Below are 56,617 nucleotides of genomic sequence, written 5' to 3'. Positions count from 1 at the left end.
GGTGACCTCGACGGCCATCATCGGCTCAAGGAGCACGGGCGAAGCCTTGCGCGCGGCCTCCTTGAAGGCCTGCGAACCGGCGATCTTGAAGGCGAGCTCGGAGGAGTCGACCTCGTGGTAGGCACCGTCGAGCAGGATCACGCGCACGCCGGTCATCTCGTAACCGGCGAGGATGCCGAACTGCATGGCCTCCTGCGCACCGGCGTCGACCGAAGGGATGTACTCCTTCGGGATGCGGCCACCGGTCACCTTGTTCACGAACTCGTACGAGGCGTCGCCGCCCTCGATGGGCTCGATCGCGATCTGCACCTTGGCGAACTGACCGGTACCACCGGTCTGCTTCTTGTGGGTGTAGTCCACGCGCTCGACGGCCTTGCGGATCGTCTCGCGGTACGCGACCTGCGGCTTGCCGACGTTGGCCTCGACCTTGAACTCACGGCGCATTCGGTCGACCAGCACCTCAAGGTGCAGCTCGCCCATACCACCGATGATGGTCTGGCCGGTCTCCTCGTCCGAGTGGACCTGGAAGGACGGGTCCTCCTCGGCCAGGCGCTGGATCGCGACGCCCAGCTTCTCCTGGTCACCCTTCGACTTGGGCTCGATGGCGACCTGGATGACCGGCGCCGGGAAGTCCATGGACTCCAGGATGACCGGGTTCTTGTCGTCGGACAGCGTCTCACCGGTGGTGGTCTGCTTCAGGCCCATGACGGCGACGATGTCGCCGGCGCCCACCGACTCGATCTCCTCACGCTTGTTGGCGTGCATGCGGTAGATCTTGCCGATGCGCTCCTTCTTGCCCTTCACGGAGTTCAGCACGGCGGTGCCGGACTCCATGCGGCCGGAGTAGATCCGGACGAAGGTGAGCTTGCCGAGGTGCGGGTCGCTCATGATCTTGAACGCCAGCGCCGACAGCGGCTCGTCGTCGGACGGCTTGCGCTTGACGACGACCTCGGGGTCCTTGACGTCGTGGCCCTCGATGGCCTCGATGTCGACCGGGGACGGCAGGTAGCGCACGACCGCGTCGAGCAGGGGCTGGACGCCCTTGTTCTTGAACGCGGTGCCGCAGAACACCGGGGTCACGGTGGTGCCGGTGCCCTTGCCGGACGCGATGGTGATACGACGGATCGCGGCGTACAGCTGCTCCACGGTGGGCTCGGTGCCCTCCAGGTACAGCTCCATGATCTCTTCGTCGTTCTCGGCCACGGCCTCCAGCAGCTTGCCGCGGTACTCCTCGGCAGCCTCGGTGTGCGTGTCCGGGATGTCGACGGTGTCGTACATCTCGCCCTTGGTGGCCTCGGCGGACCAGACCAGGGCCTTCATCGTCACGAGGTCGATGACGCCCTTGAAGTCGGCCTCGGCACCGATCGGGAGCTGCATGACGATCGGCTGCGCGCCCAGGCGGTCCGAGATCATGTCCACGCAGCGGTGGAACTCGGCGCCCGTGCGGTCGAGCTTGTTGACGAAGCAGATACGCGGAACGCCGTAACGGTCCGCCTGACGCCACACCGTCTCGGACTGGGGCTCCACGCCGGCGACGCCGTCGAACACCGTCACGGCACCGTCGAGCACGCGCAGGGAGCGCTCCACCTCGACGGTGAAGTCGACGTGACCCGGGGTGTCGATGATGTTGATCGTGTGGTCGACGTCCTCGAGCGGCCAGTGGCAGGTGGTGGCAGCAGAGGTGATCGTGATGCCACGCTCCTGCTCCTGCTCCATCCAGTCCATGGTGGCAGCGCCGTCGTGGACCTCACCGATCTTGTACGACACACCGGTGTAGAACAGGATCCGCTCGGTGGTGGTCGTCTTGCCCGCGTCGATGTGGGCCATGATCCCGATGTTGCGGACCTTGGCCAGGTCAAGTGAAGTGGTAGCCATATCGGCTCAGTCTTCTCTCGGTCTCGATGTGGGTAGCGACTACCAGCGGTAGTGCGCGAAGGCCTTGTTGGACTCGGCCATCTTGTGGGTGTCCTCGCGCTTCTTCACAGCGGCACCAAGGCCGTTGGAGGCGTCGAGAAGCTCGTTGAGCAGACGCTCGGTCATGGTCTTCTCGCGACGGGCGCGGGAGTAACCGACCAGCCAGCGCAGCGCGAGCGTGTTGGCGCGACCGGGCTTGACCTCGATCGGAACCTGGTACGTCGCACCACCGACACGGCGGGACTTGACCTCGAGGGTCGGCTTGATGTTCTCCAGCGCGCGCTTCAGCGTGATGACCGGGTCGTTGCTGGTCTTCTCGCGCAGGCCCTCCATGGCGCCGTACACGATGCGCTCGGCGGTGGAGCGCTTGCCGTTCAGCAGCACCTTGTTGATCAGCGACGTGACAAGAGGAGAACCGTAGACCGGGTCGATGATGACCGGGCGCTTCGGGGCGGGGCCCTTACGAGGCATTCTTACTTCTCCTTCTTGGCGCCGTAGCGGCTGCGGGCCTGCTTGCGGTTCTTGACACCCTGAGTGTCGAGCGAGCCGCGGATGATCTTGTAGCGAACACCGGGCAGGTCCTTCACACGGCCACCACGCACGAGCACGATGGAGTGCTCCTGCAGGTTGTGTCCCTCACCCGGAATGTAGGCCGTGACCTCGATCCCGCTGGTCAGACGCACACGCGCGACCTTACGCAGGGCCGAGTTCGGCTTCTTCGGGGTGGTCGTGAACACACGCGTGCAGACGCCACGACGCTGAGGGGAACCCTCGAGTGCGGGCGTCTTGTTCTTCTCGACCTTGTCCTGCCGGCCCTTACGGACCAGCTGCTGGATCGTAGGCACTACTTCTCCGGTTTCTGTGTGCCGAATGTGAAGCTAACCTGGAACGTCGCCGACCCACGCGGTCGGGTGTGTCGAATCCGGCGGACTCCCGCCGCAAGGCGAAAACAGCACAGATTACGGTGGCCGCTCGCGGCTCGCCATGCGGTTTGAAGGCACGCACGCGAGCCAGGGCACACCCCAGGCACAAGGTCTGAGCGTACCTACCTCACGGACTTCGGTCAAAACAAATGGAGCGTGCCCCGACACGCCGGACTTGTCCCGGTTCCCCGCACCGCGTTCCCACTGCTTCCGATGAACCCTGCCGTTCCGTCCCCGCGCGGCCCGTCGCTTCTGTACGTTGAGCGGTCCTGTCGGCCTGTGGGGACGAGGATCGATGACGGGGGACACACCGCACGCCTTACCGCGGCACACACCTGCCGCGGCACCGGACGAGACATCGGCGGACGACGGTCTCGACGACCGGGTGCCGTTCCTGGCCCGCCTGGAGAAGGCCGACCGGGCCACGCTGCTCGCCCTCGGCCATGAGCTGGACTTCGCGCCCCGGGACGTGCTCCTGCGCCAGTCGGAGCCGTCCTCGCACGTGCTGTTCGTCGTCCAGGGCTGGACGAAGGTCACGGCGGCGGCCGCGAGCGGCTACGAGGCGCTGCTCGCCCTGCGCGGGCCCGGCGACATCATCGGCGAGTCGGCGGCGCTGACCGGCCGGACCCGCTCGGCCACCGTGACCGCGCTGGAACAGGTGCGCGCCGTGGCCGTCCAGCGTGAGCGCTTCACCGAGTTCCTGGCCGACTCCCCCGCCGTGTCCTTCGCCCTGCTCGGCCTCACCTCGGACCGCACCCGCGCCGCCGACCGGCGGCGTCTGGAGTTCGCCTCCATGAACGTCAAGGAGCGGTTCGCCACCCTGCTGCTCGACCTCGCCCGCACCCACGGCCGGCGCACCGCCGAGGGCGTCGAGCTCTCGGTACCGCTGAGCAAACAGGAGCTCGCGGGCTCGGTGGGTGCCTCCCGCGAGGCGGTGCAGCGGCTGCTGAAGGAGCTGCGGGAGCGGGACGTGGTCCGCACCGGCCGCCGGGCGCTGGTGATCGTACGGCCGGATGTGCTGCGCAGGATCGCGCGGGCCCAGCCGCCGCAGTGAGGGACGCGACCGTCCGTTCTGTGCACACGGTCACAGTCCGAATGGTTCATCCGTCCTCACGTCCCTCCGACCCCCCGCGCCACGCTTCTGTCGGCGGCGCGGCCCGACCCCGTACGGAATTCACCGAGAGGCGCTCATGAACGACCCCGTGAGCCGGACGATGCTCCTGCTCGACATCGAGAGGTACAGCGACCGGGACGACGTGGAGCAGGCGTATCTGCGACGCGTTCTCTACAACATCGCCGACCGGGCCCTGGAACAGGCCGGCATCGACGAGACACAGCGGCAGCGGGCCGACCGCGGCGACTCCGTCATGGAGCTGATCGACGCGGGTGCCCCGGTCACGGCACTGCTGCGAGCCCTGCTCACCGAGGTGCCGGCGCAGCTGCACGGCTACAACCGGCTGGCGTCGAATTCGGCCCAGATCCGGCTGCGGGGCGTGGTCGCCACCGGGTACGTGGCCGTCGACGACCACGGCGGCTGGGTCGGCTCGGACCTCAACCACGCCTGCCGACTGCTCGACGCCCCGCTGCTGCGGGCCGCGCTGCGGGAGCGGACCGACGGTTTCGCGCTGTGCGTGTCGGAGAGCGTGCACGCGGGGATCGTGCGCCACGACCACCCCGGCATCCGGGCCGACACCTTCCACCCCGTGACCCTGACCAGCAAGAACGGACCGCTGCGGGCCTGGCTCCACGGCCCGGCACCGCACGGCACCACGAACCACGGTGACACGGGGGCGGGGGAAACCCCGGTGCCGGGCACGTCGGGGGACGTCCCGGCACCGGGGTCACCGCCCACGACACCGGCCGCTGTGACGACACCGACCGCCGAGACGACACCGGCCGGGGAGCCGGCGCAGGCCGAGCAGGCGGCCGCGCCCGGATCACCCGCGCCGGCCACGCAGGCCGCGGCGCCCGGCGGTGGTGCCGTGTTCAATTTCGGCAGTGGCTCGATCCACGTCGGCGGCAGCCTCGTGGGTGGTGACCAGCACGGCGTGTCCGGCGGCCAGGTCACCGGCGACGTACACCTGGGTGGCGGAACGGTCGGTGAGGAGGCATGACGGCCGCGGCGGGGGCCGAGCCCGCACCCGACGGCGGTGCGCCCGGCGGTGGTGCCGCCCAGCAGCCGCCGCCCGGCCAGTCCGCACAGGGACAGGCGCCCGGCGCGGATCCGCTGTCCGACGGCGGCATGGAGGCGGAGGGCGCCCAGGAGGCACGCGCCGCCCAGCGCGAACTGGTCGCGCACACCCCGGGCTTCTTCCTCGGCGACGAGACCCGCTTCGGCGGCAGCCTGGTCGGCGGTGCCCAGCACGGCGTGTCCGGCGGCCAGGTCCGCGGCGACGTCTACCTGGGCGGCCGGACCGAGCACCACTACCACGGCCCCCAGGGCGGCACGCCCGAGACCTCCGGCGAGATACCCCGCGAGCGGATCGAGGAGCTGGCCGCCGTCTTCGCCGACGGGCCCGCCTTCGCCGCCGCGCTGGAGCGGTTACGCGAGGAACGGGTGCTGGTCCTCTCCGGCGCCCACGCCACCGGCCGCAACACCGCCGCCCTCATGCTGCTGCACCGGCTGGGTGTCCCGGCCGTCCACGCGCTGAGCCCCGAGACCCCGCCAGCCGCGCTGAGCGGCACACTCACCCAGCCCGGCGGCTACGTCCTGCGCGACCTGCCGCTCAGCCGCAACCGGCCGCTGCGCGACACCCATCTGTTCGCCGCCCGCGACCAGCTCGTCAAGGCCGACGGCTACCTCGTCGTCACCGTCGAGAACTCCCCCCATCTGCCCGGCGTCACCCCCTGCCCATGGACCGCGCCGCCCGCCGAGGACGTCGTACGGGCCCTGCTCGCCCGGCGCAGACCCGCTGACGCCGAGGCCCTGCTCGCTCTCGCACCGGTGACCGGCTTCCTCGCCGACGCCGACCGCCGTCCGGCCGAGGCCGCCGCGTTCGCCGAGGCGCTCGCGGCGTACGACGGCAGCCCGCACGCGCTGGCCCGGCTCGCGGACTTCGGGCAGGCCGCCGTGGAGAAGCAGTGCCGGGACTGGCTCGGCGATCCGGAGACCGGGCTGCGGGACAAGGCCTTCCTCATCTCGCTGGCCGTCTTCGACCAGGCGCCCTACGTCCTGGCCGCCGAACTCGCCGACAAGCTGTTCGTCCACTTCGAGCGCCTGCAGCACCCCGACACACCGCCGACCATCCCGGTGTTCGGGCCGACGGCGAAGGACCGCCTCGTGCTTGCCCGGGCCGAGGGGGAGATCCGGCAGGAACAGACCGACTGGGGTCCCGTTCCGCAGTTCATGGCCGCCTTCTGCGACGAGCGCACCCCCCAGGTGCTGCTCACCGAGGTGTGGACCAGCCACCCCTCGGCCCGGCCGGCCCTGGTCGAGTGGCTGAGACAACTCGCCCGCGACGGCCGCCCCCTGGTCCGCACCCGCGCCGCCGCGGCCGCCGCGCTGCTCGGCGCCGCCGACCTGCCCTCCACGATGGCACTGCTCGTCGACGGATGGGCGACCGCACGCGCCGTCGGCCCGCGCGTCACCGCCGCCAACACCCTCACCCTGGCCCAGGTCCTCGGCGGGCCGGTCGTACTGCGGCTGCTCACCCAGTGGTGCAACGACGGTCAGTGGGGGCGGCGTTGGACCGCCATCCGCGCCTTCGGCCTGCTCGCCCCGCTCCGCCCCGACCTGGCCGGGCCGGCCCTCGACGCACTGGCCTCCCGGGCCCGGGTCGCCGCCAGCAGCCAGGCCGAACAGAACAACCTCACCGAGTCCGCCGCCCTGCTGCTGTCCGCCGGCCAGCGCCGCGGCGAGGTGCTCGCCGAGTTCGTACGGCTGCTGTACCGGGACACCCCGGCGGTCCGCGACCTCGCCCTGGCCGCCTTCGCCCGTGCCTGCGACAACGACGAGGACGGCTCGCTCGTCGGCTGGTACGCCGAGACCGGCATGTACCAGGAGGACACCGCCCGCGACATGGCCACCCTGTGGCGCACCGCGCTGGGCGACCGCACCCACACCCGCGCGGCGCTGACCGCCCTGCGGACCTGGATCCATGTCGCCGCCCGCCGCACGGACGCGCAACGGGCCCTGGAACTGCTGCTGCCCGCGCTGATCGTCACCGCCGAGGACCGCAAGCGACTCGACCACGAACTGCGCACCATGCGCGCCGAGGACGGCAGTCCCCGCCCGCCGCTGGCGCAGCGCCTGCTCGCCGTGGTCCATCCGGCCGCGGCCTCGCACTGAACCACCCCAGGAACAAGAGGAGTTGCACCATGGCGGACTTCCGCCGGCCACCGGAGTGGACCCAGCACGCCGACCGGCACACCGCGCTGATCGACCCGGTGCTGACCGTGCGTCCGATCTCGCGGTTCGACTACACCACTCGCCGGCAGGTGGGCGCGATCGACCACGCTCTGGTCTTCGTCACCGCGAACGGCTCGTACGACGTCTACATGCCGCCGCACCGCCCGAGCCGCACCGAGGCGGCCACCCGTCGCTACACCTCCGTCTACGAGGTGGACATGGGCAGCCACCCGGTCCGGCTGGACCTCGAACTGCCCAGCGACGACGACGCCTTCGCCTTCGGCGCCACCGCCGAGCTCACCTGGCGGGTGGCGGATCCGATCGCCTTCGTGGCGAGCGGCGAACGGGATGTGCCGACCCGGCTCTCCCGCGAACTCCAGCAGGTGGGCCGCCCGGTCACCCGGCGCTATTCCATCGAGGACAGCCCCGCCGCCGAACGGGCCGTGCAGCGGGCCGTCGAGGACGAGGACATCTTCGCCGCCGGCACCGGTCTCAGCGTGACGTGCGTGGTACGGCTGCGACTCGACGACGACGCGATCGCCCACCGCCGGCGCAAGCGCGCCCTGCGCTACGAGTCGGAGATGCTCGACCCCGAGCACGAGTACCAGATGCGCCAGGCGCAGCTCCAGCACCAACTGGACGTCCTGCGCGAGCAGCAGTCCCAGGAGCTGATCGCCCAGAAGATCGCCTTCTACCAGTACTGGCTCCAGCACGGCGGCGTCGCCGCCTGGGCCCTGCACCTGGCCGCCCACCCCGGGGACACCCGGATGGTCGTCGGCACCCTGGAGAAGGACCAACTCGGCGCCATCCGACAGGAGTTGCAGCTGATCGCCGGGGACACCCTGGAGGACTACCAGAAGGCCGAGTCGGCCCGCTCCGTGCTGCGCTCCGTCGACGAACTCATGCGGGAGCAGGCGGCTCCGCCCCAGGCGCCGCCCCAGGCCCTGCCCCCCGGCATGCCCCCGCAGCAGCCGTACGTCCCGCCGCAGCCCTACACCCCGGGACCGCCGCCCGCCCAGCCCCCGGGACCGTACGCCGCTCCCGGCACCGCATCGGCCCCGTACGACCAGCCGCCGCAAGGGCAACCGCCGTACGAACAGGCACCGATGGGACCGCCGACGTACGCTCCGCCGACTGCCGGTCAGCCCCCGTACACGCCACCGACTGCCGGTCAGCCCCCGTACGCTCCGCCCACCGCCGGTCAGCCCCCGTACGTCCCCCCGGCGCCGGGTGTGCCTCCCCTGACGCTCGTCACCGACGGGCCCGCACCGGCCGTACCGCCCGCTCCCGGCACAGCCCGGGAGGAATCCCCCGAAGCGGGTTCGGCATGACCTCCACGGCGGAACGACTGCTCGCCGAGCTGCATGACGAGATCGCGCGAGCCGACACCAAGGCCTCCGTCCTGGTGGCGGCGCTGGGCATGACGGCCGGCGTGTTCACCGGGCTGGTGGCCGGCAGGAACTGGTCGCCGAGCCGGCTCACGGCGCCCGGCACCGGTCTGTGGTGGGCCGGGACGGCGGCGCTGGCCCTGTCACTCGTCGCGCTGCTGCTCGCGGTGCTCCCCCGCCTCCGCTCCGGACCGTGGGCCGAAGGACGTCCCCTGTGCTACTTCGGCGACATCCGAGAGGCGGTACGGGAGGGCCGGCTGGCGGAGGCGCTCGCCGACACCGACCGTGACCCCGCCGCCGCCGTGCTGGCCGCGCTCGCCGACAAAAGCAGGATCGCCGCGTCCAAGCACCGCTGGATCCGTACCGGCCTGATCGCCTTCTGCGTCGGCGCCCTGCTGCTCCCCACCGCCGCGCTCATCGGCTGACGTCCCCGAACTCGAAGGAGCCCCGCTCATGTCCCAGCCGCCGGACCCGTCCGCGCCACCGGCCTACCCCGAGCCACCGTCCCGTCCCGCACCACCCGCCTACCCCGAGCCGCCGTCCCGTCCCGCACCACCGGCCTACCCCGAGCCGTCCTCCCGTCCCGCACCACCGGCCTACCCCGAGCCGTCCTCCCGTCCCGCACCACCCGCCTACCCCGAGCCGCCGTCCCGTCCCGCACCACCCGCCTACCCCGAGCCGTCCTCCCGTCCCGCACCACCCGCCTACCCCGAGCCGTCCTCCCGTCCCGCACCACCCGCCTACCCCGAGCCGTCCTCCCGTCCCGCACCACCCGCCTACCCCGCCGGCCCGCCGCCGTACCCGGGCGAACCCGCGTATCCCGCGGCTGCGCCGCAGTACCCGACGGCCGCCCCGGACCTGCCGCCCGCTCCCCCGGCGTACCCGGCCGCGGCACCCGCCCACCCGGGCACGCCCCCGGCCTACCCCACCGGCACCGCGACGCCTCACGACCCACCACCCGCATACCCGACCGCCGGCGGCCCGGTCCCGCCCCACCCCGCCCCCGGCTATCCGTCGGCCCCGCCTGCCCCGCAGGACGGCGCGGTGCCGCCGCCGCCCGCGTACCGCCCCGGCGCGACCCCGCCGGCACCGGAAGCCGCCCCCGACGACCTCGACTACCGCCATCGCGGCGCCCGCGTGCACGTGGCCGAGCACCAGCGCGGGGCCGACGCGACGGCGATCGGACGGCTGGCGGTGCAGCTGCCCGGGGCCCTGGTGAGCCTCTCGCTGGTCGGATCCATAGCGGTCGGCCTGTTCGGGAGCGTCATGGGCACGCTCGTGGTCGTGGCCTGGGTCGCCTCCGGCCTGCTCGTCTTCCACCGGCCGACCGAGCGGGCCTTCGCCCGGTTCGTGCTCAAGCTGCGGCCGCCCACACAGGCGGAGCGGGCCCGCCTGGAGCCCGTCTGGCACGAGGTGACCGCCCGCGCGGGCATCGAACCGGGCACCTACGAGCTGATGGTGGAGAACAGCGACGAGCTGAACGCGGCGGCGGTGGCCGGCCATGTCGTCTGCGTCACGACCTACTCCCTCAACCGGATCCCGAGCAGCAACCTGGCCGCCGTACTCGCGCACGAGCTGGGGCACCACACCGGCGGCCACGCCTGGGCGGGACTGCTCGGCTACTGGTACTCACTGCCCGGCCGGATCGCCTGGGCGATGACCCGCGCCCTGGCCCGGGTCGCGATCGCGATCGCCGGCTTCTTCTCCCTGGCGGCGACCGCGTTCCTTGCCTTCTTCATGTCGGTGGTGGTCCTCGCCGCCTTCCTCACGGCCTGGTACCTGACGATCCCGCTCGTGCTCGCCCCCTACCTGCTGGCCTACGTGGGCCGGCGGGGCGAGCTGCGGGCGGACCAGCAGGCCGCCGAGCTGGGCTTCGCGCGCCAACTGTCCGAGGTCCTCCTCCACTCCCAGGCCGAGGAGGAGGCGGCCAAGGCGGCCCTGGCCGCGCAGGGCCAGAAGCTCAAGGGGCCCGGCGCCCTGGCCAGGCTGCTGTCCACCCACCCGGATCACCACACCCGGCTGAGCGCCCTGGAGCCCTATCTGGGCCTGCGCCGCTAGGACCTCTGCGCCGCCAGGGCCTTCCGGCGGATCAGGTCCCAAGGCCCCCGGACACGCCGAAGGGCGGCCACCCCGTGCCGGGGTGACCGCCCTTCATGCTGCTCGCTTACTGGTTGTACGGACCGTAGTCGTAGTCCTCCAGCGGAACGGCCTGGCCGGAGCCCGTGCCGAACGGCGAGTAGTCGATGTCGTCGTAGCCGACGGCCGAGTACATCGCGGCCTTGGCCTCCTCGGTCGGCTCGACCCGGATGTTGCGGTAGCGGGACAGGCCCGTACCGGCCGGGATGAGCTTACCGATGATGACGTTCTCCTTGAGGCCGATGAGGCTGTCGGACTTGGCGTTGATCGCCGCGTCCGTCAGGACTCGGGTCGTCTCCTGGAAGGAGGCGGCCGACAGCCAGGATTCCGTCGCCAGCGAGGCCTTGGTGATACCCATCAGCTGCGGACGACCGGAGGCCGGGTGACCGCCCTCCTGGACCACACGACGGTTCTCGGTCTCGAACTTCGAGCGCTCGACCAGCTCGCCGGGCAGCAGCTCGGCGTCGCCGGACTCGATGATCGTCACGCGGCGGAGCATCTGCCGGATGATGATCTCGATGTGCTTGTCGTGGATCGACACACCCTGCGAGTTGTAGACCTTCTGGACCTCGCCGACCAGGTGGACCTGGACGGCACGCTGGCCCAGAATGCGCAGCACGTCGTGCGGGTTGGTGGCACCCACGGTGAGCTGCTGGCCCACCTCGACGTGCTCGCCCTCGCTGACCAGGACCTTGGCACGCTTGGAGATCGGGAACGCCGTCTCGTCGCTGCCGTCGTCCGGGGTGACGACGAGCTTCTTGGTCTTCTCGGTCTCCTCGATGCGGACACGGCCGCTGGCCTCGGAGATCGGGGCGACACCCTTCGGGGTACGGGCCTCGAAGAGCTCGACGACACGCGGCAGACCCTGGGTGATGTCGTCACCGGCCACACCACCGGTGTGGAAGGTACGCATCGTCAGCTGGGTACCGGGCTCACCGATGGACTGGGCGGCGATGATGCCGACCGCCTCACCGATGTCGACCAGCTTGCCGGTGGCCAGCGAACGGCCGTAGCACATCGCGCAGGTGCCGACGTGCGACTCACAGGTCAGGATCGAGCGGGTCTTGACCTCCTCGATGCCGTGCTGCACCAGCTGGCCGATGAGCACGTCACCGAGGTCCACGTTGGCCGGCGCGATCACCTTGCCGTCGATGACGACGTCCTCGGCGAGCATGCGGGCGTAGACGCTGGTCTCGACGTCGTCCGCCTTGCGCAGCACGCCGTCGGCGTCGCGCGAGGCGATCCGCAGCTTCAGACCGCGCTCGGTGCCGCAGTCCTCCTCGCGGATGATGACGTCCTGCGACACGTCCACCAGACGACGGGTCAGGTAACCCGAGTCGGCGGTACGCAGGGCGGTGTCCGCCAGACCCTTACGGGCACCGTGCGTGGAGATGAAGTACTCCAGCACGGAGAGGCCCTCACGGAACGAGGCCTTGATCGGACGCGGGATGGTCTCGTTCTTCGCGTTCGACACCAGACCACGCATACCGGCAATCTGACGCATCTGCATCATGTTGCCTCGGGCACCCGAGTTCACCATCATCGAGACCGGGTTGGTCTTCGGGAAGTTCGCGTTCATCGCCTCGGCGACCTCGTTGGTCGCCTTGGTCCAGATCGCGATGAGCTCCTGCGTGCGCTCTTCCTTGGTGATCAGACCGCGCTCGTACTGCTTCTGGACCCGCTCGTCCTGGGCCTCGTAACCCCTGACGATCTCCTTCTTCGCGTCGGGGACGACGACGTCGGAGATGGCGACGGTGACGCCGGAACGGGTGGCCCAGAAGAAGCCGGACGCCTTCAGGTTGTCGAGCGTCGCCGCCACGATGACCTTCGGGTAGCGCTCGGCGAGGTCGTTGACGATCTCGGAGAGCTGCTTCTTGCCGACCTCGTAGTCGACGAAGGGGTAGTCCTCGGGCAGCAGCTCGTTGAAGAGCGCACGGCCCAGGGTGGTGTTCAGCCGGAAGCTGTCACCCTGCTGCCACTCCGGCTCGCCCTCCTCGCGGGCCGGCGGGGTCCAGCCGCGCGGCGGGATGGTGCCCACCGGGAAACGGATGTCCACGCGCGACTGCAGCGAGAGCTCACCGGCGTCGAACGCCATGATCGCCTCGGCCACGGACGCGAACGAACGGCCCTCGCCCTTGACGTCACGCATCTCGCCGTCGGTGGTGAGGAAGAACAGACCGAGGACCATGTCCTGGGTCGGCATCGTCACCGGACGGCCGTCGGCCGGCTTGAGGATGTTGTTCGAGGACAGCATCAGGATGCGGGCCTCGGCCTGCGCCTCCGCGGACAGCGGCAGGTGCACGGCCATCTGGTCACCGTCGAAGTCCGCGTTGAACGCGGTGCAGACGAGCGGGTGGATCTGGATGGCCTTGCCCTCGACCAGCTGCGGCTCGAAGGCCTGGATGCCGAGGCGGTGCAGGGTGGGCGCACGGTTCAGCAGCACCGGGTGCTCGGCGATGACCTCTTCGAGGACGTCGTACACGACGGTGCGGCCACGCTCGACCATGCGCTTGGCCGACTTGATGTTCTGCGCGTGGTTCAGGTCGACCAGGCGCTTCATCACGAACGGCTTGAACAGCTCCAGCGCCATGGCCTTCGGCAGACCGCACTGGTGCAGCTTCAGCTGCGGGCCGACGACGATGACGGAACGCGCCGAGTAGTCGACACGCTTACCGAGCAGGTTCTGACGGAATCGACCCTGCTTACCCTTCAACATGTCGCTGAGGGACTTCAGCGGGCGGTTACCGGGGCCGGTCACCGGACGGCCGCGACGGCCGTTGTCGAAGAGGGCGTCAACAGCCTCCTGAAGCATGCGCTTCTCGTTGTTGACGATGATCTCGGGCGCGCCGAGGTCGAGGAGCCGCTTCAGACGGTTGTTGCGGTTGATCACACGGCGGTACAGGTCGTTCAGGTCGGAGGTCGCGAAGCGGCCACCGTCCAGCTGCACCATCGGACGCAGGTCCGGCGGGATGACCGGGACGCAGTCCAGGACCATGCCCTTGGGGCTGTTGGACGTCTGCAGGAACGCGGAGACGACCTTCAGCCGCTTGAGGGCACGGGTCTTCTTCTGGCCCTTGCCGGTGCGGATGATCTCGCGGAGACGCTCGGCCTCCTCCTCCAGGTCGAAGGACTCCAGGCGCTTCTGCAGCGCCGCGGCACCCATCGAACCGTCGAAGTACGTGCCGAAGCGGTCACGCAGCTCGCGGTAGAGCAGCTCGTCGCCCTCCAGGTCCTGGACCTTGAGGTTCTTGAACCGGGTCCAGACCTCGTCGAGGCGGTCGATCTCGCGCTGCGCACGGTCGCGCAGCTGCTTCATCTCGCGCTCGGCACCCTCGCGCACCTTGCGGCGCACATCGGCCTTGGCGCCCTCGGCCTCCAGCTCGGCCAGGTCGGCCTCAAGCTTCTTGGCGCGGCCTTCCAGGTCGGAGTCACGACGGTTCTCGACCTGCTGGCGCTCGACCGAGACATGCGCCTCCAGCGAGGGCAGGTCGCGGGTGCGGCGCTCCTCGTCGACGTACGTGATCATGTACGCCGCGAAGTAGATGACCTTCTCCAGGTCCTTCGGGGCGAGGTCCAGCAGGTAGCCCAGGCGCGACGGGACGCCCTTGAAGTACCAGATGTGCGTGACGGGGGCGGCCAGCTCGATGTGGCCCATCCGCTCACGGCGCACCTTGGCGCGCGTGACCTCGACGCCGCAGCGCTCGCAGATGATGCCCTTGAAGCGGACACGCTTGTACTTGCCGCAGTAGCACTCCCAGTCCCGGGTCGGACCGAAGATCTTCTCGCAGAAGAGTCCGTCCTTTTCGGGCTTCAGGGTGCGGTAGTTGATCGTCTCGGGCTTCTTGACCTCACCGTGGCTCCACTGACGGATGTCGTCAGCGGTGGCCAGGCCGATCCGGAGCTCGTCGAAGAAGTTGACGTCGAGCACTATGCGTCAATCCCTCTCAGGGTCGTAAGTCTGTGGTCTGAAACGGGGGCCTGGGGGTCGGCGGGCCTCCTGGTCAGGAGGCCCGCCCGACTCCCGTCAGACCTCTTCGACGCTGCTCGGCTCACGCCGGGACAGGTCGATGCCGAGCTCCTCCGCAGCGCGGAAGACATCCTCGTCGGTGTCACGCATCTCGATGGACATACCGTCGCTGGACAGCACCTCCACGTTCAGGCAGAGCGACTGCATCTCCTTGATGAGCACCTTGAAGGACTCGGGGATGCCGGGCTCGGGGATGTTCTCGCCCTTGACGATGGCCTCGTAGACCTTCACGCGGCCGGTGACGTCGTCGGACTTGATGGTCAGCAGCTCCTGGAGCGCGTACGCGGCGCCGTAGGCCTCGAGGGCCCACACCTCCATCTCACCGAAGCGCTGGCCACCGAACTGCGCCTTACCACCCAGCGGCTGCTGGGTGATCATCGAGTACGGACCGGTCGACCGGGCGTGCAGCTTGTCGTCGACCAGGTGGTGCAGCTTCAGGATGTACATGTAGCCGACCGAGATCGGGTCCGGGAACGGCTCACCGCTACGGCCGTCGAACAGCCGCGCCTTGCCGGACGGGAGCACCATGCGCTCGCCGTCGCGGTTCGGGATGGTGTGCTGCAGCAGACCCGCCAGCTCGTCCTCGCGGGCACCGTCGAAGACCGGGGTCGCGACGTTGGTGCGCGGGGCGACCTGGTCGGCGCCGATGGCCTGGAGGCGCTGGGCCCACTCGTCCGCGAGGCCGGAGACGTCCCAGCCGCGGCTGGCGAGCCAGCCGAGGTGGATCTCCAGGACCTGTCCCGGGTTCATTCGGGACGGCACACCCAGCGGGTTGAGGATGATGTCGACCGCGGTGCCGTCCTCCAGGAACGGCATGTCCTCGATCGGCAGGATCTTGGAGATGACACCCTTGTTGCCGTGCCGGCCGGCGAGCTTGTCACCGTCGGTGATCTTGCGCTTCTGCGCGACGTAGACGCGGACCAGCTGGTTCACGCCCGGCGGCAGCTCGTCGCCCTCCTCGCGGTCGAAGACGCGCACGCCGATGACCTTGCCGGTCTCGCCGTGCGGCACCTTCAGCGAGGTGTCACGGACCTCACGGGCCTTCTCACCGAAGATCGCGCGCAGCAGGCGCTCCTCGGGGGTCAGCTCGGTCTCACCCTTGGGGGTCACCTTGCCGACGAGGATGTCGCCGGCGATGACCTCGGCACCGATGCGGATGATGCCGCGCTCGTCGAGGTCCGCGAGGACCTCCTCGGAGACGTTCGGGATGTCCCGGGTGATCTCCTCGGGGCCGAGCTTGGTGTCACGGGCGTCGACCTCGTGCTCCTCGATGTGGATCGAGGAGAGGACGTCGTCCTGCACGAGGCGCTGCGACAGGATGATCGCGTCCTCGTAGTTGTGACCCTCCCACGGCATGAACGCCACGAGCAGGTTCTTGCCGAGGGCCATCTCGCCGTTCTCGGTGGCCGGACCGTCGGCGAGGACCTGGCCCTCGATGATGCGGTCGCCCTCGTTGACGACGACCTTCTGGTTGACCGAGGTGCCCTGGTTGGACCGGGAGAACTTGTGCAGGCGGTACGTGATGTACGTGCCGTCGTCGTTGGCGGTGGTGATGTAGTCCGCGGAGACCTCCTGGACCACACCGTCCTTCTCGGCCTTGACCACGTCGCCGGCGTCGACCGCGGAGCGGTACTCCATGCCGGTGCCGACGAGCGGCGCCTCCGACTTAATCAGCGGCACGGCCTGGCGCATCATGTTCGCGCCCATGAGGGCACGGTTGGCGTCGTCGTGCTCGAGGAAGGGGATCATGGCGGTCGCGACCGACACCATCTGGCGCGGCGAGACGTCCATGTAGTCCACGTCTTCGGGGGCGACGTAGTCGACCTCGCCGCCACGGCGGCGGACCAGCACACGGGCCTCGGCGAAGCGCAGCTCGTCGGTCAGCGGCGCGTTGGCCTGCGCGATGACGAAGCGGTCCTCTTCGTCGGCGGTCAGGTAGTCCACCTCGTCGGTGACCACACCGTGCTCGTCGACCTTGCGGTACGGCGTCTCGATGAAGCCGAAGGGGTTGATCCGGCCGTAGGAGGCGAGCGAGCCGATCAGACCGATGTTCGGGCCTTCCGGCGTCTCGATCGGGCACATGCGGCCGTAGTGCGAGGGGTGCACGTCACGGACCTCGAAGCCGGCCCGCTCACGGGAGAGACCACCCGGGCCGAGGGCGTTCAGACGACGCTTGTGCGTCAGCCCCGACAGCGGGTTGTTCTGGTCCATGAACTGGGACAGCTGGCTGGTGCCGAAGAACTCCTTGATGGAGGCGACGACCGGCCGGATGTTGATCAGCGTCTGCGGCGTGATCGCCTCGACGTCCTGGGTGGTCATGCGCTCGCGGACGACGCGCTCCATACGGGCGAGACCCGTACGCACCTGGTTCTGGATCAGCTCGCCGACGTTGCGGATACGGCGGTTGCCGAAGTGGTCGATGTCGTCGGTCTCGACCATGATCGTGCGACCGGACTCGGCGACCGTCTCGGTCTCACCGGCGTGCAGCTTCACCAGGTACTTGATGGTGGCGATGACGTCGTCGGTGGTGAGCACGCCGGCGTCCAGCGGCTCGTCCGCGCCGAGCTTCTTGTTCACCTTGTAGCGGCCGACCTTGGCGAGGTCGTAGCGCTTCGGGTTGAAGTAGAGGTTCTCCAGCAGCGTCTGCGCGGCCTCACGCGTGGGGGGCTCGCCCGGACGCAGCTTGCGGTAGATGTCGAGCAGCGCGTCGTCCTGGCCCTGGGTGTGGTCCTTCTCCAGGGTGGCGCGCATGGACTCGTACTCGCCGAACTCCTCGAGGATCTGCTCGGTCGTCCAGCCGAGGGCCTTCAGCAGCACGGTGACCGACTGCTTGCGCTTGCGGTCGATACGCACACCGACCATGTCGCGCTTGTCGATCTCCATCTCCAGCCAGGCACCCCGGGACGGGATGATCTTGGCGGAGAAAATGTCCTTGTCGGACGTCTTGTCGATGGAGGAGTCGAAGTAGACACCGGGGGAACGGACCAGCTGCGACACCACGACACGCTCGGTGCCGTTGATGACGAAGGTGCCCTTGTTCGTCATGAGCGGGAAGTCGCCCATGAAGACGGTCTGGGACTTGATCTCACCGGTCTCGTTGTTGGTGAACTCGGCGGTGACGAAGAGCGGGGCGGCGTACGTGAAGTCGCGCTCCTTGCACTCGTCGATGGAGTTCTTCGGCGGCTCGAAGCGGTGGTCCCGGAACGTCAGGGACATCGACCCGGAGAAGTCCTCGATCGGGGAGATCTCCTCGAAGATCTCCTCCAGACCGGACTTGGTGGGGACGTCCTGACCGTTCTCCAGAGCCTCCTCGACCCGACTCTGCCAGGCGGTGTTGCCGAGCAGCCAGTCAAAGCTCTCGGTCTGCAGCGCGAGCAGGTTCGGAACCTCGAGAGGCTCCTTGATCTTTGCAAAGGAGATGCGCAGCGGGGCGGTGCTGGCGCCGTTGTTCATATTCGCGGTCGAGGCATTGCGCGAGGCGGCCAAGAGGGGGTCCTTCCGAGGGCTCGGACTCACTACGCGCGTGCCGGCCCCTCTCCCGTACACAGCGACAGAAACCCTAGGTCAAGGGGGCTTTTGTCATCCGTGCTCGAGTGAGGGCAGACCCCTGGTGACGGGCAGGGGACAGCTAACAGGCAGCGCAAAGGGTCAGTGTAGCCACTTGGCACACTGATGTCCAGTGCGGGTTTTTCGAGACCCTCGCTGTGCTCACCGCTCTTGTCAACGCCCTCGGCATGCCTGCCCTCAACGCACGTTCATACTGCCCTCTTCGTCGTCGATCCATGCCTCGGATTCGGATCCTTGTGACGACGCGTCCTGAGAATTGCGCGCTGCGTGCGGTTCGTCAAGGCCCCCCAGCCCGAGGCGGACCGTGGCGGAGACACGACGAAGATCACCATACCCCTCGCCAAGGCGAGTGCAAGGTAACCGTGGTCGGGCCCGCCGGAGACGCCGAAGAGCGACCACCCGGATGGATGATCGCTCTTCGGTGCGTTCGCGTTACAGCCCTACGGGGCACCTTTTACGGCGCCACAAGACTGTGGTCGGCGCGCGTTCGAGTCCCTGAGGACCCGAGAGGTCTTACTTGACCTCGACGGAGGCGCCGGCGCCCTTGAGGGACTCGGCGGCCTTCTCGGCGGCGTCCTTGGCGACCTTCTCGAGAACGGGCTTCGGGGCGCCGTCCACGAGGTCCTTGGCCTCCTTCAGACCCAGGGAGGTCAGCTCACGCACGACCTTGATGACCTGGATCTTCTTGTCGCCGGCACCGGTGAGGATGACGTCGAACTCGTCCTTCTCCTCCTCGGCCTCGGCAACGGCGGCCGGGCCGGCGGGGCCGGCAACGGCGACCGCGGCGGCGGCGGTGACGTCGAACTTCTCCTCGAAGGCCTTCACGAACTCGGAGAGCTCGATGAGGGTCATCTCCTCGAACTGGGCAAGCAGCTCGTCCTGGGTGAGCTTCGCCATGATGGCGGTCCTTCCACTCAATCGGCAGGTGCCGGATGTACTGGGTAAGGCGGGCGTACGTCGGCCCGCTGCGACCCTCGCCGCGTCAGGCGGCCAGGATCAGAAAGCGAGCCGAATTACTCGGCACCGCCCTGCTCGGCCTGCTTGGCGCGCAGCGCGTCCACGGTGCGGACGAGCTTCGACGGCAGCGCCTGGAAGAGCTGAGCAGCCTGGGACTGCTTGCCCTTGAAGGCACCGGCCAGCTTGCTGAGCAGAACCTCGCGGGACTCGAGGTCCGCAAGCTTCTTGATCTCGTCGGCGGTCAGCGCCTTGCCGTCAAGGACACCGCCCTTGATGACGAGATTCGGGTTCTCCTTGGCGAAGTCACGCAGACCCTTCGCCGACTCCACCGGGTCACCGGTGACGAAGGCGACGGCCGTCGGACCAGCGAAGAGCTGGTCGTCCAGCGTGATCCCGGCCTCGTTGGCCGCAATCTTGGTCAGCGTGTTCTTCACCACGGCGTACTGGGCGTTCTCACCGAGCGACCGGCGCAGCGTCTTGAGCTGCGCCACGGTGAGACCGCGGTACTCGGTCAGCACGGCGGCGTTGGAGCTGCGGAACTTGTCCGTCAGCTCCGCAACCGCGGCAGCCTTGTCGGGCCTCGCCATAGAGCCTCGGCCTCCTTCCGGGTGATTCGGACCGCGCGGACCCGAAGGAGGACTGGGCAAAACGAAACGCCCCGGCGCAGGCGCACGGGGCGGACTCGACCGGCCGTACACGCGCTGGGCGCGCACTCCGGGAGTTCTTCCACAGTCACCTGCGCGGGTCGCCCACTTTTCAGCGGATCCTTCGGCCACCACACACTCGTTCAGAGCGCGCGGCAACGACCAGCGGTCTTTGGCTTCTGCAAGAGAGTACGGGACCGGGGCACCATCGAGCAAATCGGGCTCTACGGCGCCCCGGCGGGGCCGTGACGTGGGCTGGGGCCGCTGGGGCCCCGGGAGGCCCGGAGAGCCGGCAGGGGCGTGCGGGCGGGCTCAGAGGGTCCGGCAGGGGCGTGCGGGCGGGCCCAGGAGGTCCGGCAGGGGCGTGCGGGCGGGCCCAGGAGGTCCGGCAGGCGTGCTGCGGGCTCAGGAGGTGGTGCCGGTGCCGCCCGCGACGGTGGAGCCGGTACCGGAGCCGGTGCCGCTGCCCATGACGCCGCCGGACTTCAGCATCTTCTCGAAGTCGACCGTGTCGCCGGCCGGGGGCGCCACGGCGGTGACCTTCACGCCGTAGTCGCTGTAGTAGGCCGTGCTGGTCATCTTGCCGTTCGCCGTGTCGGCCTTCTCGGACTTCTTCACCAGCAGGTTCTGGTCGTTGATCCAGAGGTCGATGGTGTCGGTGGTGACGCCCGCCTGGCCGAGCTGCTTCTTCAGGGCGTTCAGCTGGTCCGAGCTGAGGTTGCTGTTCTTGCTCGCGAGGTCGGCGACGTTCACCGTGCCCGCGTAGTGCGTGGTGTGGGCGCCGGAGACGGTCTCCTCGCCGACCTTCTTCACATCGCCGGAGGCCAGCAGCATCTTCACGGACTGGTTCGGCGTGGAGTTCTGCAGCTGGTCCTTCAGATACGAACCGGAGGCGCCGCCGAGCTTGGCCAGCTCGTCGTACGAGTACCTGATCCAGTGCTTGCCGCCCGTGTGCTGGGCGTAGGCGTCGCTCATGTGCGCGTAGTAGGCGTCCGGCAGATAGCGGGCCTCCATCGACGAGGTGCCGGCCTGGCGCATCATGTCGGCCATCTTGCCGCCGGTGTAGGTGATGGTGAGGTTGCCCTTGAGGCCGTCGCCCCAGGTGAGGGCGCCGTTCCCCGTCATCGTCATCAGCTCGCCGATGGACGTGGTGGAGCGCACCTTGGCCGAGTCCGCCTTGTCGGTGGACTGCTCGGCGGAGCGCAGCGCGGCGATGGGGCTGACGTTGATCGCGCCGTCGCCGGCCGCCTTGCCGCCCTTCCCGGAGTCCGAGGAGCCGCAGGCGGCCACCCCGGTCAGTGCGGCGACCACCGCCACGGAGAGGGTCACCCGACGCGCCGTCGTGCTCTTCATCTTGTCCTACCCCCATGCAAGTCGTGTGCCTGCACCGTAGCCCAGGCCACTGACAGTCCTGCGAAAGCCTGCCCAGAGCGGGCTCGTACCGCTCGCTCATACAGCTCGTGCGAAGACCCGCTGATACAGCTCGTACAAAGAAAGGACGGGCCCCGCACCTGGAAGGTTGCAGGGCCCGCCCTCTACTTACGCGTACCTGACGCGGCTACCGGGGAGCTGAAGGCTCAGACGGCGGCCGGGTCCTCCTCGACGAGGAGGTTGCGGGTGCGGTTCGGGTCGACCGGAACGCCGGGGCCCATCGTGGTGGTGATGGCGGCCTTCTTGATGTAGCGACCCTTGGCGGCGGACGGCTTCAGACGGAGGATCTCCTCCAGCGCGGCGCCGTAGTTCTCCACCAGCTTCTCGTCCTCGAAGGACGCCTTGCCGATGATGAAGTGCAGGTTCGAGTGCTTGTCGACGCGGAACTCGATCTTGCCGCCCTTGATCTCGGTCACAGCCTTGGCGGTGTCCGGGGTCACGGTGCCGGTCTTCGGGTTCGGCATCAGACCACGCGGGCCGAGGACGCGGCCGAGGCGGCCGACCTTGCCCATGAGGTCCGGGGTGGCGACGACGGCGTCGAAGTCCAGACGGCCCTTCGCCACCTCGTCGATCAGTTCGTCGGCGCCGACGATGTCGGCGCCCGCGGCACGCGCGGCCTCGGCACGGTCACCGGTCGCGAAGACCAGGACCCGGGCGGTCTTACCGGTGCCGTGCGGAAGGTTCACGGTGCCACGGACCATCTGGTCGGCCTTGCGCGGGTCGACACCCAGACGGAAGGCGACCTCGACGGTGCCGTCGAACTTGGTCGTGGAGGTCTCCTTGGCGAGACGGACGGCCTCGAGCGGGGCGTAGAGCTTCTCCCGGTCGATCTTGGCGTCCGCAGCGCGGAGAGCCTTGCTGCGCTTGCTCACAACTTGCTCCTGTGTGTTCTGAAAGGAGTCGTGGTCTCTGGGCCGAGCAGGCCCTGCCACGTGCGACCGGTTACGGCCGCATGACTGCCAGGGGTGGGCTCAGCCCTCGACCGTGATGCCCATGGAGCGGGCGGTGCCGGCGATGATCTTCGACGCGGCGTCCAGGTCGTTCGCGTTCAGGTCGGGCATCTTGGTCGTGGCGATCTCGCGGACCTGCGCCTCGGTGATCTTGGCGACCTTGGTCTTGTGCGGCTCGCCGGAGCCCTTCTCGACACCAGCGGCCTTGAGGATCATCTTCGCGGCCGGCGGCGTCTTGGTGACGAAGGTGAAGGAGCGGTCCTCGTAGACCGTGATCTCCACCGGGATCACCCAGCCACGCTGCGACTCGGTCGCGGCGTTGTACGCCTTGCAGAACTCCATGATGTTGACGCCGTGCTGACCGAGCGCGGGGCCGACCGGCGGGGCCGGGTTCGCCGCACCGGCGTTGATCTGGAGCTTGATGAGCCCCGTGACCTTCTTCTTCTTGGGAGGCATAGCTCTCCGGGTCCTTTCATTCGGGTCCATGCCTGCGCAAGGATCGCGATCCTGGCGCAGGCATACCGCACAACGATAGCGGGTATAGATGCGCGGCTAAAAACCGTGCAGGTCAGGCGGACCAGAACGGCCTGCCTGACCTGCACGGAAGCACGAAGTCCAAAAAAGGACTAGCTCTTCTGGATCAGTCCTTCTGGATCAGTTCTTCTGGATCTGGTCGAAGGACAGCTCGACCGGCGTCTCGCGGCCGAAGATCTCCACCAGACCCTTGACCTTCTTGGAGTCGGGGTTGATCTCGTTGATGGTCGCCTGCAGCGTGGCGAACGGGCCGTCGGTGACGGTGACCGAGTCGCCGACCTCGAAGTCCAGCACCTGGACCTCGACCTTGCGCTGCGGGGCGGGCTTGCCCTCGGCCTCGGCGGCCTCGCGGGCGGCCTTCTCCTCGGCCTCCGGGGCGAGCATCTTGACGATCTCGTCCAGGGTCAGCGGGTACGGGTCGTACGCGTTGCCCACGAAGCCGGTGACGCCCGGGGTGTTGCGGACGACGCCCCAGGACTCGTTGGTCAGGTCCATGCGGACCAGGACGTAACCCGGCAGCTTGTTCTGCTTGATCGTCTTGCGGTCGCCGTTCTTGATCTGGACGACCTCTTCCTGCGGCACCTCGGCCTGGAAGATGTAGTCCTCGACGTTCAGCGAGACGGCGCGCTGCTCAAGGTTGGTCTTCACGCGGTTCTCGTAACCGGCGTAGGTGTGGATGACGTACCACTCGCCGGGCAGCGTGCGCAGTTCCTCGCGCAGGGCCGCGATGGGGTCGACGGGCTCGGCCGGCTCTTCCTCGGCGGCGTCGGCGGCGGCCTCATCGGCAGCCTCTTCGCCCTCGGCGTCGCCTTCGTCCTCGACGTCTTCGTCGTCCTGGACGTCTTCGTCCTCGACGTGCAGGGCCGCCTCTTCGGCCGGCTCCCCCGCCTCGGCCTCGGCAGCCTCGAACTCGTCCTGCTCGTCCGCGCCCTCGACGATGTCGAGCTCGTCGTCCACCATCTCGGCAGCGGTCCCGCGAGACTCGATGGCGTCGTCGTTCAGGTTCGGGTCAGACACGATGGCTGCTTCTTCCTGGATACATAGGGGTGGAACATGCGAAAACGGGCGCCGGTGCCACGGCGCCCTTCGCTCTTGGCTCAGCCGAAGACGTACTTGGCCGCGTGGTTGAGCCCATAGTCAATCACGGTCACCAGCGCGATCATGATGGCGACGAAGAAGATCACCACAGTGGTGTACGACGTCAGCTGGTTGCGCGTCGGCCAGACAACCTTGCGGAGCTCCGCGACGATCTGGCGGTAGAAGGTGGCGAGGCGCTTCAGCGGGCCCTTCTTGGCGCGCTTGCCGCCCTTGCGGGCCTTCTTCTTGGACTCCGACACCTCGTCCTGGGCATCAGGCGTGTCGATGGAGCCCACGGCGTCCGTCATTCGTCCTCACCTGATCCCGGGTCATGGCCGTGCCGCGCCCGGTTCCTGAGCCGCACGGCGGTGCATTGCTGTACGTACAAGCGCACACATCCTGGCGGTGTGTGTAGCAGGGCCGGAGGGACTTGAACCCCCAACCGCCGGTTTTGGAGACCGGTGCTCTACCAATTGAGCTACGACCCTTTGCGTGTCCCCCAACGTACCGCATCCGACCGGGTGCGCGGTGTGCACCGATTCGGCGGCGGCTGCTGAAGGCCAACGAGGTGAGAGTGTACGTGGTCCGCAGCCCCGCGTCGAACAGAAAGTGCCCGTCCGGAGCCGCGTGACCAAAGATCGTCCTGGCCGGGGCCCGGATTCGGATCCGTGTTCACGTCCCGACCCCTGGCTGTTCAGTCCGTGAAACCCGCGTGCCGGGGATGTTTCCGGTCTGGAACGATGGACTCCATGAGCGCTGCAATCCCTCCCACCGAGCGCCGGGTCTCCGCCCGAATCGGCGCGATCTCCGAGTCCGCCACCCTCGCCGTGGACGCCAAGGCCAAGGCCCTGAAGGCCGCCGGGCGTCCGGTGATCGGCTTCGGCGCCGGCGAGCCCGACTTCCCGACCCCGGACTACATCGTCGAGGCGGCCGTCGAGGCCTGCAAGAACCCCAAGTACCACCGCTACACCCCGGCCGGCGGCCTGCCCGAGCTGAAGGCCGCGATCGCCGCGAAGACGCTGCGTGACTCCGGCTGGGAGCCCGACGTCTCGCAGATCCTCGTCACCAACGGCGGCAAGCAGGCCATCTACGAGGCGTTCGCCGCGATCCTCGACCCGGGCGACGAGGTCATCGTCCCGGCGCCGTACTGGACGACGTACCCGGAGTCGATCCGCCTCGCGGGCGGTGTCCCGGTGGAGGTCGTGGCCGACGAGACCACCGGCTACCGGGTCGCCGTCGAGCAGCTGGAGGCGGCCCGCACGGAGAAGACGAAGGTCGTGCTCTTCGTCTCCCCGTCCAACCCGACCGGCGCGGTCTACTCCGAGGCCGAGACCGAGGCGATCGGCCGCTGGGCCGTGGAGCACGGCCTGTGGGTGCTCACCGACGAGATCTACGAACACCTGGTGTACGGCGACGCCTCCGCGGTGTCCCTGCCGGCGCTGCTACCCGAGCTGCGCGACAAGTGCATCGTGGTCAACGGCGTGGCCAAGACGTACGCCATGACCGGCTGGCGCGTGGGCTGGGTCATCGGCCCGAAGGACGTCGTCAAGGCCGCGACCAACCTGCAGTCGCACGCCACCTCGAACGTCTCCAACGTGGCCCAGGTGGCCGCCCTGGCCGCCGTCTCCGGTGACCTCGAAGCCGTCGCGAAGATGCGCGAGGCCTTCGACCGGCGCCGCAAGAAGATCGTGGCGATGCTCAACGAGATCGCCGGCGTGGTCTGCCCGGAGCCCGAGGGCGCCTTCTACGCCTACCCCTCGGTCAAGGGCCTGCTGGGCAAAGAGATCCGGGGCAGGCGCCCGCAGGACACGGTCGAGCTGGCCGCGCTGATCCTGGAGGAGGCCGAGGTCGCGGTCGTCCCGGGCGAGGCCTTCGGCACGCCGGGCTATCTGCGGCTGTCGTACGCGCTCGGCGACGAGGACCTCGTCGAGGGCGTGAGCCGCATCCAGAAGCTGCTGGCGGAGGCCAGGGACTGAGTGGTCCATTTTTGGACGAGGGGCACCTACCAACGTTGGTAGGTGCCCCTCGCTCGTTCGTGCGAGCAAGACCACGTTCAGGGAAACGGCTACCCGGAGTCCGGGGACGTACGGCAGGATCCTGGGATGGAGCGTGTACGTGACCTCTCTGAGCTGCCGAAAGCCCATCTGCACCTGCACTTCACCGGTTCGATGCGACCGGGGACCGTCCTGGAGCTCGCCGACAAGTACGGCGTACGTCTGCCCGAGGCCCTGACGGAAGCACTGACCAGCGGCGAACCACCCAGACTGCGGGCCACCGACGAACGGGGCTGGTTCCGTTTCCAGCGGCTGTACGACGCGGCGCGCTCCTGCCTGCGCGAACCGGAGGACATCCGGCGCCTGGTGCGGGAGGCCGCTGAGGAGGACGTGAAGGACGGTTCGGGCTGGCTGGAGATCCAGGTGGACCCGACGTCGTACGCGCCCCGGCTGGGCGGGCTGATCCCGGCGATGGAGATCATCCTGGACGCGGTGGAGACGACCTGCCGGGAGACCGGACTCGGGATGCGCGTACTGGTCGCCGCCAACCGGATGAAGCACCCGCTGGACGCCCGCACGCTGGCCCGGCTCGCGGTGCGGTACGTGGACCGGGGCGTGGTCGGTTTCGGGCTCTCCAACGACGAGCGGCGGGGCATGGCGCGGGACTTCGACCGGGCCTTCCACATCGCACGCGAGGGCGGTCTGCTGTCGGCCCCGCACGGCGGCGAGCTGACCGGCCCCTCCTCGGTGCGTGACTGCCTGGACGATCTGCACGCCTCGCGGATCGGGCACGGGGTACGCGCGGCGGAGGACCCGCGGCTGCTGAAGCGGCTGGCCGACCGCCAGGTGACCTGCGAGGTGTGCCCGGCGTCGAACGTGGCGCTCGGCGTCTACGAGAAGCCCGAGGACGTTCCGCTGCGCACGTTCTTCGAGGCCGGCGTCCCGATGGCCCTGGGCGCCGACGACCCGCTGCTGTTCGGCTCCCGACTGGCGGCCCAGTACGAGATCGCCCGGCACGCCCATGGCTTCTCGGACGCCGAACTCGCCGAACTGGCCCGGCAGTCGGTGCGTGCGTCGGCCGCCCCGGAGAACGTCAAGGCCCGGCTGCTGGCCGGCATCGACGACTGGCTGGCGCGCCCGGCCGTCTGAAGCACGGAGGGCTTGTCAGGGCCCCGGTGCGAGGCTCACGCGGAGTCCGGCGCAGCGGAGATCCCGCCCAGCAGCGTCCGCGCCAGCCGCGCGGCGAAGTCGTCGACCGGCGGCCGTTCCCCGGCGTCGGTCGCGTCATAGGCGAACGCGCGCTGCGCGCAGGCGCCCAGCAGCAGGGAGGCGGCCGCGAAGGTGTCGGCGCCGGCCCGGACCCGGCCGATGGCCTGTTCGGCGCGGAGATAGGCGTCCAGGTCCTGGATGGGCCGGTGCGGGCCCGAGCCGAGCGTGCGCAGGGCCTCGAAATGCCGCTGCTTCAGCTGTGTCTCGGCGTACAGGGAGGCGGCGATCGGGAAGCTCTGCTCGTAGAAGCGGGCTGCCTCGCGGGCGATCTCGGTGAGGTTGCCTTCCAGGGTGCCCTGTCCCGGTTCGGCGGCGAGGCTGCCCAGCAGCGGGGTGAGGCGTGGCAGGCGCTCGGCGAGCACCCGGACGAACAGGTCTTCCTTGCTGTCGAAGTACTTGTAGAGGGCCGCTTCGGAGCAGCCGGCCGCTCGGGCGATCTCCTTGGTGGTGGCGCGGGCGAGTCCGACCGTGAGCATCAGCTCGTGAGCGGCGTCGAGGATGCGGACACGCGTCGGCTTCGGCTCCATGGGTTTCCAATCGGGCTTGACGAGTGGGTGAGTGCTTACCCACTCTAGAGGGCACACGGGTGAGTGAATGCTCACCCACTGGTCCCTCCCATGGGAGCACTCATGAACCTCACCGTTTTCGGCGCCACCGGCGGTATCGGCCGGGAGATCGTGCGTCAGGCGCTCGGCGCCGGCCACCGGGTGACCGCCGTGGTCCGCGATCCGGCCCGGCTCGCCGTCACGGGGGACGCACTGGAGGTGTTCCGCGCCGACCTGACCGACCCCGCGGAGTTGCGCGCCGCCGTCCGGGGCCGGGACGCGGTCCTCTCCGGCCTGGGCGCGCGCAGCCGCAAGGACGCCGGGGTCGCCGCCCGGCTGACCCGCACGGTCCTGCGCGCCATGGAAGCGGAGGATGTACGACGGCTGCTCGTGGTCAGCGCCGCTCCCATCGGTCCGGCCCCCGAGGACGACGGCCCCCTGGACCGTGGCGTGCGCGCGGTGGTGTCTGCCGCCCTGAAGGACGTCTACACCGACCTGCGCGAGCTGGAGGCCGAGCTGGCAGCCAGCGGCACGGACTGGACGTCCGTACGGCCACCGCGTCTGCAGGACAAACCGCTCACCGGCCGCTACCGCACCGTCATCGGCGGCTTCCCGCGCAAGGGCCGTTTCATCGCCCGCGCGGACGTCGCGCACGCGATGCTGACGATGATCGATGACGAGGGGACGGTGAAGCAGGGCGTGGGGGTGGCGTACTAGGGCCTGTACGGCGCGTGTTGGACCCTCTGCGCCGCGTGTTGGGCCCTTTGCGCCGCGGGTGGGGGCCCTCTGTGCCGCGGGTGGGCTGGGGCCGCGGCTGGGGGCCGCGGCTCGGGCCACCGGCCCTACAGGCTGACGCCCACCGTCACCGGCTCGTTGACCAGCGTGATCCCGAAGGCCTCGTGGACACCGGCGACGACCTCACGGGCCAGCGCCAGCAGATCCTCGGTGGTGGCCTCGCCCCGGTTGGTGAGGGCGAGGGTGTGCTTGGTGGAGATGCGGGCGGGCCCGGTGCCGTAGCCCTTGGTGAAGCCCGCCTTGTCGATCACCCAGGCCGCGGAGGTCTTCCTACGGCCCTCCCCCGCCGGGTAGGCGGGCGGCTCGACGCCGTCCCCCAGCCGCTCGCGCACGCGCGCGTGGAAGGCGGCGAACTGCTCGTCGGTCAGGATCGGGTTGGTGAAGAAGGACCCGGCCGACCAGGTGTCGTGGTCCTCGGGGTCGAGAACCATGCCTTTCCCCGCGCGCAGCTTCAGCACGCCCTCGCGCGCGTCGGCCAGCGGCACCCGCTCGCCCGGCTCGACGCCGAGCGCGCGGGCCGCCTCGCCGTACTTGATCGGCGCGGACATCCCGCCCGCGTCCTCCAGTTCGAAACGGACGCGCAGCACGACATAGCGCTCGGGGTCCGCCTTGAAGCGGCTGTGACGGTACGAGAAGGCGCACTCCTCGTTCGTCAGCGTGACGGTCTCACCGGCGCGCCGGTCGTAGGCGACGACCTCGGTCAGGGTGGAGGAGATCTCCTGGCCGTAGGCACCCACGTTCTGGATCGGGGTGGCGCCCGCGGATCCGGGGATGCCGGCCAGGCACTCGATCCCGGCGAGCCCGGCCTCGACCGTGCGGGCGACGGCGTCCGTCCACACCTCGCCGGCCGCCAGCTCCAGTGTCGTGCCGCGCAGCTCGACACCGCGCGTGGCGATGCGCACGACGGTGCCGTCGAAGCCCTTGTCACCGATGACCAGGTTCGATCCGCCGCCGATGACCAGCAGTGGCGTCCCGCTGTCGTCGGCTTCACGGACGGCGGCGATCACCTCGGCGTCGGTCGCCGCGGTGACCAGTCGCGTCGCGGGGCCGCCCAGCCGGAAGGTGGTCAGGGGGGCGAGGGGGGCGTCGTGGAGTACCTGCACGGGCCCAAGACTACGAGACGGCTCCGACAGCACCGCACGCGCGCGTGGCGCATCGCCCGCCGCCCGTAGCTCGATCACCCTCCGGATTCACGTGCCGTGCACGCGCGCGTGTGCATGGTGCCTGCACGGGCGCGTGGTCGTCGTGACGACGCCGGCCGGCGGGACCACGCGCGCGAGCGGCGATGCTGGTACTGCCGTCCGGCCGACTACTTCTTGAGCCGGTGTTCGGCCTCCGCCCAGCCCAGCGGCAGCTGGTCGCTGGTGGTCCGCCAGGTGACGAAAGAGACGTCGCGCATCTGGGCGGCCAGGGCGCGGGAGATCGGCCGGTGGGCGCCGGAGTGCGCGAAGGCCTTCAACGCGCCGGCGGACTCCCAGGCGGACGGCGTCCAGAAGGTCCGCCGCAGAGGCTGTGCGCTGAGCGTGAGGCCGTAGGCACCGCGCGCGTGGCCGATCTGGCGCCATACCGCAGGGGTACGGGCGAGGAAGCGAGGAGGCACAGAGCGCCCCACAGCGCGCGGGTCTCGAAGCGCGAGGCGAAGACATGCACCTCGGCGTCCCGCCGCGGAGCGGTCGGCACGGTCCAGGGAAGAGTGGGTATCACGGGCTCCCTTCGGCGAGGTTCCGGATCAGCGGACGGAGGGCTCCAGGGAGGCGGCCTCCGACGTGCCGGTCTCCAGAACCTGGCCCAGGGCCTGCTCCTCCCCCGCGCCGACCCCGGCGGCGCTCCGCCGGCCCGGAATCACCAGCGCCGCGACCGCGGCGAGGGCGACCACGGCCGAGCCGGTGACCAGCGCGGGCCGCAGGCCGTCCACGAAGCTCTGTGCGCTCTCGTAGCCGCCCTGCGCGGAGAAGTATCGACGACATGACCGCGATACCGAGCGCAGCCGCCTCAGCCCGTCGCGCGAGCCGTCAGGCCAGTCGTACGACCGCCCGGGACATGCCCAGCACCTTCTGGCCGTCGCTGGTCGCCGTCAGGTCCACGCGCACGGTGTTGTCGTCCAGCTTGGCCGCGACCTTGCCGCTGACCTCGATCAGGGCGCCCCGGTCGTCGTTCGGCACGACGACGGGCTTGGTGAAGCGGACGCCGTACTCCACGACCGCGCCCGGGTCCCCGGTCCAGTCGGTGACCACGCGGATCGCCTCGGCCATGGTGAACATGCCGTGCGCGATGACGTCCGGCAGGCCCACCTCCTTGGCGAACTTCTCGTTCCAGTGGATCGGGTTGAAGTCCCCGGAGGCGCCCGCGTACCGCACGAGGGTGGCGCGGGTCACGGGGAAGGTCTGCGCCGGCAGTTCGGTGCCGACCTCGACGTCGTCGTACGCGATGTTCGCCGTCATCAGGTGCTCACGCCTCCTCGGCCGCGCGGGCCACGAGCTTGGTCCAGGCGGTCACGACGTGCTCGCCGGCCTCGTCGTGCACCTCGCCGCGGATGTCCAGGATGTCGTTGCCCGCGAGGGACTTGATCCCGTCGATGGCGGAGGTGACCGTGAGCCGGTCGCCGGCGCGCACCGGGCGGCTGTAGGCGAACTTCTGGTCGCCGTGGACCACGCGGCTGTAGTCGAGGCCGAGTTGGGGATCCTCGACGACCTGCCCCGCGGCCCTGAAGGTGATGGAGAACACGAAGGTCGGCGGGGCGATCACATCGGGATGACCGAATGCCTTCGCCGCCTCGGGGTCCGTGTACACCGGGTTGGTCTCGCCCACCGCCTCGGCGAACTCGCGGATCTTCTCCCGGCCCACCTCATAGGGAGCGGTGGGGGGGTAGGTCCGTCCAACGAAGGACTGGTCGAGCGCCATGGCCCGGCACCTCCTGATGTCTGCTGTTGATTGGCCCCAAATTAGCCCGAACCCAACCGGGAATTACGCAGGGGGACGGGCGGCCGCCCAGCGGGCGAGCGCTGACCGATCAACGAGTGGGTCCCGGACCGGTCAAGGGGCGAACCTCTGAGCGATCAACGGGGTGAGCCGGTGAAACGACGCGAGGCCGCCCCCTCGGAAGGGGACGGCCTCGTGTGCGAGCCTGTTTATCGCGTTTCGCGGTGCGCGGTGTGCGCGTTGCAACGCGGGCAGTGCTTCTTCATCTCAAGACGGTCCGGGTTGTTACGCCGGTTCTTCTTGGTGATGTAGTTCCGCTCCTTGCACTCCACGCAGGCCAGCGTGATCTTTGGGCGGACGTCGGTGGCAGCCACGTGAGTGCTCCTAAGACGAACGGATTGACTGATTTAACGCAAGAAAGAGTAGCCGATCGAAGGACCGACCCCGCAATCGGCTACTGTCAGTAGCGGTGACCGGACTTGAACCGGTGACACAGCGATTATGAGCCGCTTGCTCTACCGACTGAGCTACACCGCTGAGATGCGATCGGACCCCGCCTTTCGACGGGAACCTCTCGCACCAGAGCCCCAAAACGGAATCGAACCGTTGACCTTCTCCTTACCATGGAGACGCTCTGCCGACTGAGCTATTGGGGCGAGCGATGAAGACATTACACGGTCCGCCGCCGTTCACCCAAATCCGTATCCGACCGCCCTCCGCACCTCCCATCCCCTCCCCCGCAACGGCCTCATGAGCCGCGGTGAGGCGGGCGGCGGGTAGCCGAGAAAGGGATCAGGAAGCCGGTGTACGGGACGCCGACGCCCGGCACGCGCGTGGAGCTCGCTGCGGAGGGTGAGGCCATTGCGTGCCCGGGTCGGGAGACTCGGGAGACGACGGGAGCCAGAGGCCGGCACGCGCGTGCCCGTCCGCGGGCGAGCACGGGCCGCGCGGGCGAGCACGGGCCGCGCGGGCGGGCGTCGTCGAAGACGGGCCGGAGCCGCGCAGCCGGACGACAGACGTACCGCCAAGTGCGGACCACACCGGTACGACTATTGCGCTCCTGCGCGTCCCGCGCGGTTCGCCGTCCTAGGCTCGACTCAATCTGCATGATCTTGGGGCGTCCGCGCCCCGATCCTCACGCGGGCCCGCCCGAGCCCCCGGTACCGACCCTGGAGCGCGATGCCCGACAGCCAGCCGCAGCCCCACCCACCGTCGAACTCCTCGGGATCCTCGGGACAGTCCGACTCGGCCGCCCTGCTGTTGTGCGGGGCGCGGCTCACCGACGGCCGGACCGTGGACGTACGGCTCGGAGGCGGACGTATCGAGGCGGTGGGCACGGCCGGCAGTCTGGCGCCGGGCCCGGCCCGGACCGGCGCCACGCGCGTGGACCTGGGCGGCTACCTGCTCCTGCCGGCCCCCGCCGAACCGCACGGCCACGGCGACACCGCGCTGTCCGCCGAGCACCCGGGCCCGGTGTCGTACGCCCCGGAGGACGTCCAGCGCCGGGCCACGGAGGCGGCTCTGCTGCAGCTCGGGCACGGGGCGACGGCGGTACGCGCGCACGTACGCGTGGGCGACGTCCAGGGGCTCGGCGCGCTGGGCGCCGTCCTGCACGCCCGGCGCTCGCTGCGGGGACTCGCGGAGCTGACGACGGTGGCGATGCCACGGCTGCTGACCGGCGCGGCCGGGGCCGACGGGCTGGCGATGCTGCGCGACGCGGTCAAGATGGGCGCCTCCGTGGTGGGTGGCTGCCCCGACCTGGACCCCGATCCCACGGGCTACGTCGAGGCCGTCCTGGAGGTGGCCTCCGAACACGGCTGCCCGGTGGACCTGCACACGGACGCCTCCGACCCGGCCCGGTTGTCCCGGCTCGCGGCCATGGCGGGCGGCTTGCGCCCCGGCGTGACGATCGGGCCGTGCGCCGGTCTCGCACGTCTGCCCGCCGAGGCCACGTCCCGCGCCGTGGACCAGCTCGCCGCGGCCGGCGTGACGGTCGTATGCCTGCCCCAGGGCGGCTGCTGCGGCGCCGACCGCCGGGGCGCCGCTCCGGTACGGCTGCTGCGCGCGGCCGGGGTGCGCGTGGCGGCCGGCAGCGGCGCCCTGCGCGACGCCTCCAACCCCGTCGGCCGCGGCGACCCCCTGGAGGCGGCCTACCTCCTCGCGTCCACCCACGGCCTGCGCCCGGAGGACGCCTACGACACCGTGAGCGCCTCGGCCCGCGCGGTGTTGGGCCTGCCGGAGGTACGCGTGGAGGCGGGCTTCCCCGCGGACCTCCTGGCCGTGCGCGGCGACCGTCTGGCCGGCGCCCTGTCCCTGGCCTACAGCCGGATCGTGGTGCACCGGGGCCGGGTGGTGGCGCGTACGAGCGCGGTGCGGGAGTACTGCAACTCGGCGGCCACGGTGGAACTCGGGTTGCCGCGGCAGGGGCGGGGCGAGTTGTCGTGATGCGGCCGGGGCCGTAGGCGCGGCTCAGGGTGATCGAGAGCTGGCTCGGGGTGTCGTGGAGCGCGGGGCGTGCGGCAGGCAGGCGCGCAGCGGGGCGCGTGGGACGAAGTGCGCGCCGGTGCTGACCGGCAGATGCAGGCGCGTGGGGCGGAGCGCGCGCTGATGGCGCGCCGACCGGCAGATGCGGGCGTGTGATGCGGGGTGCACGCGGGGCGCAGGACTGATCACAACGCACCGGGGAGCGCGACCCTGGGCACACGCCCCCGCGCACGTCAGTGCACGCCGGGCGCGTGTTGCGCGAGTGAGCCCGGCGCGCTCCGCCCATGCCGGTTAACTCGTGCGGCGGATGCGCCCCCTCCGGCGTACGGTCGGAACCATGCGCATTGTCATCGCTGGTGGTCATGGTCAGATCGCGCTGCGGCTGGAGCGCCTGCTCTCCGCGCGCGGGGACGAGGTCGCGGGGATCATCCGCAAGGCCGAGCAGGGCGACGATCTACGGGCTGCCGGTGCCGAACCGGTGCTGCTCGACCTGGAGTCCGCTTCGGTCGAGGAAGTCGCGGCGCACCTGCAGGGCGCCGATGCGGCGGTGTTCGCGGCCGGTGCGGGTCCGGGCAGTGGAGCGGGCCGCAAGGAGACGGTGGACAGGGGCGCGGCGGTGCTGTTCGCGGACGCGGCCGTCCGCGCGGGTGTACGTCGTTTCGTGGTCGTGTCCTCCATGGGCGCCGATCCCGCGCACCAGGGCGACGAGATCTTCGACGCGTATCTGCGTGCCAAGGGCGAGGCGGACGCGCACGTCACCCGCCAGCAGGCCCTGGAGTGGACGATCCTGCGCCCCGGCTCGCTCACGGACGACGCGGGCACCGGTCTGGTCCGTCTGGAGGCGCACACCGGGCGCGGTCCGGTCCCGAGGGACGATGTGGCGGCCGTCCTCGCGGAGTTGGTGGACACCCCGGCGACGACCGGTCTGACGTTGGAGCTGATCAGCGGATCGACTCCGGTGTCGGTCGCGGTGAAGTCGGTGGCCGGGAACTGATGACCACCACCGGCCGTTGAACGATCGGGGCCACCACCAAGCCCCCAGCACCGCCTGCTGCCACCCCGTCAGGCTCCGTGGTCCGGCTTCCCGCACCGCTCCGCGGCTCAGAACAGAGGCAGCTGCCCGGGGAACTCCGGTACGGCGTATCCGTCCAACGCCAGCTGGGCTGCCCCGAGTTGTGCCTGCCGTCGCGACCCGGCGCAGGAGAGGAGTCCGCCGCTCTCCCGCGCGCCGGGTGGGTCGTGTCGCGCGAAGCGGCCCGCGACGACGGCGATGTCGCGGCGGCACACGGGACAGGTTCTGCGTCGGGAGGACATGCCGTCAGTGTGCCCGCATTCGGGACGGCGGTGTCACCGTCAGGTGCGGGAATCGGCTTCCCATCGGTCAGGGCCCACCCCTCGCCAGTCGATCAGCGGCGAGTCGGCCACCTGCTCCGGCTCGATCTCCAGACCCGCGCGCCGCAGGAACTCCACCAGGTCCGGCACGCTGTGCGCCAGGCCGAGGATCTCGCCGTCCACCCGGACCCGGCGGCCGCCGGTCGGGGACGGCAGGTGCACGATGATGGGTCGCTTCCCGGCCATGGCTCCAGCATCGTCCGGACCGTCCCCAGCCGCACCCGGACCGGTCATTCCAGAATCCCCGGCACGGCGTCGGCGCGGCACAACGGGTATGCGGGGCCGCCCCTCCCTTCGGCGAGCGCGCACGTCACCTGAACCTGGCAGGCCTCCTCGCCCGGCCGGGCGGACTCTCACCGTCGGCCCCACGCGAGTGACAGAGCCGTACGGGAGCGATGCCGGGCCTCGCCACCGACAAAAGGCGACCGGGTTCCGACAGGGTGTCCCCGGCCGCACCGGCGCCAGCACCTGCTCACCGCTGCACCACGGTGCGGCGGCGCGGGACTGCGTGATCTGATCGGTGAGCTGCTCCACCTGTGAGCCGCCCGACGGACCACCCACCAGATGTGCCCGGCACCCCGCCGCGGCCGCACACCCCGAGGAACCGCGTATGAGTGACCTGTCAGCCCGCACCGACCACAGCAGTGCCCCGGACGCCCTGCGCAGCGTGTACCTGCGGCTGGTCGCCGAGGAATCGATACCCGAGGAAGCACGAGAGCAGTTCAGCTACCTGCAGCCGCTGGCCACGGACCTCCTGGCGGGCATCGCCCTCGACACCCCTGACAACGTCCGTGTCCTCGATGACCGTGACGTGGCCCTCGTCGAGTGGGACACCCTCGCGGCCGCCGCGCGTACCAACTTGCTCAGCGAGCCGGTCGACTACAACACCTACGATCTCCCCGGTGGCGCGGTCCTCCACATCCTCGGCCACCCGGAGTCGGTGTTCGCGGCCAGCAAGGTGCTCGTCTTCGACGAGGCGGTGCGGGCCGCCGACGGCCCCGAGATACCGGACGAGGGCGTGCTGCTCGTCGTCCCGAACCGGCACAACCTCGTGTTCTACCCGCTCACCGACAGGCACGTGGCCGAGGCCGTCAACGCCTTGGCACAGTTCGGGCAGGGCGCCTACGAGGACGGCCCCGGACGCCTCTCCCCCCGGGTCTTCTGGTGGCGCGCCGGCACCCTGACATCGATCACGGTCTTCGACCAGGAAAGCCGGACGATGAGCATCTCCCCGCCCGACGAACTCATGACGATCATGCGTCGCCTGGTCGGCACCGCCGGCTGACGCGCGCCCGCCCACGCCGGCCCAGCGTGGCGACGTGGACGTGGTCCGCACGCGCCCTGGAACTGACATGGCAGGGAACCCATATCACGGACCAGCTCGCCGACCTGGTGACCCAGATCGCCGTCATCAACGCCTTCAACCGTCGAAACGTCATCACCCAGCAGCCCGCCGGCGACTACGAGGCGGGCATGCTCACCAAGTTCCACTGACGGCGGGCCCCGCCCGCCCCCATGACGCGCATCGGTGGCCAACTACCTTTGCTGTCTCGGAACCTGACCGAGCAGAGCTGGTGCGCGCGCGTCGACGAGCTGTCGAAATCAGACCTGCTCATGAGGGTTTACCAGGCAGTCGTGTCTGTCCATGGGGACAGTCGAGGCCGATAGTCGATAGGGATCACGACGATCCTGAAGAAGTCACTGGTAGCGGTTCTGTGCGCCTCCGCCCTCGCGGTCGGGGCGCTCGGACTGAGTGCCGGATCTGCGTCGGCAGCTTCCGTCTGGAAGCTGAAGGCCACGTGCAGCTCGGTCAACATACGGGCGAAGGCCAACACCAGCGCGAAGGTCAATGGCGTCGCTTACAAGGGCGACCTCATGAACGGCACGAAGGTGGACTACAAGGACTACAAGGGCTACAAGGACATCAAGGTGGACAAGGCCTGGATCTACGGCAAGGTGGTCCGCAAGGACCACAAGGTCATCTACGGCTGGGCCGCGCTGAAGTGCTTCAACCCTTACGAGCAGTAGGGGAAACCCGCTCCGACGACACCGCGGCCTCTGACCGGTTCACCTGGTCAGAGGCCGTTCTCCTGGTGGTGAGCATGGACACACACCGGGACAATCCTCGCGCTCGTATACCGACTCGAAGAGAGTGCTCGAACACAAAGAGACCCTCTCCACTCTGCGTTTCCGCAGTTTGGAGAGGGTCTCCTCAAGTGTGGCGGCGCCAGGATTCGAACCTGGGAAGGCTGAGCCACACCGCCGGGTTGACCACCAGATCGAACCACCTTTCGGCAGCGCTCCCTGGCGACGTCGTAAACAATACCCGATACACAGGGGTGCTTCGCCACCCGATTGATCTCCACCCCTGGGCTCGCGGGGTGGCTAGGCTGGTGCGGATGCGGCCCGGTGACATGCCGGGCCCGGCGACCGCCGCCGCGCACGCCGGCACGCACCCGATTCGCACCCTGATACAAGGAGCCACAGGATGGCCGACTCCAGTTTCGACATCGTCTCGAAGGTCGAGCGGCAGGAGGTCGACAACGCCCTCAACCAGGCCGCCAAGGAGATCTCGCAGCGCTACGACTTCAAGGGCGTGGGTGCCTCGATCTCGTGGTCCGGCGAGAAGATCCTCATGGAGGCGAACTCCGAGGACCGGGTGAACGCCGTCCTCGACGTCTTCCAGTCCAAGCTCATCAAGCGCGGCATCTCGCTGAAGGCCCTGGAGGCGGACGAGCCGCAGCTGTCCGGCAAGGAGTACAAGATCTTCGCGTCGATCCAGGAGGGCATCTCCCAGGACAACGCGAAGAAGGTGGCGAAGATCATCCGCGACGAGGGCCCGAAGGGCGTGAAGGCCCAGGTCCAGGGCGACGAGCTGCGCGTCTCCTCCAAGAGCCGGGACGATCTGCAGACCGTGATCGCGCTGCTGAAGGGCAAGGACTTCGACTTCGCACTGCAGTTCGTGAACTACCGGTAAGAGACCGGCAGGGCCTCGGTCAGAGGCGAGAAGCGAGCAAGAGGCGGGAAGGGCGGGCGCCCCCGAGCAGCGCCCGCCCTTCCGTGCTGTCGACGCCGCGCTCAGTCGCGTGAGTTGCCGAACAGGATGCGGTAGACGATCAGCAGCACCAGGGAGCCGCCGATGGCCGCGACCCAGGTGGCGCCGTCGTAGAAGCTCTTGGTGATCGGGTGGTGCAGCCAACGGGCCGAGATCCAGCCACCGATGAACGCGCCCGCGACGCCGATGAGGGTCGTGCCGATGAAGCCGCCGGGGTCGCGGCCCGGCAGGAGGATCTTGGCGATGGCTCCGGCCAGCAGTCCCAGGATGATCCAAGCGATGATGCCCATACCGTGAACCTGCCCTTCCGCGCTGTGTCCGCACCGTCCGGCCGCTGAGAATCCGGCGAGGACCCGCTGTCCACGCGCGGTCCACGCGCGCGTGTTCGTGCCGTGTCGACGAAGAGGACGCCACGGATCCACCACGCGGTTGCCGCGCTCAGTAAGGTGCGGCGCGTGACGCCTTCCGGTAACGAACTGCGCCGCACCCTGGGCGTGCGGGACGCCGTGGTCGTCGGGCTCGGCTCGATGGTCGGGGCCGGCGTCTTCTCGGCCCTGGGGCCCGCCGCGCGCGCGGCGGGAACGGGGCTGCTGCCCGCGCTGGCGCTCGCTGCCGTGGTGGCCTACTGCAACGCCATGTCCTCGGCCCGTCTCGCGGCCCGCTATCCGGCCTCCGGCGGCACGTACGTGTACGGCCGGGAACGGCTGGGCCCCTTCTGGGGCTATCTCGCGGGCTGGGCGTTCGTGGTCGGCAAGACGGCGTCCTGCGCGGCCATGGCGCTCACCGTGGGCGCGTATGTCTGGCCGGGGCAGGCTCACGCGGTGGCGGTCGCCGCCGTGGTGGTCCTGACGGCCGTGAACTACGGCGGGATGCAGAAGTCGGCGTGGCTGACGCGTGTGATCGTGACGGTGGTGCTGGCCGTTCTCGCGGCCGTGGTGGTCGTGTGCCTGACCTCCGCGCGGGCCGCCGCCGGACGGCTGGACGTCGGGCTGTCCTCGGGCGCGGGCGGGATGCTGCAGGCGGCGGGACTGCTGTTCTTCGCGTTCGCCGGGTACGCGCGGATCGCGACCCTCGGGGAGGAGGTACGGGATCCGGCGCGCACGATTGCGCGCGCGATCCCGCTGGCCCTGGGGATCGCACTCGCGGTGTACGCGTGCGTGGCCGTCGCGGTGCTCACGGTCCTCGGCGCGGACCGGCTCGGGCACGCGGTGGCTCCGCTGGCCGACGCGGTGCGGGCGGCCGGCGTGCCGGGGCTCGTGCCCGTGGTGCGGGCCGGGGCGGCTATGGCGGCCCTGGGTTCGCTGCTCGCGCTCATCCTCGGCGTGTCCCGTACGACGCTCGCCATGGCCCGGGACGGGCATCTGCCGGGGGCGCTGGCGGCCGTGCACCCCCGCTTCCAGGTGCCGCACCGGGCCGAGCTGGCCGTGGGCGCGGTGGTCGCCGTACTGGCCGCGACGGTGGACGTGCGCGGCGCGATCGGCTTCTCCTCCTTCGGAGTGCTCGCCTACTACGCCGTCGCCAACGCTTCCGCGTGGACCCTGAGTCCGGCCCCCGCGGCCCGTGTGGCGCCCGTGGCGGGCCTGCTGGGATGCGCCACGCTGGCGTTCGCGCTGCCCGCCGTCTCGGTGGCCGCGGGGGCGGGAGTACTCGCGGTGGGCGTGGCGGCCTACGGCGTACGGCTCTGGGCGCGGCGGCGCGGCGAATGACGTGCCGTCAGCACGGCCGAGGCCACCCGCGCGGCCGGCGCCCGTCTGTCGCCGGCGTGGTCAGCGGGTCGCGAACGGCTGGTCCGTGGGGACGATCTCGCGGCCCAGCGGCAGCAGGGAGACCGGGATCAGCTTGAAGTTGGCGATGCCGAACGGGATGCCGATGATCGTGATGCACAGGGCGATGCCGGTGACGATGTGGGCGATGGCCAGCCACCAGCCGGCCAGGATCAGCCACAGGACGTTGCCGATGCAGGAGGGGGCGCCCGCGTCCCGGCGCTCGACCGTCGTGTACCCGAAGGGCCACAGGGCGTAGAGGCCGATACGGAAGGCCGCTATGCCGAACGGGATGCCGATGATCGTGATGCACAGCAGGACCCCGGCGAACAGGTAGCCGAGGAACAGCCAGAAGCCGCTCAGGATGAGCCAAATGACGTTCAGGATGGTCTTCACTGGTAGCGACCTGCCATCTTTTCGAGCCGGGCGATGCGGTCCGCCATGGGCGGGTGCGTGGAGAACATCTTGGTCAGTCCCTGGCCCGGGCGGAAGGGGTTCGCGATCATCATATGACTGGCGGTCTCGATCCGGGGTTCGGGCGGCAGCGGGAGCTGCTGGGTGCCGGCCTCCAGCTTGCGCAGGGCGCCGGCGAGGGCCCGTGGGTCGCCGGTGAGCTGGGCGCCGGAGGCGTCCGCCTCGTACTCGCGGGAGCGGCTGATGGCCAGCTGGATGACGGTGGCGGCGAGCGGGCCGAGGATCATGATCAGGAGCATGCCGAGCAGGCCGGGGCCGTCGTCGTCGTCCGAGCGGCCGATCGGGATCAGCCAGGCGAAGTTCACCAGGAACATGATCACCGAGGCGAGGGCGCCGGCCACCGAGGAGATGAGGATGTCCCGGTTGTACACATGGCTCAGCTCGTGGCCGATGACGCCGCGCAGCTCGCGCTCGTCCAGCAGGCGCAGGATGCCCTCGGTGCAGCACACGGCTGCGTTGCGGGGGTTGCGGCCCGTGGCGAAGGCGTTGGGGGCCTCCGTGGGTGAGATGTACAGCCGGGGCATGGGCTGGCGGGCCTGCGTGGACAGCTCGCGGACCATCCGGTAGAGCGCCGGGGCCTCGAACTCGCTGACCGGGCGGGCGCGCATGGCGCGCAGTGCCAGCTTGTCGCTGTTCCAGTACGCGTACGCGTTGGTGCCGAGCGCCACCAGGACGGCGACGATGAGTCCGGTGCGGCCGAAGAAGCTGCCGATGACGATGATGAGTGCGGACAGTCCCCCGAGGAGTACTGCGGTCCTGAGCCCGTTGTGCCGGCGGTGCACCGTGCGCCCTCCAAGTCGTGCAGCTGGGGAACACTTTGGTCCAGTGGACCCTCCCGCTTGTGACAACGCCAGGCGACGGCCACGAGTTCCCTGCCGGCTGCGCGGGCGCCGCTCGGCCGTACGGGTGACGTGCTCATTCGCGTGCACGCGCGCGTGACGGCACGGATGCGCCCAGCCGCGCGGGGCGGCTTCTCCCGGCAGTCCGATGCCCCTGTCGGAGCGGTCCGGGTGGGACCTGCCGGGAACAGCTTCAGAAGAGGCCGGTGGCGGCGAAGCGGAGGACCAGCTGGGGCGCTCCGGACAGGGCGACGCCGAGTACGCCGGTGAGGGCGAGGGCGGCCGTGAGGGGGGCCGGGACGCGGTGCCGGGCCGGTTCGCCCTCGGGGGCACGGAACAGCAGGGCCGTCCACTGCAGGTAGTAGAAGAGGGCGATCACCACGTTGACGGCCATGACGACGGCGAGCCAGCCCAGGCCCGCGTCGACGGCCGCCGAGAACACGGTGACCTTGGCGAACAGCCCGATGACGCCCGGCGGCAGCCCGGCCAGGCACAGCAGGAAGAACGCGAGCAGGAGCGCGGTGAGCGGATTGGTCGCGTACAGGCCCCGGTAGTCGCTGATCCGGTTCAGGGCCCGGCCGCGGCCCACCAGGGCGGCCACCGCGAACGCACCGAGGTTCACGGCCGCGTACATCAGGGCGTAGGCCACCGTGGAGCCGATCGCCTTCTGCGGGTCCTTCGCGTAGCCGGCGGCGGCGATCGGCACCAGCAGATAGCCGGCCTGGCCGACGGAGGACCAGGCGAGCAGCCGTACGGCGCTGTACGCGCGCGTGGCCTGCTGGCGCAGGGCGGCGGCGTTGCCGACGGTCATGGTGAGGGCGGCCAGGGCCGCGAGCGCGGGCCCCCAGACGTCGGCGTACGAGGGGAACGCGACGACGGTGACGAGAATCAGGCCGGAGAAGCCGACCGCCTTGCCGACCACTGACAGGTAGGCGGCGACAGGCAGCGGCGCGCCTACGTAGGTGTCGGGCACCCAGAAGTGGAAGGGGACTGCGGCCGTCTTGAAGGCGAAGCCGATCAGAGTGAGGACGACACCGACCTGGGCGAGGGTGTGCAGCTGGCCGTCGACGTGAGTCAGGCGCTGGGCCACCTGGGTGAGGTAGAGGGTGCCGGTGGAGGCGTACACGAAGCTGATGCCCATCAGGCTGACCGCGGTGGCCGTCACCGAGGACAGGAAGAACTTCAGGGCTGCCTCGGAGGACCGCTTGTCGCCGTGCCGGATACCGACGAGAGCGAAGGCGGGCAGGGAGGCGACCTCCAGGGCGACGATCAGGGTGGCCAGGTCGCGGGAGGCGGGCAGCAGCGCGGCGCCGGCCGCGGAGGACAGCAGCAGGAACCAGAACTCGCCCGGCGGGACGCGGCGCTCGTCGTCCTTGAGGTTCGTGACGGACAGCAGGGCGGCGAGCAGCGCGCCGCCGAGGACCAGGAACTGGATGACGAGCGTGAAGTGGTCGGCGGTGTAGCTGCACGCGCGCGTGGCGCCGTTCACGCAGAAGGTGCTGCGGTCGCCGTCCAGGAGGGGCAGGAGCAGCAGCGCGGCCGAGGCCAGTCCGGCGACCGAGGTCCAGCCCAGGACGTTCTTGCGGGCCTCGGGCAGGAACAGGTCGGCGACCAGGACGACGAGTCCCACCGCGGCGGCGATGGTCGGCGGGGCGACGGCGAGCCAGTCGACGGACTGGACGAGCGACTCGGCGACGGGCTGGGCGCTCATCGGGTGCCTCCTGCGAGGAGCTGATGCACGGCCGGGTCGGTCAGGCCGAGCAGCGCCCTCGGCCACAGTCCGGCGACGACGGTGAGGGCGACGAGCGGGGTCCAGGCGGCGAACTCGTAGCCGTGGACGTCGGCGAGCTTCGGCGCCTCCTGCTCCACGCCGCCCATGCAGACGCGGCGGACCACGATCAGCATGTACGCGGCCGTCAGCAGGGTGCCGAACGCGCCGATCGCCATGAAGGTGAGGAAGGCCGGCCGGCTGAGGTCGGCGGCGGGCTTGAACGCGCCGAACAGCGCCAGCATCTCGCCCCAGAACCCGGCGAGGCCCGGCAGGCCGAGCGAGGCGACGGCGGCGAAGGCCAGCAGCCCGCCGAGGCGGGGGGCCTTGCCGTAGAGCGCGGCGCCGGTCTCCTCGGCGAGAGTGTCGAGGTCGGTGCTGCCGGTGCGGTCCTTCAGAGCGCCGACCAGGAAGAACAGCAGGCCGGTGATGAGGCCGTGGGCGATGTTGGCGAACAGGGCGCCGTTGACGCCGGTCGGGGTCATCGTGGCGATGCCCAGCAGGACGAAGCCCATGTGGCCGACGGAGGAGTAGGCGATCAGCCGCTTGAGGTCGCCCTTGGCGCCGTGCCTGGCCAGGGCCAGACAGGCCAGGGATCCGTAGATGATCCCGACCACGGCGAACGCGGCGAGGTACGGCGCGAAGGTGTGGAAGCCGTGGGGCGCGATCGGCAGCAGAATCCGGACGAACCCGTATGTACCCATCTTGAGCAGGACACCGGCCAGCAGGACCGAGCCGACGGTCGGCGCGGCGGTGTGGGCGTCCGGCAGCCAGCTGTGCAGCGGCCACATCGGCGTCTTCACCGCAAGCCCGATGCCGATCGCCAGAACGGCGATGACCTGCACGGATGTGCTCAGCGACCGGCCGTTGTCAGTGGCGAGTGCCACCATGTCGAACGTGCCCGCCTTGATTCCGATCAGGAGCAGGCCGAGCAGCATGACGACGGAGCCGAGCAGCGTGAACAGGATGAACTTCCACGCGGCCCGGGTCCGGCCCTCGCCGCCCCAGCGGGCGATGAGGAAGTACATCGGGATGAGCACCATCTCGAACGCGAGGAAGAACAGCAGCAGGTCGAGGACGGCGAAGGTCGCGAGGGTGCCGGACTCGAGCAGGAGCAGTAGCGCGACGAACGCCTTCGGGGAGCCGCCGGCGGGTGGCTTGAAGTAGGAGTAGAGCGCGCAGAGGAACGTCAGCAGCGCGGTCAGGACCAGAAGGGGGAGGGAGATGCCGTCGATGCCGAGGTGGATCCGCACGTCGAGTGCGGGGATCCAGCTGATGTCGGTCGTGGCCTGCATCTTCGACGCATGGTGGTGGTCGAAGCCGAGCGCGAGGACGAGCGCGGCGACGAGGATCGCGCCGGTCACGGTCACACCGTGCCGCAGCACGGCCTGCTCGGGCGACTTCCCCTTCAGTCCGGGCGGGGCGGGCAGCAGAGCGGCGACGGCGCCGAGGAGCGGGCCGACGACGACGAACGCCAGAAGGAACTGCATCACGGACTCGTTGATATCGATCACGCCTGCTCACGCTCCCGAGGCGACGAGGACGACGGCGACCGCCAGGACGACGGTGCCGGCGAGCAGCGCGCTCACATAGGTCTGCACATTGCCGGTCTGCGCCCGCCGTACGGCGGCCCCGAGCAGCCGCGGCAGGGCGGCCGCGCCGCGTACGTAGGTGTCGACGACCGCGCTGTCGAGGAAGCGGACGAGACTCGCTCCGGCCTGGACCGGGCGGACGAACAGCGCCGCGTACACGGTGTCCAGGTGGAAGCCGGCGGCCGCGGGCCGGTGCAGCGGGCCGAGCAGCAGCCGGCCGGGGTCCGGCGCGTGGGCCAGGTCGCGGTAGGCCGGCCCGTGGTCGGCGAGGGCATGGGCCTCGACCAGGCTCGCATCGCCCTCCGGGTGAGCGGCGGCCTCGCCCTGGAGGCGCTCCCACTCGAAGGAGGGCGCGGGTGCTGCCGGGACCCGGGCGGCGAGCGCGTTGGTGCGCTGCCAGGCACCGTAGGTGAGCAGCCCGCCGACCAGGGCGAGGCCCGTGCCCAGGATGGAGGTGAGCAGTGTCGGGGTCAGGTCACGGCCGTCGAACCAGCTGGGCAGCGAGCGGTAGGCGAGCCCGCCGAAGGCGAGGGACGGCACGGCGAGCACCCAGAGCACCACGGTCATCGTCAGCGGCTGGCGGCCGTGGTCGGGGGCCTCGGCGCCCCGGCCGCGGAAGGCCAGCAGCCACAGCCGGGTCGCGTAGGCGGCCGTGAGCAGGGCGGCGAGCAGGCCGGCGACGAGGACGATCCAGCCGGCGGCGCCGGGTGCGCGGTCGGTGCTCCCGGTGGCGACGTGCTCGGCGGCGCCGAGGACGGACTCCTTGGAGAAGAAGCCGCTGAACGGCGGGATCGCGGCGAGCGCGAGGAGTGCCACGGTCATCGTCCAGTACGCGTCCGGGACCCGGTCGCGCAGGCCGTGCATGCGGGACATCGCGGCCAGTGAGTTGGTGCCGGCGGCGTGGATGATCACGCCGGCTGCGAGGAACAGCAGCGCCTTGAAGGCGCCGTGCGACAGGAGGTGGAAGACGGCGGCTCCGCGGTCGCCGACGGCGAGGCCACCGGTCATGTAGCCGAGCTGGCCGATCGTCGAGTAGGCGAGGACGCGCTTGATGTCGTCCTGGGCGAGTGCGGCGAGACCGGAGCCCGTCATGGTCACGGCGGCCATCACGGCGAGGACCACCATCGCGGCCGAGGAGGCCTCGAAGACGGGAAGGAGACGGGCGATGAAGTAGACACCGGCGGCGACCATCGTCGCGGCGTGGATCAGCGCCGAGACGGGCGTCGGGCCCGCCATCGCGTCCGGGAGCCAGGTGTGCAGCGGGAACTGCGCCGACTTGCCCGCGACGCCCGCGAGCAGCAGCAGGGCGATCAGCGTCGGGTGGTGCAGGTGTCCGCTCGACACGGCACCGAGGACGCGGGTGATGCGGAACGACCCGGCGTCGGTGGCCAGCGCGAACAGTCCGATGAGGAACGGCACGTCGCCGAGCTTGGTGACCAGGAAGGCCTTCAGGGAGGCGGCGCGGGCCTCGGGGGTCTCCCAGTAGTGGCCGACCAGGAAGTAGGAGCAGATGCCCATGACTTCCCAGCCGACCAGCAGCACGATCAGGTCGCCGGAGTAGACGACCAGGAGCATCGCGGAGGTGAACAGGGAGACGAGAGCGGCGTACGAGGGGTAGCGCGGGTCGTCGCGCAGATAGCCCGTCGAGTAGATCTGCACGCAGGCCGCGACGAACGCGACCAGGATCGCGACGAGCGCGGCGAAGCCGTCGATGTGCAGTGCCAGCTCGATCGGGACGGAGCCGGTGGGCGTCAGTTCGGTGTGGGCGTCGACGGCCTGGTCGCCGCCCTGGCGTACGGCGACCAGCGCGGCCAGGACGAGCGAGGCGAGCGGCGGCAGCACGGCGAGCGGACGGACGAAGCCGGGCGCGGTGCGGCCGAGCAGCAGTCCGGCCGCGGCGCCCAGGAACGGCAGGAGGGGGACGAGGACGGCGAGGGTGGTCGTGGTCACGCGGTGGCCTCAGCCTTCTCGGCCGCGGAGGAGCCGGGGCCCTCGGTGCCGGGGCCGCGGGTCTCGGGGCCTTCGGCGGTGTCGCGGAGCTTGTCGATGTCGGAGGTGCCGCGGTTGCGGTAGACGGCGAGCACGATCGCGAGGCCGATGCCGATCTCGGCGGCGGCGATGGCGATGGTGAACAGGGTCAGCGCCTGGCCGGAGTGCAGGGTCTCCCGGGCGGCCCGGCTGAGCCAGACGTCGAAGGCGACCAGGTTGAGGTTGACGGCGTTGAGCATCAGCTCGACCGACATGAGGACCAGGATGGCGTTGCGGCGGGCGAGGACGCCGTACAGGCCGGTGCAGAAGAGGAGGGCGGAGAGTACGGCCGGGTAGGCGAGGTGCATCAGCGGGCGCCTTCCTGCTCGACCGGGTGAATTCCGGAATCCGTGACGGACGGGGAACTCTCGGTGACCGCCCGGGAGTTCACAGGGGGAGGGCTCGACTCCGACTCCGCCTTCGCCTTGCGGGACAGGACGATCGCGCCGACCAGGGCCGCGAGGAGAAGCACGGACAGGGCCTCAAAAGGCAGCACCCAGTGCCGGAACAGGCTCTCGCCGGTGACCCGGGTGGAGCCGGCGGCCGGGCCGTTCAGATCGATCCAGGTGGTGCGGAAGGCGTCGACGACCACCCACACAAGGGCGACGGCGGCGGCGACCGCGACGGTCAGGGCGGCCCAGCGGTTGCCGGAGTCGGCGTCCGGGGAGCGGCCGATGGGCGCCCTGGTGAGCATCAGACCGAACAGAAGGAGGACGACGACGGAACCGACGTAGATGAGGACCTGCACCCAGGCGATGAACTCGGCGGTGAGGAGGAGGTACTCGACGGCGAGGCCACCGAGCGCGACCACCAGCCACAGGGCGGCGTGCACCAGCTGGCGGGTGGTGACGGTGACCAGCGCGGCGCCGAAGGTGACCAGGCCGACCAGCAGGAAGGCGATCTCGACACCGGTCGGAGACAGGAAGCCGTGCTGGGCCGCGGCGAGGTTCAGGGGCATCTCGGGCGAGGCGAGTCTCATGAGCCGCCCTCCTCCGGCTCGGCCTGCGCGGCCGCCAGCTTCTCGGCGGTCTTGCGGGCGGCGGCGATCTCCTTGGGCTCCTCGGCGGCGGGGTCCAGGGCGGGCGGCGCCGGCACGGTCCACATCCACTCGCGGAGCTTGTCCCGCTCATGGGTGAGCTCGCGGATGTCGGTCTCGGCGTACTCGAACTCCGGGGACCAGAACAACGCGTCGAAAGGACAGACCTCGATGCAGATACCGCAGTACATGCACAGGGAGAAGTCGATGGCGAACCGGTCGAGGACGTTACGGCTGCGCTCACGGCCACCGGGGGCGGCCGGCGGGACGGTCTCCTTGTGGGAGTCGATGTAGATGCACCAGTCCGGGCACTCACGGGCGCAGAGCATGCAGACCGTGCAGTTCTCCTCGAACAGGCCGATCACCCCGCGGGTGCGGGGCGGCAGTGCGGGCTGGGCTTCCGGGTACTGCTCGGTGACCGACTTCCTGGTCATCGTGCGCAGGGTGACGGCCAGGCCCTTGGCGAGGCCACTGCCGGGAATGGGGGCCATGGTTAGCTGATCACCACCTTGACGATGCCGGTGAGGGCGATCTGGGCGAGGGAGAGGGGGACGAGGAGGGTCCAGGAGAGCTTCTGGAGCTGGTCCTCGCGCAGCCGCGGGTAGGTGACGCGGAGCCAGATGACGAGGAAGGCGAGGATCGCGGCCTTCAGCAGGGTCCAGACCCAGCCGAGGCCGTCGGCGCCCCAGGGTCCGTGCCAGCCGCCCAGGAAGAGGACGGTGGTCAGACCGCACAGAACGACGATGCCGGCGTACTCGGCGAGGAGGAAGAGTGCGAAACGCAGGCCCGTGTACTCGGTGTACGCGCCGAAGATGATCTCCGAGTCGGCGACGGGCATGTCGAACGGCGGGCGCTGCAGTTCGGCGAGCCCGGCGACGAAGAAGACGACCGCGCCGACGATCTGCCAGGGCACCCACCACCAGTGGAAGGCGTGCAGGATGCCGGGCAGCGAGACCGTTCCGGCGGCCATGGCGACCGAGGCCGCGGCGAGCAGCATCGGGAGTTCGTAGGCGAGCAGCTGGGCTGCCGTGCGCAGGCCGCCGAGCAGGGAGAACTTGTTCGCGCTGGCCCAGCCGGCCATGAGTGAGCCCAGCACGCCGACGCCCATCACCGCGAGCACGAAGAACACGCCCGCGTCGAGGACCTGGCCGACGGCACCCTCGCTCGGGCCGATCGGGATGGCGAGCAGGACGAGGAGGTACGGCAGCAGGGCGACGGCGGGGGCGAGCTGGAAGACGCGGCGGTCGGCGCCGGCCGGGACCACGTCCTCCTTCTGTGCGAACTTCACGCCGTCGGCGATCAGCTGGGCCCAGCCGTGGAAGCCGCCCGCGTACATCGGGCCGAGGCGGCCCTGCATATGAGCCATCACCTTGTGCTCGGTCTGGCCGACGATCAGCGGGAAGGTGAGGAAGACGACGAACACGACGAGGAGTCGCAGAGCGACGTCCAGCGCGTCGTTCACTGCGGGCCTCCTGTGGGGTCGTCGTCGGGGGTGTCGGAGGAGTCGGGAGCGGCCGGGCTCGTGGGGGCTTCGCCGGGAGCGGGAGCTTCGCCGCTGGCGGGAGCCTCACCGGTGACAGGGGCTTCGCCGGTCTGGCCGTCGGCGTCGGCGTCGGCATCCGTGGCGCGCTCGGCACCGGTGGCGGCCTGCTCGGGTTGTCGCACGGTCGGCTCGGCTTCGGCGGGCGTCCGCTCGGCCTCCGTCGGCGCGTCGAAAGCCGGGCGGGCGTGGTGCCACGGCGCGTCCGAGCTGCGCGGGGCGGTGCTCCGGCGGGCCGCGCTGTCCTGTCCGGCCGGTTCGGCAGGCTCGGCCGGAGCCTCTGCCGTCGGATCGGCCGGCGTAGGCGTCTGGCCCTGCGGCCGCTGCGAGGCCGAGCCGTCCGAGGCGCTGCGCGCGCGGCGCGGACCCGATGGTGCCGGGCCGGGCGGGTGCGCGGCGGGGCCTGTGGCTGCCGGGCCTTCCGCCGACTGTCCGGCGGCGTCCTCGCCCGGCGCCGCCGTCTGGCTCGCCGAGCCCTGGCTCGCGCTCCTCATCCGGCGCGGACGGACACCGGCACCGGCACCAGCACCAGCAGCGGCACCAGCAGCGGCACCCGCACTCGGAGCCTCCGCGGCGCCCTCTTCGGCCTGCGGCGCTGTCTGGCTCGCGGAGCCCTCCGCCGCCGTACGGGCCCGCCGTACGGGACGCTCGCCGGCCGCGCGGGCCGGGCGCTCGCCCGGCGCGCGTCCCGCCGTGCCCCGCGCCGGGCGGGTCGGTGCGGGCGGGAGCTGGCCCTTCAGGGGGCCCCACTCGTTGGGGTCGGGCACGCCCGGGGGCAGCATCTGCCGGCGCTTCGGGCCACCATGTGCCGCACCCGCCGCAGCCTCCCCCGGCTCCTTCGCGCCGGGCCAGGCCTTGGCGACGCGGGCGGCGAGGACGAAGTCCTTGCGCAGCGGGTGGCCCTCGAAGGTCTCGGGGAGCAGCAGGTGCGCCAGCGACGGGTGGCCTTCGAAGCGGACGCCGAACATCTCGTGGGTCTCGCGCTCGTGCCAGGCGGCGCCCGCGTAGACGCCGACGGCGGAGGGCAGTGTCGGCGCCTCGTGCGGGACGGTCGTGCGGACCAGGAGCCGGCGGACCGGGTGCAGGGCGACGACGTGGGCCGAGACGCGGAAACCCGTGCCCGGTTCGTCGACCGCGCTCAGCCAGTCGAAGTAGGTGCAGCCCAGGGTCGTACGGGCCGTCTCCAGGGCGGTGAGCCAGGCGGTGGGCGGTACGTCCACGGTCAGGAGGTCGTACGACTCCTCGGCCGTGGCGTCCGTGCCGAAGAGGTCCTCGGCCGGGGCGGGCAGCCAGCCGACGGTGCTCATCGGGTGTCCTCCTCGGCCGGGGTGTCCTCCTCGGCGGGTGGCGCCGGCGGCTTCACCAGGTCGCTGGTCAGCGCAGCCACCGACGGCCGGGCGTGGCCGTACCGCTCCTCCAGCGACTCCCGGGCGATCTTCTCCTGGAGCTTGAGGATGCCCTGGAGGAGTGCCTCGGGGCGCGGCGGACAGCCGGGGACGTACACGTCCACGGGGATGATCTGGTCGACACCCTTGGTGACGGAGTACGAGTCCCAGTAGGGGCCGCCGCAGTTGGAGCAGGCGCCGAAGGAGATGACGTACTTCGGCTCGGGCATCTGCTCGTACAGGCGCTTCACGGCCGGGGCCATCTTGTCCGTGACCGTGCCGGACACCACCATCAGGTCGGCCTGGCGGGGGCCCGGCGCGAACGGGATCACGCCGAGGCGGATGAAGTCGTGGCGGGCCATCGACGCGGCGATGAACTCGATCGCGCAGCAGGCGAGGCCGAAGTTGAAGACCCAGAGCGAGTAGCGGCGGCCCCAGTTCAGGATCACCTTCATCGGCTCGGGGGCCAGCCGGGCCAGGGTGCCCAGCCGCTTGGGCTCGGGCAGCGGCACGGGCCCTGGGACAGCCTCGGGGACGGAGGGGTTCACGTCCATGCCAGGACGCCCTTCTTGTATGCGTACAGCAGGCCGACGGCGAGGAAACCGAGGAAGACGAACATCTCCACCAGGGTGGTCGCGCCGTAGCCGGGGGCGGCGAAGACCGTCGCCCAGGGGAACAGGAAGATCGAGTCGACCGCGAAGATCACGTACAGGAAGGCGTAGACGTAGTAGCGGACCTGGGTGTGGGCCCAGCCCTCGCCGACCGGGTCGACACCGCACTCGTACGTCAGGAGTTTCTCGGGCGTCGGCACGATCGGGCGCAGCAGGCGGCCGGCGCCGAAGGCGACCGCGACGAACAGCACGCCGACGACGGCGAGCAGGCCCACCACCGAGTACGACCGGAAATAGCCGGCCGCGATGACGTGCGCCGTGGCGGCCGTCGAGTCCCCCAACGTCTCCCGCACCGTCCGACCTCGCTCCCTGACCTCGTGGACCTCGTGACACCGGTGAATTCTGTGATGCACCGTGATCTGTGATGCACCATGATTCGACGATCTGTACGCACGGGAGTCTAGGCCCTGATAAAGAACCGGTAAGCAGCCCGTCACGGCGTGAGACGGGTGAGGAGGCCGGGGGTGGGGTTTTCCCCCGTCGGCGGAGGGCGGCATACCGCATGGCGCGGAGGGCGCCCGGCACGGCAGGCTGACCGGTATGACCGCTACCAGCAGCTCCGCCCCGGACCGGGGCGACGGCACCGACCGGCCGCCGCCGATCCGGCCGGTGTACGACGCGCACACGTGGAAGGAGGTCCTGCATCTCCTGCTGAACCTGCCGGTGTCGGTGTTCGGCTTCGTCTACGCGATCGCCGCGGTGGCCGTCGGCGGAGCCCTGACGATCACGGTCATCGGTCTCCCGCTGCTCACACTCGGTCTGCTGGGCGCCCGTCAGCTGGGCAAGCTGGAGCGGGCCCGCGCCCGGTGGCTGCTCGGGGTGCAGGTGGAGGAGCCGACACCGCTGCCGCTCGCGAGGACCGACGGGCTGACGCTGCGGCTGTGGATGGCGCTGAAGGACCCGGTGGGCTGGCGGACGCTGCTGTACGACGTCATCCGGCTGCCCTGGGGCGTCCTCACCTTCGCCGCGGTGCTGGTCTCGCTGTTCGTGCTGTGGCCGGTGCTGCCGTATCTGGCGCGGGGCCTCGCGAACGTGGACCGCTTCTTGGTGCGGGGGCTGCTGTCGCCCTCGGACGAGCTGGAACGCCGTATCGCCGAGCTGGAGTCGGACCGGGGGGTCGTGGTCGACACGGCCGCGGCCGACCTGCGGCGCATCGAGCGGGACCTGCACGACGGGGCGCAGGCCCGGCTGGTCAACCTCGCCATGGGGCTCGGTCTGGCCAAGGAGAAGCTGCTGGAGGACCCCGACGCGGCGGCCACGATGGTCGAGGAGGCGCACGGCGAGGTGAAGCTGGCCCTGCAGGAGCTGCGCGATCTGGCCCGCGGCATCCATCCGGCCGTGCTCACGGACCGGGGCCTGGACGCGGCCCTGTCGTCGGTCGCCTCGCGCTGCACCGTCCCGGTGAAGGTCACCGTGGACCTGCCCGACCGCCCGGCCCCGGCCATCGAGGGCATCGCCTACTTCACCGTCTCCGAGCTGCTGCAGAACATCAGCAAGCACAGCCGGGCCCGCTCCGCGTCGGTGGACGTGTGGCGCACCGAGGACCGGCTGCTCATCCAGGTCCAGGACGACGGCCGGGGCGGCGCCCGGCTGGACGGTGGCACCGGTATGCGGGGCCTGGCGGACCGCCTGGGCGCGGTGGACGGCCTCTTCGTCCTCGACTCACCGTCCGGCGGCCCGACGGTCATCACAGCCGAACTGCCCTGGCGCGACCGGACCGCATAGCTATCAAGAGCGGAACCAACAGCGGAACCAAGAGAAGCCGGCGGAACCGAGAACCGGCCGAACCGCCGGAGGCCAAGGTGGGGAAAACCCCCGCCCCAAGACGCCGACGGACTCCATGGCCCGGCGCGCCGCGGGACACGACTCTGGACATACGGCTGAAGAGCCACTCGGACGACGAGAAACGGGACGAGGACGATGGCCACGGAGTACGGACACGAGTACGGATACGGACGGGGGGACGGCGGCTCCGCCGCCGGCCATCGGCTGCCCGCCGCGCTGCGGGCGCCGTTCGAGGCGCGCAGCTGGCGCGAGTTCGGCTATGTCCTGCTGAGCCTGCCGCTCGCCCTCGTGCTGTTCGTCTGGACGGTGACCATGGTGGCGCTCGGCGCCGGCCTGCTGGTGACCTTCATCGGAGTCCCGGTGCTCGCGGCGGCGCTCGCCGGCTGCCGGGGCTTCGCGGCCCTGGAGCGGGCACGCGCGCGTGGCCTGCTGCGGCTGGACGTGGCCGAGCCGGAGCCGTTGCGGATGCGCGGGCCGGGCGCGCTGGCCTGGATCGGCGCGGTGCTCAAGAGCGGCACCTCCTGGCGGAACATGCTGTACGCGCTGGTGCAGTTCCCCTGGGCGGTGTTCTCGTTCGTGGTGACGGTGAGCCTGTGGACGACCGGCTGGACGCTGCTGAGCTACCCGCTGTGGTTCTGGGTCTTCCCGGCGTACGCCGGCCAGGGCGGGCTGCAGCTGTACGGCGACGAGCACCACAGTGTCTATCTGGACAACCCGTTCGAGATCACCGTGACCGCGCTGGTCGGGCTGCTGTTCACGCTGGTCACGCCGTGGATCGTACGGGCCCTGACGACGGTCGACGGGCTGCTGGTCCGGGGACTTCTGGGGCCGTCGCCGCTGTCGGCGCGGGTGGTGGAGCTGGAGTCGGACCGGGGGGTCGTGGTCGACACGGCCGCGGCCGACCTGCGGCGCATCGAGCGGGACCTGCACGACGGGGCGCAGGCCCGGCTGGTCAACCTCGCCATGGATCTGGGGCTGGCGAAGGAGAAGCTCCGGGAGGATCCGCGGGCGGCGGCGCGGATGGTGGACGAGGCGCACGGCGAGGTGAAGACGGCCCTGCAGGAGCTGCGGGACCTCGCCCGCGGCATCCATCCGGCCGTGCTGACCGACCGGGGCCTGGACGCGGCACTGTCCGCGGTCGCCTCCCGCTGCACGGTCCCGGTGCGGGTCGAGGTCGACCTGCCGGCCCGCCCCGCCCCGGCCATCGAGGGCATCGCCTACTTCACCGTCTCCGAACTGCTGCAGAACATCAGCAAGCACAGCCGGGCCCGCTCCGCGTCGGTGGACGTGTGGCACACCGAGGACCGGCTGATGCTGCAGGTGACCGACGACGGGGTGGGCGGCGCTGACGCCTCCCGCGGCTCGGGCCTGGCCGGCCTCGCCGGACGCCTGGGCGCGGTGGACGGCGTCCTCGTGGTGGACTCCCCCACGGGCGGCCCCACCCGGGTGATCGCGGAGCTGCCCTGGCGGGCCTGACGACAGCGGGAACGGCCGTCCCGCTGCCGGGAGGCCTGGGGAGCCCCGGTCAGCCCTCCCCAGGGCTCCCCTGCCCGTACTCCCTACGACTCACCGGCCCAGCCCCCTCCTACGGCCCTCTACGGCCCCCTGCCGCCCCGGGGCAATTCCCTGGTGGTGCGGCGGACCGGGGCGATTGCTGGAATGCTTGACCTCTGTACGGACGACAGCTCTGTACGGACGACAACCGCCGGACGTGGTCGAGGGGCGGGATCGGGCTTGGGGGGCCAGGAGATCGTGGAGGACAGGGTGCGGGTGGTCATCGCCGAGGATTCAGTGCTGCTCAGGGAGGGCCTGACCCGGCTGTTGACGGACCGCGGGCACGATGTCGTGGCCGGGGTGGGGGACGCCGAGGCGCTGGTGAAGACCGTCGCCGACCTGGAGGCGCAGGGCGCTCTGCCCGACGTGGTGGTGGCGGACGTGCGGATGCCACCGACACACACCGACGAGGGCGTACGGGCGGCCGTACGGCTGCGGAAGACGCACCCGGGGCTCGGGGTACTGGTGCTGTCGCAGTACGTGGAGGAGCGCTACGCCACCGAGCTGCTGGCCGGCTCCAGCCGGGGTGTGGGCTATCTGCTCAAGGACCGGGTCGCCGAGGTGCGCGAGTTCGTGGACGCGGTGGTGCGGGTGGCCGAGGGCGGTACGGCACTGGACCCCGAGGTGGTCGCACAGCTGCTCGGCCGCAGCCGCAAGCAGGACGTGCTCACGGGGCTGACCCCGCGCGAACGCGAGGTGCTGGGGCTGATGGCCGAGGGACGGACGAACTCGGCGATCGCCCGGCAGCTGGTGGTCAGCGACGGGGCCGTGGAGAAGCACGTCAGCAACATCTTCCTGAAGCTCGGCCTGGCCCCGAGTGACGGGGATCACCGGCGGGTTCTGGCCGTACTGACCTATCTGAACTCCTAGCGGACTGACACCGTGTCAGCTAGATGTCAGCCCGTCCGGCTTCCATGGGGGCAGGCCACCCGGACGGGTGAGCGGCGCAGAGAAACCGGGAGCCGTGCGGCGAGCGTCCTCGGGTCAGGCACGAGGGGGGAGAAAACGTGCGAAGTCAGCGCGGAACACCATGAGAAACCGCCGTGAGAGACCGTCCCGGACGCGCGAAAGAACCTCTCAGTAACGCGACAGGCCGTCTCAGAAAGCCGTCCATCATACGGATGGCCTCGGGAAGGCGACCCTAACCGACGTAGGGTTGATCCTGGGATGGTCCGTGGGACGACCACGCCCGGACAGCCGCCTCGAAGGAGGTCCAGTTCAGTGACCAGCCAGGTCAGCAGCCCAGCGGAGCAGGCCGACGGAGCCGTCGTCGGGGAGCAGCGCACATCGGGCGGCGCGAAGGACGTGCGGCGCCTGGACCGGGTGATCATCCGGTTCGCGGGGGACTCGGGTGACGGTATGCAGCTCACCGGTGACCGTTTCACCTCGGAGACCGCCTCTTTCGGCAACGATCTCTCGACGCTCCCCAACTTTCCCGCCGAGATCCGTGCCCCTGCCGGCACCCTGCCCGGTGTCTCCAGTTTCCAGCTCCACTTCGCCGATCACGACATCCTCACCCCCGGCGACGCGCCGAACGTGCTCGTGGCCATGAATCCGGCCGCGCTGAAGGCGAACATCGGCGATCTGCCGCGCGGTGCCGAGATCATCGTCAACACGGACGAGTTCACCAAGCGCGCGCTGCAGAAGGTCGGCTACGACGCCTCTCCGCTGGAGGACGGCTCGCTCGACGGCTACAACCTCCACCCGGTGCCGCTCACCTCGCTCACGCTGGAGGCGTTGAAGGAGTTCGCCCTGTCCCGCAAGGAGGCCGAGCGCAGTAAGAACATGTTTGCGTTGGGTTTGTTGTCGTGGATGTATCACCGGCCGACGGAG

52 protein-coding genes, 3 tRNA genes and 2 pseudogenes (1 of these 57 cut by a window edge) are annotated in these 56,617 nt (G+C 70.3%); 20 read left to right on the top strand and 37 right to left on the bottom strand.

Annotated features, from left to right (window positions below; genetic code table 11):
* The 3 genes in view from fusA to rpsL are tightly spaced (at most 39 nt apart) and all read right to left on the bottom strand, a layout consistent with a single transcriptional unit that may run on beyond the window.
* A protein-coding gene (fusA, locus tag IE277_RS36960; protein ID WP_189958127.1) for an elongation factor G crosses the window boundary here: on the bottom strand, positions 1-1,875 show its 5' portion. 252 nt of this gene lie to the left of the window's left edge; the window shows 1,875 of its 2,127 coding nt (coding positions 1-1,875); the start codon lies at positions 1,873-1,875; the stop codon falls past the left edge of the window.
* Between the two features lie 39 nt (positions 1,876-1,914).
* Complete coding sequence (gene rpsG / locus IE277_RS36955) at positions 1,915-2,385, bottom strand: 30S ribosomal protein S7 (RefSeq protein WP_005481264.1); 471 nt, start codon at positions 2,383-2,385, stop codon at positions 1,915-1,917.
* A 2-nt stretch (positions 2,386-2,387) separates the two neighbouring features.
* Positions 2,388-2,759, bottom strand: coding sequence for a 30S ribosomal protein S12 (gene rpsL, locus IE277_RS36950; RefSeq protein WP_003948652.1), 372 nt, complete (start codon positions 2,757-2,759; stop codon positions 2,388-2,390).
* Positions 2,760-3,132: 373 nt separating this feature from the next.
* On the opposite strand from rpsL, the gene IE277_RS36945 reads away from it, so the two are divergent.
* The 6 genes from IE277_RS36945 to IE277_RS36920 all read left to right on the top strand — a co-directional run bounded on the left by IE277_RS36945 (position 3,133) and on the right by IE277_RS36920 (position 10,631).
* Positions 3,133-3,891, top strand: coding sequence for a Crp/Fnr family transcriptional regulator (locus tag IE277_RS36945; RefSeq protein ID WP_189958126.1), 759 nt, complete (start codon positions 3,133-3,135; stop codon positions 3,889-3,891).
* Between the two features lie 136 nt (positions 3,892-4,027).
* On the top strand, positions 4,028-4,951 hold the full coding sequence (locus IE277_RS36940) for a hypothetical protein (RefSeq protein ID WP_189958125.1): 924 nt from the start codon (positions 4,028-4,030) through the stop codon (positions 4,949-4,951).
* Positions 4,948-7,125: a hypothetical protein gene (locus tag IE277_RS36935; RefSeq protein WP_189958124.1), complete on the top strand. Its 2,178-nt coding sequence runs from the start codon at positions 4,948-4,950 to the stop codon at positions 7,123-7,125. The genes IE277_RS36940 and IE277_RS36935 overlap by 4 nt, the downstream gene beginning before the upstream one ends.
* A 29-nt stretch (positions 7,126-7,154) precedes the next feature.
* Positions 7,155-8,516, top strand: coding sequence for a YML083C domain-containing protein (locus tag IE277_RS36930; protein ID WP_189958123.1), 1,362 nt, complete (start codon positions 7,155-7,157; stop codon positions 8,514-8,516).
* Complete coding sequence (locus IE277_RS36925; RefSeq protein ID WP_189958122.1) at positions 8,513-8,998, top strand: Pycsar system effector family protein; 486 nt, start codon at positions 8,513-8,515, stop codon at positions 8,996-8,998. The genes IE277_RS36930 and IE277_RS36925 overlap by 4 nt, the downstream gene beginning before the upstream one ends.
* Before the next feature lie 28 nt (positions 8,999-9,026).
* Positions 9,027-10,631, top strand: a complete 1,605-nt coding sequence (locus IE277_RS36920) for a M48 family metalloprotease (RefSeq protein ID WP_189958121.1) — start codon at positions 9,027-9,029, stop codon at positions 10,629-10,631.
* 106 nt (positions 10,632-10,737) lie between these two features.
* Here IE277_RS36920 and IE277_RS36915 read toward each other — a convergent pair whose 3' ends face one another.
* The 10 genes from IE277_RS36915 to IE277_RS36870 form a co-directional block, all read right to left on the bottom strand.
* Positions 10,738-14,637: a DNA-directed RNA polymerase subunit beta' gene (locus tag IE277_RS36915; protein ID WP_189958120.1), complete on the bottom strand. Its 3,900-nt coding sequence runs from the start codon at positions 14,635-14,637 to the stop codon at positions 10,738-10,740.
* 96 nt (positions 14,638-14,733) lie between these two features.
* Complete coding sequence (rpoB, locus tag IE277_RS36910; RefSeq protein ID WP_189958119.1) at positions 14,734-18,222, bottom strand: DNA-directed RNA polymerase subunit beta; 3,489 nt, start codon at positions 18,220-18,222, stop codon at positions 14,734-14,736.
* A 594-nt stretch (positions 18,223-18,816) separates the two neighbouring features.
* Positions 18,817-19,200, bottom strand: coding sequence for a 50S ribosomal protein L7/L12 (gene rplL / locus IE277_RS36905; protein WP_189958118.1), 384 nt, complete (start codon positions 19,198-19,200; stop codon positions 18,817-18,819).
* A gap of 116 nt (positions 19,201-19,316) precedes the next feature.
* Positions 19,317-19,847: a 50S ribosomal protein L10 gene (gene rplJ / locus IE277_RS36900; RefSeq protein WP_189958117.1), complete on the bottom strand. Its 531-nt coding sequence runs from the start codon at positions 19,845-19,847 to the stop codon at positions 19,317-19,319.
* 462 nt (positions 19,848-20,309) lie between these two features.
* Entirely contained in the window at positions 20,310-21,257 is a 948-nt protein-coding gene (locus tag IE277_RS36895) for an SCO4651 family lipoprotein (protein ID WP_189958116.1), read from the bottom strand.
* A gap of 224 nt (positions 21,258-21,481) precedes the next feature.
* Positions 21,482-22,207 carry a 50S ribosomal protein L1 gene (rplA, locus tag IE277_RS36890; protein ID WP_189958115.1) on the bottom strand — a complete coding sequence of 242 codons (726 nt, stop codon included), beginning with the start codon at positions 22,205-22,207 and terminating at the stop codon, positions 21,482-21,484.
* A 99-nt stretch (positions 22,208-22,306) separates the two neighbouring features.
* Positions 22,307-22,741 (bottom strand): 50S ribosomal protein L11, encoded by a 435-nt coding sequence (gene rplK, locus IE277_RS36885; protein WP_018543896.1) that lies wholly within the window; start codon positions 22,739-22,741, stop codon positions 22,307-22,309.
* 198 nt (positions 22,742-22,939) lie between these two features.
* Entirely contained in the window at positions 22,940-23,836 is an 897-nt protein-coding gene (nusG, locus tag IE277_RS36880; protein ID WP_189958114.1) for a transcription termination/antitermination protein NusG, read from the bottom strand.
* Between the two features lie 80 nt (positions 23,837-23,916).
* Positions 23,917-24,204 (bottom strand): preprotein translocase subunit SecE, encoded by a 288-nt coding sequence (secE, locus tag IE277_RS36875; protein WP_053661906.1) that lies wholly within the window; start codon positions 24,202-24,204, stop codon positions 23,917-23,919.
* A gap of 107 nt (positions 24,205-24,311) precedes the next feature.
* A tRNA-Trp gene (locus IE277_RS36870) sits at positions 24,312-24,384 on the bottom strand.
* Between the two features lie 261 nt (positions 24,385-24,645).
* Between IE277_RS36870 and IE277_RS36865 the strand changes: the two genes are divergently transcribed.
* Together IE277_RS36865 and IE277_RS36860 are read left to right on the top strand one after the other, a co-directional pair.
* A complete protein-coding gene (locus IE277_RS36865) occupies positions 24,646-25,872 on the top strand; it encodes a pyridoxal phosphate-dependent aminotransferase (protein WP_189958113.1) in 1,227 nt (408 codons plus the stop codon).
* A 126-nt stretch (positions 25,873-25,998) separates the two neighbouring features.
* Positions 25,999-27,039, top strand: coding sequence for an adenosine deaminase (locus IE277_RS36860; RefSeq protein WP_189958112.1), 1,041 nt, complete (start codon positions 25,999-26,001; stop codon positions 27,037-27,039).
* A gap of 35 nt (positions 27,040-27,074) precedes the next feature.
* Here IE277_RS36860 and IE277_RS36855 read toward each other — a convergent pair whose 3' ends face one another.
* Positions 27,075-27,686 carry a TetR/AcrR family transcriptional regulator gene (locus IE277_RS36855; RefSeq protein WP_189958111.1) on the bottom strand — a complete coding sequence of 204 codons (612 nt, stop codon included), beginning with the start codon at positions 27,684-27,686 and terminating at the stop codon, positions 27,075-27,077.
* A gap of 102 nt (positions 27,687-27,788) precedes the next feature.
* Between IE277_RS36855 and IE277_RS36850 the strand changes: the two genes are divergently transcribed.
* Positions 27,789-28,421 (top strand): NAD(P)-dependent oxidoreductase, encoded by a 633-nt coding sequence (locus IE277_RS36850; RefSeq protein ID WP_189958110.1) that lies wholly within the window; start codon positions 27,789-27,791, stop codon positions 28,419-28,421.
* A 125-nt stretch (positions 28,422-28,546) separates the two neighbouring features.
* On the opposite strand, the gene IE277_RS36845 is transcribed toward IE277_RS36850, so the two are convergent.
* From IE277_RS36845 to IE277_RS36810, 8 genes and pseudogenes are all read right to left on the bottom strand, one after another.
* The gene (locus IE277_RS36845) at positions 28,547-29,602 is read right to left on the bottom strand and encodes a UDP-N-acetylmuramate dehydrogenase (RefSeq protein WP_189958109.1); all 1,056 of its coding nucleotides are present in this window, start codon (positions 29,600-29,602) and stop codon (positions 28,547-28,549) included.
* Positions 29,603-29,808: 206 nt separating this feature from the next.
* Positions 29,809-30,200: pseudogene (locus IE277_RS36840) on the bottom strand (DUF3291 domain-containing protein).
* A gap of 28 nt (positions 30,201-30,228) precedes the next feature.
* Positions 30,229-30,505: pseudogene (locus IE277_RS36835) on the bottom strand (MFS transporter); the annotation flags it as partial.
* Between the two features lie 6 nt (positions 30,506-30,511).
* A complete protein-coding gene (locus tag IE277_RS36830) occupies positions 30,512-30,940 on the bottom strand; it encodes a MaoC family dehydratase (protein WP_189958108.1) in 429 nt (142 codons plus the stop codon).
* A gap of 7 nt (positions 30,941-30,947) precedes the next feature.
* Positions 30,948-31,400 (bottom strand): MaoC family dehydratase N-terminal domain-containing protein, encoded by a 453-nt coding sequence (locus IE277_RS36825; protein WP_189958107.1) that lies wholly within the window; start codon positions 31,398-31,400, stop codon positions 30,948-30,950.
* A 227-nt stretch (positions 31,401-31,627) separates the two neighbouring features.
* Complete coding sequence (gene rpmG / locus IE277_RS36820) at positions 31,628-31,792, bottom strand: 50S ribosomal protein L33 (protein WP_003948671.1); 165 nt, start codon at positions 31,790-31,792, stop codon at positions 31,628-31,630.
* A gap of 90 nt (positions 31,793-31,882) precedes the next feature.
* Positions 31,883-31,955, bottom strand: a tRNA-Met gene (locus IE277_RS36815).
* Between the two features lie 46 nt (positions 31,956-32,001).
* Positions 32,002-32,074: transfer RNA gene (locus IE277_RS36810), tRNA-Thr, on the bottom strand.
* Between the two features lie 523 nt (positions 32,075-32,597).
* Here IE277_RS36810 and IE277_RS36805 point away from each other — a divergent pair.
* Together IE277_RS36805 and IE277_RS36800 are read left to right on the top strand one after the other, a co-directional pair.
* Positions 32,598-33,863, top strand: coding sequence for an amidohydrolase family protein (locus tag IE277_RS36805; RefSeq protein ID WP_189958106.1), 1,266 nt, complete (start codon positions 32,598-32,600; stop codon positions 33,861-33,863).
* Between the two features lie 376 nt (positions 33,864-34,239).
* The gene (locus tag IE277_RS36800; RefSeq protein WP_189958105.1) at positions 34,240-34,896 is read left to right on the top strand and encodes an SDR family oxidoreductase; all 657 of its coding nucleotides are present in this window, start codon (positions 34,240-34,242) and stop codon (positions 34,894-34,896) included.
* Positions 34,897-35,003: 107 nt separating this feature from the next.
* On the opposite strand, the gene IE277_RS36795 is transcribed toward IE277_RS36800, so the two are convergent.
* On the bottom strand, positions 35,004-35,216 hold the full coding sequence (locus IE277_RS36795; RefSeq protein WP_189958104.1) for a hypothetical protein: 213 nt from the start codon (positions 35,214-35,216) through the stop codon (positions 35,004-35,006).
* Between the two features lie 39 nt (positions 35,217-35,255).
* Positions 35,256-35,480 (bottom strand): hypothetical protein, encoded by a 225-nt coding sequence (locus IE277_RS36790; RefSeq protein ID WP_189958103.1) that lies wholly within the window; start codon positions 35,478-35,480, stop codon positions 35,256-35,258.
* A 424-nt stretch (positions 35,481-35,904) separates the two neighbouring features.
* Here IE277_RS36790 and IE277_RS36785 point away from each other — a divergent pair, with 424 nt between their 5' ends.
* The 4 genes from IE277_RS36785 to IE277_RS36770 all read left to right on the top strand — a co-directional run bounded on the left by IE277_RS36785 (position 35,905) and on the right by IE277_RS36770 (position 38,271).
* Positions 35,905-36,579: a hypothetical protein gene (locus tag IE277_RS36785; protein ID WP_189958102.1), complete on the top strand. Its 675-nt coding sequence runs from the start codon at positions 35,905-35,907 to the stop codon at positions 36,577-36,579.
* 26 nt (positions 36,580-36,605) lie between these two features.
* Positions 36,606-36,788, top strand: coding sequence for a carboxymuconolactone decarboxylase family protein (locus IE277_RS49785; protein ID WP_373310968.1), 183 nt, complete (start codon positions 36,606-36,608; stop codon positions 36,786-36,788).
* 381 nt (positions 36,789-37,169) lie between these two features.
* Positions 37,170-37,322, top strand: a complete 153-nt coding sequence (locus tag IE277_RS36775) for a hypothetical protein (protein ID WP_189958101.1) — start codon at positions 37,170-37,172, stop codon at positions 37,320-37,322.
* Positions 37,323-37,782: 460 nt separating this feature from the next.
* On the top strand, positions 37,783-38,271 hold the full coding sequence (locus IE277_RS36770; RefSeq protein ID WP_189958100.1) for a YajQ family cyclic di-GMP-binding protein: 489 nt from the start codon (positions 37,783-37,785) through the stop codon (positions 38,269-38,271).
* Positions 38,272-38,372: 101 nt separating this feature from the next.
* Here the strand turns inward: IE277_RS36770 and IE277_RS36765 are convergent, their stop codons facing one another.
* Complete coding sequence (locus IE277_RS36765) at positions 38,373-38,639, bottom strand: GlsB/YeaQ/YmgE family stress response membrane protein (protein ID WP_189958099.1); 267 nt, start codon at positions 38,637-38,639, stop codon at positions 38,373-38,375.
* A gap of 165 nt (positions 38,640-38,804) precedes the next feature.
* On the opposite strand from IE277_RS36765, the gene IE277_RS36760 reads away from it, so the two are divergent.
* Positions 38,805-40,055 carry an APC family permease gene (locus tag IE277_RS36760; protein ID WP_189958098.1) on the top strand — a complete coding sequence of 417 codons (1,251 nt, stop codon included), beginning with the start codon at positions 38,805-38,807 and terminating at the stop codon, positions 40,053-40,055.
* A gap of 60 nt (positions 40,056-40,115) precedes the next feature.
* Here the strand turns inward: IE277_RS36760 and IE277_RS36755 are convergent, their stop codons facing one another.
* From IE277_RS36755 to IE277_RS36700, 12 genes are all read right to left on the bottom strand, one after another.
* On the bottom strand, positions 40,116-40,508 hold the full coding sequence (locus IE277_RS36755; protein ID WP_189958097.1) for a YccF domain-containing protein: 393 nt from the start codon (positions 40,506-40,508) through the stop codon (positions 40,116-40,118).
* Positions 40,505-41,368, bottom strand: a complete 864-nt coding sequence (gene htpX, locus IE277_RS36750; RefSeq protein ID WP_189958096.1) for a zinc metalloprotease HtpX — start codon at positions 41,366-41,368, stop codon at positions 40,505-40,507. Before htpX ends, IE277_RS36755 begins: the two co-directional genes overlap by 4 nt.
* A 250-nt stretch (positions 41,369-41,618) precedes the next feature.
* Positions 41,619-43,136 carry an NADH-quinone oxidoreductase subunit N gene (locus IE277_RS36745; protein ID WP_189958095.1) on the bottom strand — a complete coding sequence of 506 codons (1,518 nt, stop codon included), beginning with the start codon at positions 43,134-43,136 and terminating at the stop codon, positions 41,619-41,621.
* Positions 43,133-44,707, bottom strand: a complete 1,575-nt coding sequence (locus IE277_RS36740) for an NADH-quinone oxidoreductase subunit M (protein ID WP_189958094.1) — start codon at positions 44,705-44,707, stop codon at positions 43,133-43,135. Before IE277_RS36740 ends, IE277_RS36745 begins: the two co-directional genes overlap by 4 nt.
* 6 nt (positions 44,708-44,713) lie before the next feature.
* Positions 44,714-46,735: an NADH-quinone oxidoreductase subunit 5 family protein gene (locus IE277_RS36735; RefSeq protein WP_189958093.1), complete on the bottom strand. Its 2,022-nt coding sequence runs from the start codon at positions 46,733-46,735 to the stop codon at positions 44,714-44,716.
* Complete coding sequence (gene nuoK / locus IE277_RS36730; RefSeq protein WP_189958092.1) at positions 46,732-47,121, bottom strand: NADH-quinone oxidoreductase subunit NuoK; 390 nt, start codon at positions 47,119-47,121, stop codon at positions 46,732-46,734. Before nuoK ends, IE277_RS36735 begins: the two co-directional genes overlap by 4 nt.
* The gene (locus IE277_RS36725; RefSeq protein WP_229882235.1) at positions 47,121-47,792 is read right to left on the bottom strand and encodes an NADH-quinone oxidoreductase subunit J family protein; all 672 of its coding nucleotides are present in this window, start codon (positions 47,790-47,792) and stop codon (positions 47,121-47,123) included. The genes nuoK and IE277_RS36725 overlap by 1 nt, the downstream gene beginning before the upstream one ends.
* Positions 47,789-48,340, bottom strand: coding sequence for a NuoI/complex I 23 kDa subunit family protein (locus IE277_RS36720; RefSeq protein ID WP_189958091.1), 552 nt, complete (start codon positions 48,338-48,340; stop codon positions 47,789-47,791). Before IE277_RS36720 ends, IE277_RS36725 begins: the two co-directional genes overlap by 4 nt.
* A 2-nt stretch (positions 48,341-48,342) precedes the next feature.
* Complete coding sequence (locus IE277_RS36715; RefSeq protein WP_189958090.1) at positions 48,343-49,311, bottom strand: complex I subunit 1/NuoH family protein; 969 nt, start codon at positions 49,309-49,311, stop codon at positions 48,343-48,345.
* Entirely contained in the window at positions 49,308-50,696 is a 1,389-nt protein-coding gene (locus tag IE277_RS36710) for an NADH-quinone oxidoreductase subunit C (protein WP_189958089.1), read from the bottom strand. The genes IE277_RS36715 and IE277_RS36710 overlap by 4 nt, the downstream gene beginning before the upstream one ends.
* A complete protein-coding gene (locus tag IE277_RS36705; protein WP_189958088.1) occupies positions 50,693-51,328 on the bottom strand; it encodes an NADH-quinone oxidoreductase subunit B in 636 nt (211 codons plus the stop codon). Before IE277_RS36705 ends, IE277_RS36710 begins: the two co-directional genes overlap by 4 nt.
* The gene (locus IE277_RS36700) at positions 51,319-51,738 is read right to left on the bottom strand and encodes an NADH-quinone oxidoreductase subunit A (protein ID WP_189958087.1); all 420 of its coding nucleotides are present in this window, start codon (positions 51,736-51,738) and stop codon (positions 51,319-51,321) included. The genes IE277_RS36705 and IE277_RS36700 overlap by 10 nt, the downstream gene beginning before the upstream one ends.
* Positions 51,739-51,985: 247 nt before the next feature.
* Here IE277_RS36700 and IE277_RS36695 point away from each other — a divergent pair, with 247 nt between their 5' ends.
* The 4 genes from IE277_RS36695 to IE277_RS36680 all read left to right on the top strand — a co-directional run.
* Positions 51,986-53,170 (top strand): sensor histidine kinase, encoded by a 1,185-nt coding sequence (locus IE277_RS36695; RefSeq protein WP_189958086.1) that lies wholly within the window; start codon positions 51,986-51,988, stop codon positions 53,168-53,170.
* 195 nt (positions 53,171-53,365) lie between these two features.
* On the top strand, positions 53,366-54,706 hold the full coding sequence (locus IE277_RS36690) for a sensor histidine kinase (protein ID WP_189958085.1): 1,341 nt from the start codon (positions 53,366-53,368) through the stop codon (positions 54,704-54,706).
* 288 nt (positions 54,707-54,994) lie between these two features.
* Positions 54,995-55,654, top strand: coding sequence for a LuxR C-terminal-related transcriptional regulator (locus IE277_RS36685; RefSeq protein ID WP_308433450.1), 660 nt, complete (start codon positions 54,995-54,997; stop codon positions 55,652-55,654).
* 351 nt (positions 55,655-56,005) lie between these two features.
* On the top strand, positions 56,006-56,617 hold a 612-nt coding region (locus IE277_RS36680; RefSeq protein WP_189958084.1), incomplete at its 3' end, for a 2-oxoacid:ferredoxin oxidoreductase family protein.

Source organism: Streptomyces alanosinicus (assembly GCF_014650595.1).
GTDB classification, from domain to species: domain Bacteria; phylum Actinomycetota; class Actinomycetes; order Streptomycetales; family Streptomycetaceae; genus Streptomyces; species Streptomyces alanosinicus.
Note: the sequence above shows the minus strand (reverse complement) of the source record. Positions and strands in the feature narration are given on the sequence as shown.

Excerpts from the sequence above, each read along its gene's own strand:
- IE277_RS36855 (WP_189958111.1), bottom strand. The coding sequence starts at position 27,686 with ATGGAGCCGAAGCCGACGCGTGTCCGCATCCTCGACGCCGCTCACGAG.
- rplL (WP_189958118.1), bottom strand. The coding sequence starts at position 19,200 with ATGGCGAAGCTCACCCAGGACGAGCTGCTTGCCCAGTTCGAGGAGATG.
- IE277_RS36830 (WP_189958108.1), bottom strand. The coding sequence starts at position 30,940 with ATGACGGCGAACATCGCGTACGACGACGTCGAGGTCGGCACCGAACTG.
- IE277_RS36940 (WP_189958125.1), top strand. The coding sequence starts at position 4,028 with ATGAACGACCCCGTGAGCCGGACGATGCTCCTGCTCGACATCGAGAGG.
- IE277_RS36850 (WP_189958110.1), top strand. The coding sequence starts at position 27,789 with ATGAACCTCACCGTTTTCGGCGCCACCGGCGGTATCGGCCGGGAGATC.
- rpsG (WP_005481264.1), bottom strand. The coding sequence starts at position 2,385 with ATGCCTCGTAAGGGCCCCGCCCCGAAGCGCCCGGTCATCATCGACCCG.
- IE277_RS36695 (WP_189958086.1), top strand. The coding sequence starts at position 51,986 with ATGACCGCTACCAGCAGCTCCGCCCCGGACCGGGGCGACGGCACCGAC.
- IE277_RS36765 (WP_189958099.1), bottom strand. The coding sequence starts at position 38,639 with ATGGGCATCATCGCTTGGATCATCCTGGGACTGCTGGCCGGAGCCATC.
- IE277_RS36865 (WP_189958113.1), top strand. The coding sequence starts at position 24,646 with ATGAGCGCTGCAATCCCTCCCACCGAGCGCCGGGTCTCCGCCCGAATC.
- IE277_RS36800 (WP_189958105.1), top strand. The coding sequence starts at position 34,240 with ATGCGCATTGTCATCGCTGGTGGTCATGGTCAGATCGCGCTGCGGCTG.
- IE277_RS36925 (WP_189958122.1), top strand. The coding sequence starts at position 8,513 with ATGACCTCCACGGCGGAACGACTGCTCGCCGAGCTGCATGACGAGATC.
- IE277_RS36805 (WP_189958106.1), top strand. The coding sequence starts at position 32,598 with ATGCCCGACAGCCAGCCGCAGCCCCACCCACCGTCGAACTCCTCGGGA.
- IE277_RS36930 (WP_189958123.1), top strand. The coding sequence starts at position 7,155 with ATGGCGGACTTCCGCCGGCCACCGGAGTGGACCCAGCACGCCGACCGG.
- IE277_RS36790 (WP_189958103.1), bottom strand. The coding sequence starts at position 35,480 with ATGGCCGGGAAGCGACCCATCATCGTGCACCTGCCGTCCCCGACCGGC.
- IE277_RS36825 (WP_189958107.1), bottom strand. The coding sequence starts at position 31,400 with ATGGCGCTCGACCAGTCCTTCGTTGGACGGACCTACCCCCCCACCGCT.
- IE277_RS36705 (WP_189958088.1), bottom strand. The coding sequence starts at position 51,328 with ATGGACGTGAACCCCTCCGTCCCCGAGGCTGTCCCAGGGCCCGTGCCG.
- IE277_RS36785 (WP_189958102.1), top strand. The coding sequence starts at position 35,905 with ATGAGTGACCTGTCAGCCCGCACCGACCACAGCAGTGCCCCGGACGCC.
- rplJ (WP_189958117.1), bottom strand. The coding sequence starts at position 19,847 with ATGGCGAGGCCCGACAAGGCTGCCGCGGTTGCGGAGCTGACGGACAAG.
- IE277_RS36920 (WP_189958121.1), top strand. The coding sequence starts at position 9,027 with ATGTCCCAGCCGCCGGACCCGTCCGCGCCACCGGCCTACCCCGAGCCA.
- IE277_RS36795 (WP_189958104.1), bottom strand. The coding sequence starts at position 35,216 with ATGTCCTCCCGACGCAGAACCTGTCCCGTGTGCCGCCGCGACATCGCC.
- nuoK (WP_189958092.1), bottom strand. The coding sequence starts at position 47,121 with ATGCACCTCGCCTACCCGGCCGTACTCTCCGCCCTCCTCTTCTGCACC.
- IE277_RS36775 (WP_189958101.1), top strand. The coding sequence starts at position 37,170 with ATGAACGGCACGAAGGTGGACTACAAGGACTACAAGGGCTACAAGGAC.
- IE277_RS36720 (WP_189958091.1), bottom strand. The coding sequence starts at position 48,340 with ATGGCCCCCATTCCCGGCAGTGGCCTCGCCAAGGGCCTGGCCGTCACC.
- IE277_RS36860 (WP_189958112.1), top strand. The coding sequence starts at position 25,999 with ATGGAGCGTGTACGTGACCTCTCTGAGCTGCCGAAAGCCCATCTGCAC.
- IE277_RS36945 (WP_189958126.1), top strand. The coding sequence starts at position 3,133 with ATGACGGGGGACACACCGCACGCCTTACCGCGGCACACACCTGCCGCG.
- IE277_RS36710 (WP_189958089.1), bottom strand. The coding sequence starts at position 50,696 with ATGAGCACCGTCGGCTGGCTGCCCGCCCCGGCCGAGGACCTCTTCGGC.
- IE277_RS36770 (WP_189958100.1), top strand. The coding sequence starts at position 37,783 with ATGGCCGACTCCAGTTTCGACATCGTCTCGAAGGTCGAGCGGCAGGAG.
- IE277_RS36690 (WP_189958085.1), top strand. The coding sequence starts at position 53,366 with ATGGCCACGGAGTACGGACACGAGTACGGATACGGACGGGGGGACGGC.
- rplK (WP_018543896.1), bottom strand. The coding sequence starts at position 22,741 with ATGCCTCCCAAGAAGAAGAAGGTCACGGGGCTCATCAAGCTCCAGATC.
- IE277_RS36745 (WP_189958095.1), bottom strand. The coding sequence starts at position 43,136 with ATGAGCGCCCAGCCCGTCGCCGAGTCGCTCGTCCAGTCCGTCGACTGG.
- IE277_RS36725 (WP_229882235.1), bottom strand. The coding sequence starts at position 47,792 with ATGAGACTCGCCTCGCCCGAGATGCCCCTGAACCTCGCCGCGGCCCAG.
- IE277_RS36895 (WP_189958116.1), bottom strand. The coding sequence starts at position 21,257 with ATGAAGAGCACGACGGCGCGTCGGGTGACCCTCTCCGTGGCGGTGGTC.
- secE (WP_053661906.1), bottom strand. The coding sequence starts at position 24,204 with ATGACGGACGCCGTGGGCTCCATCGACACGCCTGATGCCCAGGACGAG.
- IE277_RS36935 (WP_189958124.1), top strand. The coding sequence starts at position 4,948 with ATGACGGCCGCGGCGGGGGCCGAGCCCGCACCCGACGGCGGTGCGCCC.